This is a genomic window from Streptomyces sp. NPDC085946 (assembly GCF_044540485.1).
GTDB lineage: Bacteria > Actinomycetota > Actinomycetes > Streptomycetales > Streptomycetaceae > Streptomyces.
Window position 1 is genome coordinate 1 of record NZ_JBITSF010000020.1, and the last position, 57173, is coordinate 57173.

A 57173-nucleotide genomic window follows, 5' to 3' on the forward strand; every position below is an offset into this window, starting at 1 on the left:
GAAGTACCAGCTGCGCCCCCGCGACTGGGAGGCCGCCGAACGCGAGGGCCGCACCCTCACCCCGCTGATCACCCGGCTCAACACCGTCCGCCGGGAGAACCCCGCGCTCCAGCAGCTGCGCGACCTCCACTTCCACCACACGGACAAGGAAGCGGTGATCGCGTACTCGAAGCGGAAGGGTTCGAACACGGTTCTGGTGGTCGCGAACCTCGACCCGCACCACACCCAGGAGGCCACGGTCTCGTTGGACATGCCGCAACTCGGCCTGGACTGGCACGAGTCGGTGCCGGTGCGCGACGAGCTCACCGGCGAGACCTATCACTGGGGCAGGGCCAACTATGTGCGCCTCCAACCGGGCCACCGGCCCGCGCATGTCTTCACGGTTCTGCGACCGTCCACCCCGCAGATCGGAGGGTCACCCACAAAATGATCGTCAACGAACCTGTTCCGGACACCTTCGAGGACACTCCAGCCAAGGACCGGGACCCGGAGTGGTTCAAGCGCGCCGTCTTCTACGAGGTCCTCGTCCGCTCCTTCCAGGACAGCAACGGCGACGGCGTCGGCGACCTCAAGGGCCTGACCGCCAAGCTCGACTACCTGCAGTGGCTGGGCGTCGACTGCCTGTGGCTGCCGCCGTTCTTCAAGTCACCGCTGCGGGACGGCGGCTACGACGTCTCCGACTACACGGCGGTGCTGCCCGAGTTCGGCGACCTCGCCGACTTCGTGGAGTTCGTCGACGCCGCCCACCAGCGCGGCATGCGCGTGATCATCGACTTCGTCATGAACCACACCAGCGACCAGCACCCGTGGTTCCAGGAGTCGCGGAAGGACCCCGACGGACCCTACGGCGACTACTACGTGTGGGCGGACGACGACAAGCAGTACCAGGACGCCCGGATCATCTTCGTCGACACCGAGGTGTCCAACTGGACCTATGACCCGGTCCGCAAGCAGTACTACTGGCACCGCTTCTTCTCGCACCAGCCGGACCTCAACTACGAGAACCCGGCCGTGCAGGAGGAGATGATCTCGGCGCTGAAGTTCTGGCTGGACCTGGGCATCGACGGGTTCCGGCTGGACGCGGTGCCGTACCTGTACCAGGAGGAGGGCACCAACTGCGAAAACCTTCCGGCAACGCACGCCTTCCTCAAGCGGGTCCGCAAGGAGATCGACACCCAGTACCCGGACACCGTGCTGCTGGCGGAGGCCAACCAGTGGCCCGAGGACGTCGTCGACTACTTCGGCGACTACGCCTCCGGCGGCGACGAGTGCCACATGGCGTTCCACTTCCCCGTCATGCCACGCATCTTCATGGCCGTACGGCGGGAATCCCGCTACCCGGTCTCGGAGATCCTGGCCAAGACCCCGGCCATTCCCTCGGGCTGCCAGTGGGGCATCTTCCTGCGCAACCACGACGAGCTGACCCTGGAGATGGTCACCGACGAAGAGCGCGACTACATGTGGGCGGAGTACGCCAAGGACCCCCGCATGCGCGCCAACATCGGCATCCGCAGGCGGCTGGCGCCCCTGCTGGACAACGACCGCAACCAGATCGAGCTGTTCACCGCCCTGCTGCTGTCCCTGCCGGGCTCGCCGATCATCTACTACGGCGACGAGATCGGCATGGGCGACAACATCTGGCTCGGCGACCGGGACGCGGTGCGCACCCCGATGCAGTGGACCCCGGACCGCAACGCCGGTTTCTCGTCGTGCGATCCCGGCCGGCTCTACCTGCCGACCATCATGGATCCGGTCTACGGCTACCAGGTCAGCAACGTCGAGGCCTCCATGGCCTCGCCGTCCAGCCTGCTGCACTGGACCCGCCGCATGATCGAGATCCGCAAGCAGAACCCGGCCTTCGGCCTCGGCTCCTACACCGAACTGCCGTCGTCGAACCCGGCGGTGCTCGCCTTCCTGCGCGAGTACGAGGACGACCTGGTGCTCTGCGTGAACAACTTCTCACGCTTCGCACAGCCCACGGAGCTCGATCTGAGCGCCTTCGAGGGCCGGCACCCGGTCGAGCTGTTCGGCGGGGTGCGCTTCCCCGCCATCGGCGAACTGCCGTACCTGCTGACCCTGGCGGGCCACGGCTTCTACTGGTTCCGGCTCCGCAAGGACGCCGCGTGAGGCCCGACCGGGGCCTGCGGCGCGCCTGATCCGCCGGACAGGCCGCAAACCCCCGCGGCGGGGCGTTTCTCCCGCCCCGCCCGGGGCACGCATCAGTAGCACCCCGCCCACCCCGGGGAAAGGACGCGACGTCATGTCGGAAGCCGTCACCCGCACCGTCACGAGCCCTCCCGGTCTCCTTGCGTCATTGGATCCGCTGTTGCGCGAGTGGCTGCCGCGGCAGCGCTGGTTCGCGGGCAAGGGGCGTCCGGTCACCGGGTTCACCCTGGTAGCGGCCACCGAGCTGCTGCCGGCCACCGCCAAGCTCGGCCTGTACCACCTGCTCGTGCGCGCCCACCAGCCGCTCGTGCCGGGCCACGGTGCCTCCGAGCACCCCGGCGACTGCTACCAGCTCCTGATAGGCGTGCGCGAGGCGCTGCCGCCCCGGCTGGCGCCCGCGCTCATCGGACACGTGGCCGGCGGCCCGCTGGCCGGACGGACGGTGTACGAGGCCCTGCACGACCCCCGGCCGTCCGAACTGCTGCTGGAGGCCCTGCGCACCCGGGCCCGCATCGGCGGGCTGCGCTTCGAGCGGGACCCCCGGCAGGAGATCCGGGCCGCGCTGGTGCCGCGCCTGGTGACCGCCGAGCAGTCCAACTCGTCGGTCATCTATGGAGATACGTTCATCCTGAAGCTGATGCGCCGGGTGGTACCCGGCGTCAACCCCGATCTGGAGCTGCCGCTGGCGCTGGCCCGCGAGGGCTGCCTGCGGGTGCCGCCGCCGACGGCCTGGATGGTGGCGGACGTCGACCGTTCCGCCGCCTCCTCCGGTGCCCTCAGCTCGGCGGACTTCGTCGACGAGCCGTACGTGCTGGGCGTGCTCCAGCCGTTCGTGCAGGGCGCGGCCGACGGCTGGGACCTGGCGCTGCGCGAGCTCGCCAAGGGCGAGGACTTCGCCGCCGAGGCCCGGGCCCTGGGCCGGGCCACCGCCGAGGTGCACACCGCGCTGGCCCGCGCGCTGCCGACGGTCACGCTGGGCCACGTCCAGCTGGCGCAGATCGTCGACGGCATGACCGAGCGGCTGGACGCGGCCGCCCAGGCGGTGCCCGCGCTGCGGCCGTACGCGCCCGGACTGCGCTCGGCGTTCACCGCGCTGGGCGACCTGGCCGCCGAGGGCCGCACCTGGACCGCCCAGCGCATCCACGGCGACCTGCACCTCGGACAGTGCCTGCGCTCCCCCGCCGGGGAGTGGTCGCTGATCGACTTCGAGGGCGAGCCCGCCCGGCCGCTGGCCGAGCGGCGGATGCCGCAGCCGGCGGTGAAGGACGTCGCCGGCATGCTGCGCTCGTTCGACTACGCGGCGCGTTCGGTGGACCCGCGGCAGCCCGACTGGGCCGCCACGTGCCGGGCCGCCTACTGTTCCGGGTACGCGGAGGCCGCCGGTCTCGACCCGCGCACCGACCCGGTCCTGCTGCGCGCGTACGAGACGGACAAGGCGATCTACGAGGTGGTGTACGAGGCCCGCCACCGTCCCGACTGGCTTCCGGTCCCGATGGCCGCCGTGCACCGGCTGGCCTCGGCCGACCCGATCTGACCGACCCGAATCCTCGCCGAGGAGGCTCCGCCCGTGACCCCCCGCCCCGAGTCCAGCGGTCCACGTTCGAAGAAGACGGCCGAGGCCACCGGCGTCGAGCAGCCGACGACCGCCCAGAAGAAGGCCGCAGCGAAGCAGGCGGCCGTGCCGGAACAGCCGGCGGCCCGGAAGACCGCCGCCGCGAAGAAGGCGGCGGCCGAGAAGACGTCGGTGCCGGAACAGGCGACGGCCCGGAAGACCGCGGCGAAGAGGACCGCGGCCCGCAAGACGGCGGTCCCGGAACAGGCGACCGTCAAGAAGGCCCTGGCGAAGAAGGCCGCCGCGGCCGGGGAGACACCGCCGGCCGCCGCGAAGAAGACCACGGCGAAGAAGGCCGCCGCACAGAAGACCGCCGTCGCCAAGACGACCGCCGTCGCCAAGACGACCGCCGCGAAGAAGACTGCCGCGAAGACGACCGCCGCCAGGACCACGGCGAAGAAGACCGCCGCCAAGACGACCGCCGCCAAGACCACGGCCAGGAAGACCGCGGCGAAGAAGACCGCGCCGGCCGCGGCTCCCGCGGAGGCGGTGACGGCGGGGGCGGCGACGCCGGAGGCCGCCGCCGAGCAGGCGGCCGCCGCCAAGGCCACGGCGGTGAAGGGCTCCACGGCCAGGACCACCACCAAGAAGGCGGTGGCCAAGAAGGCAGTGGCCAAGAAGACCGCGACGAAGAAGGCCGCCCCGAAGAAGACGGCGGCCGGGAAGGCGCTGCCCGAGGGACCCGTCCCGGCGGTGCCCGCCGTCGCGGAGCCGGCGGCCGTCGACGCCGCCGACCGGGAGCGGCTGCTGGCCGGCACCCACCACGACCCGCACACCGTGCTCGGCGCCCACCCGGTGCCCGGCGGCGTCGCCTTCCGGGCCTTCCGGCCGTATGCCCTGTCGGTGACCGTGCTGGTCGGGGAGCTGCGGACCGAACTGCACGACGACGGCGAGGGGTTCTTCTCCGGGCTGCTGCCGCTGCCGGAGGTGCCCCCCTACCGGCTGCTCGTCGCGTACGAGGGGACGGTGCAGGAGACCGAGGACGCCTACGGCTTCCTGCCCACGCTCGGCGAGCTCGACCTGCACCTGATCGGCGAGGGCCGCCACGAGGAGCTGTGGAACGCGCTGGGCGCGCACCCGATGACGCACCAGGGCGTGGCCGGCACCCGCTTCGCGGTGTGGGCGCCGAACGCGCGCGGCGTGCGGGTCGCCGGCACCTTCAACTTCTGGGACGGCACCGGCTTCCCCCTGCGCGTGCTGGGCTCGTCGGGCGTCTGGGAGCTGTTCGTGCCGGGCATCGGCGAGGGCGAGCTGTACAAGTTCGAGATCACCCGCCCCGACGGCTCCAAGACGCTGCGCGCCGACCCGATGGCCCGCCGCACCGAGGTGCCGCCCGCGAACTCGTCGGTCATCACCTCCTCGCGGTACGAGTGGGGGGACGAGGAGTGGCTGGCCCAGCGCGCCGGGACCCCGGCGCACCAGGCGCCCTTCTCCGTGTACGAGGTCCACCTGCCGTCCTGGCGCCCGGGTCTGACCTACCGTCAGCTCGCCGAGCAGCTCCCGGCGTACGTCAAGGACATGGGTTTCACCCACGTGGAGCTGATGCCGGTCGCGGAGCACCCCTTCGGCGGGTCCTGGGGCTACCAGGTCACCGGCTTCTACGCGCCCACGGCCCGGCTCGGCACCCCGGACGACTTCCGGTACCTGGTGGACGCGCTGCACCAGGCGGGCATCGGCGTGATCATGGACTGGGTGCCGGCGCACTTCCCGCGCGACGACTGGGCGCTCGCCGAGTTCGACGGCCGCCCGCTGTACGAGCACGAGGACCCGCGGCGCTCCGCGCACCCCGACTGGGGCACCCTGGAGTTCGACTACGGGCGCAACGAGGTGCGCAACTTCCTCGTCGCCAACGCGGTGTACTGGTGCGAGGAGTTCCACATCGACGGGCTGCGCGTCGACGCGGTGGCGTCGATGCTCTACCTCGACTACTCGCGCGAGCCGGGCCAGTGGGTGCCGAACGAGCACGGCGGCCGGGAGAACCTGGACGCGGTGGCCTTCCTCCAGGAGATGAACGCCACGGTGTACCGGCGGGTGCCGGGCGTGGTGACCGTCGCGGAGGAGTCGACCGCCTGGGACGGCGTCACCCGGGCCACCCACCACAAGGGCCCGAGCGGCTTCGGCGGCCTCGGGTTCGGGCTGAAGTGGAACATGGGCTGGATGCACGACTCGCTGGACTACATGTCCCACGAGCCGGTCCACCGGCAGTACCACCACCACGAGATGACCTTCTCGATGGTGTACGCCTACAGCGAGAACTACGTCCTGCCGATCTCGCACGACGAGGTCGTGCACGGCAAGGGATCGCTGGTGTCGAAGATGCCCGGCGACTGGTGGCAGCAGCGCGCCAACCACCGTGCCTACCTGGCCTTCATGTGGGCGCATCCGGGCAAGCAGCTGCTGTTCATGGGGCAGGAGTTCGCGCAGGGCACCGAGTGGTCCGAGGCCCGCGGCCCCGACTGGTGGCTGCTGGACCCGAACTACGGCGCGGAGCCCGACCACCGGGGCGTGCGCGACCTGGTGCGGGACCTCAACACGGTGTACCTGGCGACCCCGGCGCTGTGGCAGCGCGACACGGAGCCGTCCGGCTTCCAGTGGGTGGTCGGGGACGCCGTCGAGGACAACGTCTTCGCGTTCCTGCGCTTCGACGCGGACGGCTCCCCGCTGCTGGCGGTGTCGAACTTCGCGCCGGTGGTCCGCCACGAGTACCGCCTCGGGGTCCCGGAGGAGGTCTCCGCCTGGCAGGAGGTCCTCAACACCGACGCGGGCCGCTACGGCGGCAGCGGCGTCACCAACCCCGCCGTCGTCAAGCCGGAGCCGCAGGGCTGGCACGGCCGCCCGGCGAGCATCCGCCTGACCCTGCCGCCCCTGTCCACGGTGTGGCTGCGGCCGGTGTAGCGCCGGAGCGGAACACGGCGGCGGGTCCCCGGAGGCGCGTTCCGGGGACCCGCCGCCGTGACCGCGCGGGTCACGCCCGCCGTGCCTCCCGCGCGAAGGCGTCGGCCAGCGCCGGCGGCAGCGGGCCGGTGTGCAGGACGCCCAGCCGCTGGGTGGCCCGGGTCAGGGCCACGTACAGGTCGCTGGTGCCGTAGCGGTCGGGTTCGACGACGAGGACCGAGTCGAACTCCAGCCCCTTGGCCTGGCGCGGGTCGAGCAGCACCACGGTCCGGGTGAGGTCCGGCTCGGCGCCCGCCGTGACCCCGTCCAGCCGGGCGGCCAGCTTCCGGTGCAGGTCGCGCGGGGCGATGACCGCGAGACGGCCCTCGGCCGGGGTGAGCTCCTCCACCGCCCGGGCCACGGCGCCCGGCAGGTCGTCGGTGGCGCGCGCCCAGGGCCGCAGGCCCGTCGAGCGCACCGAGCTCGGCGGCTCGAAGCCGGGGTGCTCGGCGCGCACGACGGCCGCCGCCAGCTCCATGATCTCGGCCGGGGTGCGGTAGTTGACGGCGAGGCGGGTGTGCTCCCAGCGGTCCTCGACGTAGGGCTCCAGGATCTTTGCCCACGAGCCGACGCCGGCCGCCTCCGCGGTCTGCGCCGGGTCCCCGACCAGGGTCATCGAACGGGTCGGGCTGCGCCGCATGAGCAGCCGCCAGGCCATCGGCGACAGCTCCTGCGCCTCGTCGACGATGATGTGCCCGAACGCCCAGGTGCGGTCGGCCGCCGCGCGCTCGGCGGCGCTGCGGTGGTCGTCCTCCTCGTGCCGCTCGGCGAACCGCTCGGCGTCGATGATGTCGTGCGCGGACAGCACCTCGGAGGCCTCGGGGTCGCTGTCCTCCTTGTCCTCGAACTCGTACGTCCGGGAGGCGAAGGACACGTCGAGGACGCCCTGCGCGTAGGCGATCTGCGCCTGCCGCTCGCGCTCGGCGCGCTCGCGGGCCGGGCGGTCGTCCTCGCCGAGGAGCTCGGCCGCCTCGTCGAGCAGCGGCACGTCCGCGACCGTCCAGTGCCGGGTCACCGGGCGGCGGATCGCGGCGGCGTCCTCGTCGGGGAGGAAGCCCTCGGGCGCGGCGAGGAAGTCCGCGACGAGCTCCTGCGGGGTGAGCCGCGGCCACAGCCGGTCGATCGCCGACCAGACCTCGGGGTTCTCGGCGAGCTCGTCGCGGATCTGGGTGAGGTCGCTGGCGTCCAGCAGGCTGCTGCCGTCGTACGGGTCGGTGCCGATGCGCTCCGCGTACAGGTCGGTGAGCGTGTTGAGGATGTGGCCCTCGAAGTACTCGCGGGCGGGGTTGTGCGGCAGTTTCGCGGCGCGGGTGCGCTCGCGGGCCACCCGCACCAGGCCGTCGTCGAGCATGAGGATCTCGCGGTCGTGCTCGATGGTGACGACCGGGTCGGGCAGCGCCTGCCGGCTGCGGACCACCTCGGCGAGGACGTCGGCCATCCGGGCGCTGCCCTTCACGGCCGCCGCCTCGGGGGTGTCGGCCGCCGTCGCCTTCACACCGGGGAACAGCTCGCCGACGGTCGCCAGCAGGACGCCGGTCTCGCCGAGCGAGGGCAGCACCTGGCCGATGTAGCCGAGGAAGGCCGGGTTGGGGCCGACGACGAGGACGGCGCGCTTGGCCAGCAGTTCGCGGTGCTCGTAGAGCAGGAAGGCGGCGCGGTGCAGGGCGACGGCCGTCTTGCCGGTGCCCGGGCCGCCCTCCACGACCAGCACGCCGCGGTGCGGTGCCCGGATGATGCGGTCCTGGTCGGCCTGGATGGTGCGGACGATGTCGCCCATGCGGCCGGTGCGCGCGGAGTTCAGCGCGGCGAGCAGCACGGCGTCGCCGGCCGGGTCCTCGTGGCCGGTGCGGGTGGCGTCGCCGAGGTCGAGGATCTCGTCGTGCAGGGCGGTGACGCGGCGGCCGTCGGTGGACAGGTGCCGCCGGCGCCGCAGGCCCATCGGGGTGTGGCCGGTGGCCAGGTAGAACGGGCGGGCGACGTCGGCCCGCCAGTCGATCAGGACCGGGGTGCGTTCGGCGTCGTCGGCGCGCAGCCCGATCCGGCCGATGTGGTGGGTGGCGCCCGAGGTCAGGTCGATGCGGCCGAAGCACAGGGAGCCGTCCACCGCGTTCAGCGCGGCGAGCAGTCCCGAGCGCTCGGCGACCAGGATGTCCCGCTCCAGCCTGGCCTGCATGGGGGTGTCGCCCTGCGCGAGGGCGTCCGTGACGGAGGCCTCGGCGTCGCCGCGCAGGGCGTCCACGCGCGCGTACAGCCGGTCGACGAATTCCTGCTCCTGCCGGAATTCATCGTCCGGAAATTCGGTGTTTGACAATTCCGCTCCCGCCCGGATATACTGTGCTCACTGAACTTCGCCGCGACTTCCGCGAGTTTTGCCGTACTGAAGTCGCGAACCAATGAATATACGCAAAGAAATCCCCCGGGCGCAATTGCCCGGGGGATTTCTTCGTGCCGGACGGCCGTCCGCCCGCCGTGCTCACAGCACGTCGGACAGCTCCTCCAGCAGCCTCCGCTTGGCCCGCGCCCCCACCATGGACTTCACGGGCTCCCCGTCCCGGAACACCAGGAAGGTGGGCATCGACAGCACCTTGTAGGCCTGGGTGACGGCCGGATTGCGGTCCACGTTCAGCTGGACCACCTTCAGCCGGCCGGCCTGCTCGGCGGCGACGGCGCCGAGCACCGGGGCCATCTGCCGGCACGGCGGGCACCAGTCGGCGGTGAATTCCACCAGCACCGGCAGCTCCGCTCCGATCACCTCCGTCCCGAAGTCCGCGTCGGTCACCTCGGCCACACCCGCCGTCCTCGTCACAGCCCCTGCCCTCCCAGTTCGCACACCGGCTCCGGACCACCCGGAACCCGCGCGTCGGCCGCCAGCGCGTCGCGCGCCCGCTCGGCCCTGGCCAGCTGCGCGCCGACCTCCGCCCGCACGGCCCGCAGCTCACCGATCAGCTCGTCCAGCTCCGCCAGCTTGCGCCGGTAGACCGCGAGCGAGGCCGGGCACGAGTCGCCCTCGGGGTGCCCGGCCCGCAGGCACTCCACGAAGGGCCGCGTCTCCTCCAGGTCGAACCCGAAGTCCTGCAGCGTCCGGATCTGCCGCAGCAGCCGCAGGTCGGACTCGTCGTAGGTCCGGTGGCCGTTGCCGGTCCGCCGCGCGGGCAGCAGCCCGCGCGCCTCGTAGTACCGCAGCGTCCGCGTCGTGGTCCCGGCCCGCGCGGCCAGCTCGCCGATTCGCATGCGGACGAACGTACGGCTTGACGCCGACGTCAAGGCAAGGCCCCGGGAACTCGGGGCGTCCGTCGCGGCCCCACCGCCCCGGACGGCGCGGAGCCGAGCGGCCCGGCCCCACGGGGAGGGGCGGGCCGCTCGGCGTTCCCGGGCCGGGCGGCCGGGCGACGGGGCGGGGGGGGACACCCGGCCGCCCGGGACGGGGAACGCGGCGTCCGGCTCCGGTTCAGGCGGGGCCGGGCGCCGCGTCCCGGCGGACCGGGCCGGTCACGGCCGGCCGGTCCGCCGCGGGGGTCAGGCCTTGGCGAGCTCCTTCTCGTCGCCCCGCTCCGGCAGGACGTCGGCGACGGGGCGGGACGGGGCGCCGTGGCCGTCGTCCAGGAGGGTCGTCTCGTCGAAGGGCGCCCGGCCGGCCAGGACCTCGTGGACGCGCTCCTTGTCGATCTCCTTGGTCCAGGTGCCGATCAGGACGGTGGCGACCGCGTTGCCCGCGAAGTTGGTCAGGGCGCGGGCCTCGCTCATGAACCGGTCGATGCCGACGATCAGGCCGATGCCGTCGACCAGGGCCGGCTTGTGCGACTGCAGGCCGCCGGCCAGGGTCGCCAGGCCCGCGCCGGTGACCCCGGCGGCGCCCTTGGAGGCGACCAGCAGGAAGAGCAGCAGCGGGATCTGCTCGCCGACCGACATCGGCGTGCCCATGGCGTCGGCGATGAACAGCGAGGCCATGGTCATGTAGATCATGGTGCCGTCGAGGTTGAAGGAGTAGCCGGTCGGGACGGTGATGCCGACCACCGGCTTGCTGACGCCCAGGTGCTCCATCTTCGCGATGAGCCGCGGCAGCGCGGACTCGGAGGAGGAGGTGGACAGGATCAGCAGGAACTCGCGGCCCAGGTACTTGAAGAGCGTGAGGATGTTCAGGCCGGAGACGACCCGCAGCAGCACGCCGAGCACGAGGAAGACGAACAGCACGCAGGTGACGTAGAAGCCGAGCATCAGCACGGCGAGGCTCTTGAGCGCGTCCACGCCCGCCGAGCCGGTGACGGCCGCGATGGCGCCGAAGGCACCGATCGGCGCGGCCCACATGATCATCGCGAGGATGCGGAAGACGAGCCGCTGGATGTGCTCGACGCCGCGCAGGACCGGCTGTCCGGCCGGGCCCATCGCCTGGAGCGCGAAGCCGGCGAGCAGGGCGATCAGCAGGGTCTGCAGGACCTCGCCCTGGGTGAAGGCGGACACGATCGTGGTCGGGATGATGCCGAGCAGGAACTCGGTGGTGTCCTTGGCCTCGGCCGACACCTGCGCCTGGCCGGTCTCCTTCACCGCCTCGGTGACGGCGAGCCCGGTGCCCGGCTCCAGGACGTTGCCGACGACCAGGCCGATGGCCAGCGCCACCAGCGACATCGCCGTGAAGTAGACCAGGGCGATGCCGCCGACCGCGCCGACCTTGGCGGCCTTGCGCACCGAGCCGATGCCCAGCACGATCGTGCAGAAGATGATCGGCGAGATCATCATCTTGATCAGGTTCACGAACCCGGTGCCGATCGGCTTCAGCCCGACCGCGAAGTCGGGCGCGACCAGCCCCACGGCGATGCCGAGGGCGACCGCGACGATCACCGCGATGTAGAGATAGTGCGTGCGGTCCCGCTTGGCGCGGGGTGCGGCAGGTGCCGTATCGGCTGCGCTGGTCACGGCGGCCCTCCTTGACGACGTCGTCGGCATCACCGGCGTGCGGCTCACGTCCGGGGTGCCGGGAGCGGTGCTCCCGGCCTGCGTTCTCGGGGAATGCCGTGACTATGTCGTGCGCTGTGAGCGTGGTCACCCTTCCGTTCATTTAGTTCACATCCGGCCGAGAGGCAGACTGACGGCATGCGCCTCCCCGTCCCCGGACCCCGCAGCCTGGCGGGCCAGCTCTTCGCCATGCAGGCCGTGCTGCTCGCGGTCGTGGTGGCCGGGTACGCGCTGTTCACCTACCTCAGCGACCGCAGCCAGGCCGAGGAGGCCGCGGGCCGGCAGGCCGTGGCGGTGGCCCGGTCGGTCGCCGACTCGCCGTCCGTCGCGGCGGCCATCCGCACCGCCGACCCGACCGCCGCGCTCCAGCCGTACGCGCTGCGGGTGATGCGGGACACCGACGTCGACTTCGTCACGATCATGGACCCGCGGGGCATCCGCTGGACCCACCCGGACCGCGACCGGATAGGGGAGCGGTTCCGCGGCCACACCGAGCAGGCGCTGCGCGGCCGGACCTTCACCGAGACGTACACCGGCACGCTCGGCCCGTCGGTCCGGGCCGTCACGCCCGTCCGGGACGGCGACCGGATCGTCGGCCTGGTCAGCGCGGGCATCCGGGTCGAGGCGATCACCCGGCGCGTGCAGAGCCAGGTCACCGCGCTGGTCGGGGTCGCGGCCGGGGTCCTCGCCCTCGGCGCGGTCGGCACGTACGTCGTCAACGCCCGGCTGCGCCGCCACACCCACGGCATGAACGCCACCGAGCTCAGCCGCATGCACGACTACCACCAGGCCGCGCTGCACGCCGTGCGCGAGGGGCTGCTGATGCTGGACGGGCAGTACCGGGTGGCGCTGATCAACGACGGGGGCCGGGAGCTGCTGGGGCTGCCCGCCGGGGCGGTCGGCAGCTCCGTCGCCGAGCTCGGGCTGCCGCCGTCCCTCACCGGCGCCCTGCTGGCCTCCGAGCCGCGCGTCGACGAGGTGCACCTGACGGCGGACCGCGTGCTGGTGGTGAACACCTCCCCGGTGTCGGGCGGCGAGCGGCGCGGCACGGTCGTGACCCTGCGCGACGTGACCGAACTCCAGTCCCTGATGGGCGAGCTGGACTCCGAGCGCGGTTTCACGCAGGCGCTGCGCTCCCAGGCCCACGAGGCCGCGAACCGCCTGCACACGGTGGTCTCCCTCATCGAGCTCGGCCGGTCCGAGGAGGCGGTGGAGTTCGCCACCGCCGAACTGGAGCTGGCGCAGGCGCTGACCGACCAGGTGGTGGCGGCGGTCGGCGAGCCGGTGCTGGCCGCGCTGCTGCTCGGCAAGACGGCCCAGGCCAACGAGCGGGGCGTGGAACTGCTGGTGTCGGACGACAGCCGCCTGGACGACGGCCTGCTGCCGCCCTCGCTGCCGGCCCGGGACCTGGTGACGATCCTGGGCAACCTGATCGACAACGCCGTGGACGCGGCGCGGGGCGGGGTGCGGCCCCGGGTGACGGTCACCGCGCTCACCGAGGGCGGCGCGGAGCTGGTCCTGCGGGTCTGCGACACCGGTCCGGGCGTGGACCCCGCCCTGGCCGAGGCGGTCTTCGAGCGGGGCTTCACGACGAAACCGGCCGGGCCGGGCGGCCGCGGGCTGGGCCTGGCCCTCGTCCGCCAGGCGGCCGTGCGGCACGGCGGGTCGCTGACCGTGGCGGAGGCGGACGGCGGCGGGGCGCGGTTCGAGGTGCGGCTGCCGCTGCGGGACACCGGCGCCCGGGGCGCGGCCGCGCCCGGCCACGCGCGCGCGGGAGGTCCCGCATGACGAGCCGGGAGCCCATCCGCGTCCTGGTCGTGGAGGACGACCCGGTCGCCGCCGACGCGCACGTGCTGTACGTCGGCCGGGTCCCGGGCTTCACGGCCGTCGGCAAGGCGCACACCGGCGCGGAGGCGCGGCGGATGCTGGAGCGCACGCCGGTGGACCTGCTGCTGCTGGACCTGCACCTGCCCGACGGGCACGGGCTGCAACTGGCCCGCTCGCTGCGGGCGGCCGGGTACCACGCCGACGTGATAGCGGTGACGTCCGCGCGGGACCTGGCCGTGGTGCGGGAGGGCGTGTCCCTCGGGGTCGTGCAGTACGTGCTGAAGCCGTTCACCTTCGCGACCCTGAGGGACCGGCTGGTGCGGTACGCCGAGTTCCGCGGGGCGGCGGGCGAGGCGAGCGGCCAGGACGAGGTGGACCGGGCCCTGGCGGCGCTGCGCGCACCGGGCCCGGCGGCGCTGCCGAAGGGGCTCAGCGCGCCGACCCTGGAGCGCGTCACGGTCGCGCTGCGCGACAGCGCGCAGGGCCTGACCGCGACCGGGGTCGCCGAGGCGGTGGGCATCTCCCGCATCACGGCCCGCCGTTACCTGGAGCACCTGGTGGACGCGGGCCGCGCGGCCCGGCGCCCGCAGTACGGGACGGTGGGGCGGCCGGAGCTGCAGTACCGGTGGGTGACCGGCCCGTAGGTCCGGCGCGTCCCGCCGGGCGTGCGCACCGCAGACCCGGCGGGCGGAGAACCGAACCCGCCGGTAGCCGTAGGTTCCTACGATGTGTGATCGTATCCGGACCGACCGTAGTCACCGGGGGTGCGCGCCCCTAGGTTGAGGCCCGTGCGCCGACCCACGTCCCGACCGGACCAGCCGACCCCCCTGAACCAGTTCCCGCCGTTCGACGCCCCTGCCGCCCGCCGGCTGCGGATCGCCCTCGGCATGGGGCCCGAGCACGTCGCCCACGGCATGCGCGTCTCCTACGGGCTCCCTCACGTCACCCCGGATCACGTCATCGCCTGGGAACGCGGGATCACCTCGCCGTCCCACGCCGAACTGACCGCGCTGGCCGGTGCGCTGTGGTGCGCGCCCGGCGAACTCCTCGGCAGACCGCGCACGTTGCGCGAGCACCGCGTCTCCCGGGGGCTCGCCCCGGAGGACGTGGCGCGGGCCGTGGGGCACGAGCCCCAGGCGTACCTGCGGATGGAGGAGAGCGACTCCTGGCGCGGCACCGACCGGCAGTCCGCCGCGCTCGCCGAGCTGCTCGGCCTGGAACTGGCCGACTTCGTCACCGTCACCGGGCGGGAGGCGAAACTGGCCGACCTGCTGCGCAGCGCGGTGACCACCCGGTGGCAGGCGTACGTGCGTCCGGTCGCGAAGATCGCGCCGCTGGACCGGCGGCTGCTGGAGACCGCGCTCCAGCAGCTGCACCAGGACTACCAGGGCCGGATGGTCACGACGCTGAGCTGGGGCGGCAACGACTCCAGCGACGCGGGCCGCGGCTTCCTCGACCGGATCGTGGAGCACTTCTGGGCCGCGATCCGGGGCGGGACCCCCGCCTAGGGGCTGTCGTTCGGATCAGGGCGGGGGAAATCGGCTGTAGGTCGTCGGCGCCGCGTCCGCGGCGTGATCCGAACGGCAGCCCCGGGCCGGAGGCGGCCGTTCCCGCGGACCGCGGACGGCCGGCCCGTCCTAGAAGACCGACTCGGCCTCGTCCATGCGGTCCTTGGGCACCGTCTTGAGCTCGGTGACCGCCTCCGCCAGCGGCACCATCACGATGTCGGTGCCGCGCAGCGCGGTCATGTTGCCGAACTCGCCGCGGTGCGCGGCCTCCACCGCGTGCCAGCCGAACCGCGTGGCGAGCACCCGGTCGTACGCGGTCGGGGTGCCGCCGCGCTGCACGTGGCCGAGGATGACCGGCTTGGCCTCCTTGCCCAGGCGCCGCTCCAGCTCGTGCGCGAGGGCGGTGCCGATGCCCTGGAAGCGCTCGTGGCCGTACTGGTCGATGGCGCCCTTGCCGTAGTCCATGGTGCCCTCGGCGGGGTGGGCGCCCTCGGCGACGCAGACGACCGCGAACTTCTTGCCGCGGGCGAAGCGCTCCTCGACCATCTTCACGAGGTCGGCCGGGTCGAAGGGGCGCTCGGGCAGGCAGATGCCGTGCGCGCCGGCGGCCATGCCGGACTCCAGGGCGATCCAGCCGGCGTGGCGGCCCATCACCTCGACGACCATGACCCGCTGGTGGGACTCGGCGGTCGTCTTGAGGCGGTCCATCGCCTCCGTCGCCACCCCCACCGCCGTGTCGAAGCCGAAGGTGCGGTCGGTGGAGGAGATGTCGTTGTCGATCGTCTTCGGCACGCCGACCACGGGCAGGCCTGCGTCGCTGAGCATCCGGGCCGCGGTGAGCGTGCCCTCGCCGCCGATCGGGATCAGCGCGTCGATGCCGAAGTCGCGGATCATGTCGGAGGCGTTGGCGCAGGCCTCGCGCAGCCGGTCGCGCTCCAGGCGGGACGAACCGAGGATGGTGCCGCCGCGGGCGAGGATGCCGCTGACCGCGTTCAGGTCCAGGGGGCGGTAGCGGCCGTCCAGCAGGCCCGCGTAACCGTCCTCGAAGCCGATGACCTCGTCCCCGTAGTTGTCGACCGCTCGGTGCACGACCGACCGGATCACTGCGTTCAGGCCGGGGCAGTCGCCGCCTGCGGTGAGAACTCCGATACGCATCGTGCTGTGTCTCCTGCTCGCTGTGGATACCGGTGAGCCACTGCCGATTGTTTCATGGCCCACAGCCCGGTGCCGCCCCCCACTCTGACGGGCGCCTTATCCAGCCACGGAGGTATTGTCAAGAGGGTTCTGCTCACCTGGGCGGGCCCTTTTTGCGGCCGGCCGCACGACACCGCCCTCTCATCCCGCCCTCACGACGAAACGGAGAGCACGCGTGACCCGCAGCGTGTACGTGACCGGAATCGACCGCGGCGACGGCCGCCAGGTCGTGGAGCTGGGGGTCATGGAACTCCTGACCCGGCAGGTGGACCGGGTGGGGGTGTTCCGGCCGCTCGTCCACGACGGTCCCGACCGCCTCTTCGAGCTGTTGCGGGCCCGCTACCGGCTCTCGCAGGACCCGGCCACCGTCTACGGCATGGACTACCACGAGGCGTCCGCCCTGCAGGCCGAGCGCGGCACGGACGAGCTGGTGGCCACCCTCGTCGAGCGCTTCCACCGGGTCGCCCGCGACTACGACGTCGTCCTCGTGCTCGGCACGGACTACGCCGGCACCCAGCTCCCGGACGAGCTGTCGCTGAACGCCCGGCTGGCCAACGAGTTCGGCGCGTCCGTCATCCCCGTCGTGGGCGGGCGGCGGCAGACCGCCGAGTCGGTGCTCGCCGAGACCCGCAACGCCTACCGCGCCTACGACACCCTGGGCTGCGACGTCCTCGCCATGGTCACCAACCGGGTGGCCCGCGAGGACCGGGACGGGATCGCCGAACAGCTCGCCGGACGGCTCCCGGTGCCCTGCTACGTGCTGCCCGACGAGCCCGCGCTGTCCGCGCCGACCGTCAGCCAGATCGTCCAGGCCCTCGGCGCCAGGGTGGTGCTCGGCGACGACTCCGGGCTGGCCCGCGACGTGCTCGACTTCGTCTTCGGCGGCGCGATGCTGCCGAACTTCCTGAACGCCCTGACCCCGGGCTGCCTGGTCGTCACCCCCGGCGACCGCGCGGACCTGGTGGTCGGCTCGCTCGCCGCGCACAGCGCCGGCACCCCGCCGATAGCCGGCGTGCTGCTCACCCTCGACGAGGTGCCGGGCGACGACGTCCTCACCCTGGCCGCCCGCCTCGCCCCGGGCACCCCGGTCGTCTCGGTGCCCGGCAACAGCTTCCCCACCGCCGAGCACCTGGCCTCCCTGGAGGGCAAGCTCAACGCGGCCACCCCGCGCAAGGCGGAGACCGCGCTCGGCCTCTTCGAGCGGTACGTCGACACCGCCGACCTGAACAAGCGGGTCTCCGCGCCCCGCAGCGGCCGCGTCACGCCGATGATGTTCGAGCACCAGCTGCTGGAGCAGGCCCGCACCGACCTGCGCCGCGTCGTGCTCCCGGAGGGCACGGAGGCGCGCGTGCTGCACGCCGCCGAGGTGCTGCTGCGCCGGGGCGTGTGCGACCTGACCCTGCTCGGCCCGGTCGACCAGATCCGCAAGAAGGCCGCCGACCTCGGCATCGACCTCGGCGGGTGCCACCTCATCGACCCGGCCACCAGCGAGCTGCGCGACGCCTTCGCCGAGAAGTACGCGGCGCTGCGCGCCCACAAGGGCGTCACCGTGGAGCTGGCCTACGACGTGGTCTCCGACGTGAACTACTTCGGCACGCTGATGGTCCAGGAGGGGCTCGCCGACGGCATGGTGTCGGGCTCGGTGCACTCCACGGCCGCGACCATCCGGCCCGCCTTCGAGATCATCAAGACGAACCCGGACGCCTCCATCGTCTCGTCGGTGTTCTTCATGTGCCTGGCCGACAAGGTGCTCGTCTACGGCGACTGCGCGGTCAACCCGGACCCGGACGCCGAGCAGCTCGCCGACATCGCCATCCAGTCGGCGGCGACCGCCGCCCGGTTCGGCGTGGAGCCGCGCATCGCGATGCTGTCGTACTCCACCGGCACCTCCGGCTCCGGCGCCGACGTCGACAAGGTCCGCGCGGCCACCGAGCTGGTGCGCGCCCGCCGGCCCGACCTGCGCATCGAGGGGCCGATCCAGTACGACGCGGCCGTGGAGCCCTCGGTCGCGGCGACCAAGCTGCCGGACTCCGAGGTCGCCGGGCAGGCGACCGTGCTGATCTTCCCCGACCTGAACACCGGCAACAACACCTACAAGGCCGTGCAGCGCTCGGCGGGCGCGATCGCCGTCGGCCCGGTGCTCCAGGGCCTGCGCAAGCCGGTCAACGACCTGTCCCGGGGCGCCCTCGTCCAGGACATCGTCAACACCGTCGCCATCACGGCGATCCAGGCCCAGTCCTCCGACCAGTCCCCGAGCGAGAAGGCAGCCACCCCGTGAGTCCCACCCGCGTCCTCGTCCTCAACTCCGGCTCCTCGTCGGTGAAGTACCAGCTGCTGGACATGCGCGGCAACGGCCGGCTGGCGGCGGGGCTCGTCGAGCGGATCGGCGAGGAGACCTCCCGGCTCAAGCACACCCCGCTGCACACCGGCGGCGGGACCCGGGAGCGCACCGCGCCGATCGCCGACCACGACGCCGCCCTGAAGGCCGTGGCCGAGGAGCTCGCCGCCGACGGGCTCGGCCTGGACTCCCCCGAGCTGGCCGCGATCGGGCACCGGGTGGTGCACGGCGGCAAGCGGTTCACCGAGCCGACCGTGATCGACGACGCCGTGCTCGCCGAGATCGAGCGGCTGATCCCGGTGGCGCCGCTGCACAACCCGGCCAACCTCACCGGCATCCGCACCGCCCGGGCGCTGCGCCCCGACCTGCCGCAGGTCGCCGTCTTCGACACCGCCTTCCACACGACGATGCCGGAGTCGGCCGCCCGGTACGCCATCGACGTCGAGACCGCCGACGCGCACCGCATCCGCCGCTACGGCTTCCACGGCACCTCGCACGCGTACGTCTCCCGGGCGACGGCGCGGCTGCTGGGCAAGGACCCCTCCGAGGTCAACGTGATCGTGCTGCACCTGGGCAACGGGGCGTCCGCCTCGGCCGTGCGGGGCGGGCGGTGCGTGGACACCTCCATGGGGCTGACGCCTTTGGAGGGGCTGGTGATGGGTACGCGTTCCGGAGACATGGACCCGGCCGTCATCTTCCATTTGATGCGTGTCGGCGGAATGTCCACCGACGAGATCGACACTCTTCTCAACAAGAAGAGCGGACTGATCGGTCTGTGCGGTGACAACGACATGCGGGAGATCCGCCGCCGCGTCGACGAGGGCGACGAGCGGGCGAAGCTGGCCTTCGACATCTACATTCACCGGCTGAAGAAGTACATCGGCGCCTATTACGCCGTTCTCGGGCGGGTGGACGCGGTCGCCTTCACCGCCGGGGTCGGCGAGAACGCGGCGCCGGTGCGGGAGGCCGCCGTGGCGGGCCTGGAGGCGCTGGGCCTGGCGGTGGACCCCGAGCGGAACGGGGTACGGGGGGACGGGCCGCGGCTCATCTCGCCCGACGACGCCCGGGTGAAGGTCGCCGTGGTGCCGACGGACGAGGAATTGGAGATCGCGACGCAGACCTACGCGCTGGTAAAGGACTCGGACAATCTCACCTGAGCGGCATCCCGCCCTTTTGTATTTTCCGCCAGACGGAATATTCCGCAGCGAAACAAACCGATAGGATCGCCCCATGCGCCGTTCGAAAATCGTCTGTACTCTCGGCCCCGCGGTCGACTCCCACGAGCAGCTCGTGTCGCTGATCGAAGCCGGCATGAACGTGGCCCGCTTCAACTTCAGCCACGGCACGCACGCCGAGCACCAGGGGCGGTACGACCGCCTCCGTGCCGCCGCCGAGGAGACCGGCCGGGCCATCGGTGTCCTCGCCGACCTGCAGGGCCCGAAGATCCGCCTGGAGACCTTCGCCGAGGGTCCCGTCGAGCTGGTGCGCGGTGACGAGTTCACCATCACCACCGAGGACGTCCCGGGCGACAAGACGATCTGCGGGACGACCTACAAGGGCCTGCCCGGCGACGTGGCCAAGGGCGACCAGGTCCTGATCAACGACGGCAACGTCGAGCTGAAGGTCGTCGAGGTCGAGGGTCCGCGGGTGCGGACGATCGTCATCGAGGGCGGTGTCATCTCCGACCACAAGGGCATCAACCTGCCCGGCGCGGCCGTCAACGTCCCGGCGCTGTCCGAGAAGGACATCGAGGACCTGCGGTTCGCCCTGCGGATGGGCTGCGACCTGGTCGCGCTGTCCTTCGTCCGGGACGCCAAGGACGTCGCCGACGTGCACCGCGTGATGGACGAGGAGGGCCGCCGGGTCCCGGTCATCGCCAAGGTGGAGAAGCCGCAGGCGGTGCAGAACATGGAGGACGTCGTGATGGCGTTCGACGGCGTGATGGTCGCGCGCGGCGACCTCGCCGTCGAGTACCCGCTCGAGAAGGTCCCCATGGTGCAGAAGCGCCTGATCGAGCTGTGCCGGCGCAACGCCAAGCCGGTGATCGTGGCGACCCAGATGATGGAGTCGATGATCACCAACTCCCGTCCGACCCGCGCCGAGGCCTCCGACGTGGCCAACGCGATCCTGGACGGCGCCGACGCGGTGATGCTGTCCGCCGAGTCGAGCGTGGGCGCGTACCCGCTCGAGACCGTGCGGACGATGTCGAAGATCGTCCAGGCGGCCGAGCAGGAGCTGCTGTCCCGGGGCCTGCAGCCGCTGGTGCCGGGCAAGAAGCCCCGCACGCAGGGCGGTTCGGTGGCCCGCGCGGCCTGCGAGATCGCGGACTTCCTCGGCGGCAAGGGCCTGGTGGCCTTCACCCAGTCCGGCGACACCGCCCGCCGCCTGTGCCGCTACCGCGCCGCCCAGCCGATCATCGCGTTCACCACGGACGAGTCCACCCGCAACCAGATGACGCTGAGCTGGGGCGTGGAGCCGCACGTCGTGCCGTTCGTCAACAGCACCGACGAGATGGTCCAGATCGTGGACCAGGAGATCCTCAAGATGGGGACGTTCAGCGAGGGCGACGTCGTGGTGATCACGGCCGGTTCGCCGCCCGGCGTCCCCGGCACCACCAACATGGTCCGCGTCCACCACCTGGGTGCCGCGAACTGACCTTCCCCGGGCCGCCGTCGAGGCGCGCGGCCCCGTACGGCGCTGAGGGCGCCCCCTGGGACAGGGGGCGCCCTCAGGCCGTGCGGCTCCCGGAGTGGCTCTGCGGCGGCCCGGCTGCGGCCCGTCAGCCGGTGGTGTACTGGTGCAGCCCGGGCACGTGCAGGGTCCCGCCGAACTGGCCGGCCTGCGTGACCTTCACGTCGGTGAAGTAGATCAGCGGGATGTTCAGCGGCGGCGGGTTCTCCGGGTCGAAGGTGACCGGTATCAGGCCGAGCAGGTTCCCGGAGATGCTCTCCGTGTACATGATGGTGTCGCCGCCGGTGATCGTGGACGTCGAGCCCTTGGCCGCCTGCACGTGGTAGGTCTTGCCGGACTGCTTGTCGTCGACCAGCTGGTGCAGGTCCCCGATGTCGGTGCCGTCGGATATGACGTACTTCAGCACCTTCTTGACGGTGCCGTTGGCCGTCCTCACCTCGACGATGCCCTGGTAGTCGGCGCCCTTCAGCAGCAGTGAGCTGGCCTGGAGGTACCACGGGTCGTCGGGCAGCGGGACGGTGTTGTCGACACCGCCCTCGGCGTCCGTGGCGACCGGGCAGTCGTCGGGGTCCGTGGTGGAGCTCCCGGACGGGCTCGGGCTCGCGGAGGCGGTGGCCCCGGCCGTCTCCCCGACCGCCTCGCCGGCCTCCTCCGCGGGGTCCCCGGCCGCGCCGGTCGGCGTGCCGGCGGTGTCGCCGGGGGTGTCGCCGGACGGGTCCGCGGTTTCTCCGGGCACGTCCTTCACCGGGTCGGACGGGTCCGCTCCGGCGCTCTCCCCGCTCTCCGGCGTCTCTGGGGAGGGCGAGGCGGAGGCGGACGGCGTGGGGCTCGGGGCCGCCGTGGACGTGCCGCCGCCGTCGAGGATGCCGGTGATGGCGTCGCCGATGCCCTCCAGCAGGTTCCCGCCGTCCTCCGAGGGCGACGGGGACGGCGTGGCCGCCGTGCCGCCGCCGGAGGCCGGCTCGCTCGGCGCGGGCGCGGGGCCGGCCTCGTCGTCGGAACCTGAATCCGACGAAGAGGGCGGACCGGCGGAACCCGCCGAGCCGGTGGACCCGGCCGGACCGGTGGACCCGGCCGCGTCCCCGCCCGGACCGCCCGCGGAGGCCGAGGGGCCCGGCTGCGCGCCGTCCTCGCCGTCCTCGCCGTCCGGGGCGCTCTCGCTCGCGCTCGCCGAGGGCGACGGGGTGGGCGACGCGGAGGCGCCGTCCTTGCCGTCCTCCTCCAGGGCCGCCACGCAGTCCTTGTACTCCTCGGCCGTCAGGCTGTTCGACGACGGCTTCGCGGAGGCGTCGCCGTCGGCGACGGCGAGCGTCGGCGTGAACCCCATCCCCATGAGGACCGCCGTCGGCATCGCCGCCAGGGCTATCGCCTTCCCGGCCGGCATGTGGAACCGGGTGAACAGCGGCTTCTTGGGTGCCGCGTGGCGCGGCCCGGTTCTCGCACGGGACGGTCCCACGTCGGTCCCGCGGGTCACCTCGTCAGCCGGCACTGTGCCTCCCGTTCGCCCCGTTGGCCGGGCTCGTTCCTGACAGATCGTTCGGCCCGCCCGCCCCGTCCCGGGACTTGCTCAGGACCGTGGTGCCGGGGCCCTCCTCCGCGGGCGCGTCCGCTCCCCCGGGAGCGCCGCCGCTCACCGGGACACCGCCCCGGCCCGCGCCGAACTGCCGCGCCGGCTCCGGCGCGGACTCCGCGCCCGGCGCCCAGGACACGGCCATCGCCCCGCCGACCAGCGCGAGGAGGAAGCCGATGAGGAAGCCGCCGAGGTTGGACACGGGGATGGACACCAGCGCCAGCAGGATCGCCGCGACCCCCGCGAAGACGCGGACGTGCTTCTGGAACCACAGGCTGACGCCCAGGACCACGAGCAGCACGCCGATGATCAGGGACCCCGCGCCCGCGGTGGTGGCCATCGCCAGCGTCAGGTGCCCGATCTGGAGGTTCGCGTACGGGAAGTAGGCGATGGGGAGGCCGCCGAGCATGATGAACAGACCGGCCCAGAACGGCCGCTGGCCCCGCCAGACGCGGAACTGCAGCCTCCGGCGGGTGAACTGGCCGGTTGCGGCAGGAGTCTCGGCGCTCATGGAAAACAGCTCCCTGGTACGGCATTGCTGTGGTGGTGATGTGCGCCGCGCGTGGAGGCGCGGCCGGAAGGTGGACGGGCGGGGGCGCCACCGGCTCCCCCGCCCGTCACGGAGTGCTTAGTAGCACTCCTTGACACCCGTCGAGAGCGACATCTTCAGGCCGCTGAGCTTGAAGGTTCCGGCGGTGGTCGCCCACGCCGTCTGCTTCACGTCCTTCAGAACGGCCTTCTCGGCCTGCTGGGCGAACCCGAAGGGGTTGGCCTGCTCCTTGCCGCCCTTCATGCCCGGACCCTTGGTGGCGTCCTTGGCGGCCACACCGATGTCGATGTTCGTGAACGTCGCGTCGGCGCTCAGGTCGGCGACGTCGATGTAGAGGTTCTCGGCCTCCACCGGCGTCGCGCCCTGACCGGCCCGCAGGATGAGGCTGACGTTGCCGAGCACCGGGATGTCGGGCGTCACGACCGACTGGCACAGGGACTTGATCGTCGCCTGCTTGAACGCGGAGACCGCGACGGGGTGAACCGTCTTGTTACCGCTGAGGGTGTACCCCTCGTCAAGGGCGCCGTACTGCGAGAAGCCCGTACCGACGAGCTCATCGGTGGTGACCTTGAACGACTGGCCGGAGACGCTGAACGACGCGGCCAGGGCGCCCTGCGCGAGGGCGACCCCTATCGCGGCCGTCGCGGCGACGCTGGGCACCATGACCACAGCGAACCGCTTCCATCTGGTCCCGCCACGCACCTGGGACTCCATATTTCCTCCTTCTCGGACGTACATCTCCTGACCTGGCTCACCGCGGGAAGCGGCGCAGCCGGCAGGGATGGGAGAAGTGCTACGTCCTCGGGAAGGAGAGCGCCCGCGCTCGGCGGCGCACAACGCGCCCGAATCACCGGCGATCACCCCCGAGCGACAACCACTGGTCGCGCCTGACACGCATCACGCACAACCCTGCTGTGGACAGGCTTCGCCGAGCGGGCGAAGACCCCCCTGTCCGAGGGCCGGCGTCACTGCCGCCGGCCCTGCTCGGTGGGGACCCAGGATTCCCGTGACCCGACCGGCTGTCGGGGAACGGGCGATGGACCGAGCGTCGCCGATCGTGGTGCATTCTCGCCGCCCGCACAAGGGGGTTCGTTACTCGCTAGTAACGGCCGGATAACCGATGGACGACCCGCAGGTCTCGACCGGCGACACTGGGTGGCCTCAGGTGCCGGGACAAAACTATTGATCGTTGGACAGAATCCGACAGACCAACGCCGGTGACTTACTCGAAGTAACAGCGGCCGCGATTGCCAAGATTTGGCAAAGCGCGGCCGCAGTGGCCCTTCACGGACCGTGTTCTCCCTCGCGTCCCACCGGTCCGGCGGAGGGCGGCCGCCCCGGGGAAGGGGGCCGCCGTCCTGCTCAGAACAGGGCGCGTGCCAGCGCCCGGCGCGCCGCGGTCACCCGCGGGTCGTCGGCGCCGACCACCTCGAACAGCTCCAGGAGCCGCACCCGTACGGCGTCCCGGTCGTCACCCGCGGTGCGCCTCACGGTGTCGATGAGCCGCCCGAAGGCGTCCTCGACGTGACCGCCCACCAGGTCCAGGTCGGCGGCGGCGATCTGCGCCTGCGCGTCGCCCGGCTGCTCCGCGGCGGCCTTGCGCACCTGCTGCGGGTCGAGCCCCTGCACCCGCTGGAGCAGTTCGGCCTGCGCGAGGCCCAGCTTGGCCTCCTCGTTGCCGGGGTCCTCGCTCAGCACGTTCTTGTACGCCTGGACGGCACCGCCCAGGTCCCCCGCGTCCAGCGCCCGGACGGCGGCCTCCAGCAGTGCGTCGTACGGCCCCTCCGGCACGCTCTCGGCGGCGGGGCGGGCGCCCGGCTCGGCCTCCGGGTCGACGACGAGGCCGGTCAGGCCGAAGCGCTGCTCGGCGACCGCGACCAGCTGGTCGAGGGTCTCGCGGATCTGCGCCTCCCCCGCGGCGCCCTGGAAGAGCGGCAGGGCCTGGCCGGCCACCACCGCGAAGACGGCCGGGATCCCCTGGACGCCGAACTGCTGCATCAGCATCTGGTTGGCGTCGACATCGATCTTGGCGAGGAGGACGCGCCCGTTGTACTCGACGGTGAGCCGCTCCAGGACGGGGCTCAGCTGCTTGCAGGGCTGGCACCACTCGGCCCAGAAGTCGATGACGACCGGGACCTCGGTGGACCGCTGGAGGACGTCGCGCTCGAAGGTGGCCTCGCTGACGTCGATGACGAGATCGGCCGGGGAGACGCCCCCGGTCCCGCCCTGCCGGGCCGCTTGGGCGCGCGCCTGCTCCGCCTTGGCCTTGGCCTCCTGGGCCGCCTTCACCGCGGCGAGGTCGACGACTCCGCTCATGGACATGTTCCGTGGCTGCATGCGTCTATCCTCCCCCGTCCTGCGCGCGTGTGTGAAAAACGGCGTGAAAGCCGGGCCTGCCGCGTGGTGTTCGGCGCCGGGTCCCCACCCCACGCCGTCTGTGGTCGTCGCTCGGGCACGTCGGTCGCACGTGCTTTCGCTACGGGTCGTAGCGTAATGGCACGGGGGGCCGCCGGGACACCGGTCTCCGGTGATCTCCCTCACGGCCGCGCCCGAACGGCCGGTTCCCGCCGGACGGTGCCCGGATAAGGTCGGGGGATGCACCGCCGCACCCCCGCCGTCCGCGCTGGCCGTCCGCGCAGCGCCGCCGCCGACGCGGCGATCCTGGCCGCGACGCGCGAGGCCCTGGTGGAACTGGGCTGGTCCAAGCTGACGTTGGGCGACGTGGCGGCGCGCGCCGGGGTGGCGAAGACGACCCTCTACCGCCGCTGGGCGGGCAAGAACGAGCTGGTGGTGGACGCGGTCGCGGAACTCTTCGACGAACTGCGCCTGCCCGACCGCGGCAGCCTCGCCGCCGACATCGAGGGCGTGGTCCTGCAGTTCGCGGCGATCCTGGCCCGCCCGGAGGCGAAGAGCGGGCTGATGGCGGTGGTGGCGGAGTCGACCCGGGACGACGCCCTGCGCGAGCGCATCCGCGCCTCGATCGTCGAGCGCCAGAAGCGGCTGGTCCTGGAGGGCCGGGCGCGGGCCCAGCGGCGCGGCGAGCTGCCGCCCGAGGACGACCCCGCGACGGCGGCCCGCACGGCGGACCTCATCTTCGACATGGTGGCGGGCGCGGTGGTGCACCGCACGCTGGTGAGCGCGGAACCGGCGGACGAGGAGTGGGTGCGCGGTTTCGCGCGGGTGCTGCTGCTGGGGCTGGCCGGGGCGAGCGGACCCGCGTAGGGGCGGCGGACGGCCCGGTACGCGTGCGGGGGCGGCGGGCCGGTCGCCCCGCCGCCCCCGGCACACCGCCCCGGCTCCGGGGCGCTAGAAGCCGGCCGGCTCCGTGTACACGCCCCACTCGTCCCGCAGCACCCCGCAGATCTCGCCGAGCGTCGCCTCGGCCCGTACGGCCTCCAGCATGGGCTCGATCATGTTGGCCTCGGACCGGGCCGCCGCCACCATCGCGTCGAGCGCGGCGCGCACCCGGGCCTCGTCCCGGGCGGCCTTCCGCTCGCGCAGCACGCGCACCTGCTCGCGCTCGACCTCGTGGCTGACCCGCAGGATCTCCAGGTCACCGGTGACGGAGCCGGTGTGGCAGTTGACGCCGACGACCTTCTTGTCGCCCTTCTCCAGCGCCTGCTGGTAGTGGAACGCCGACTCGGCGATCTCCCCGGTGAACCAGCCGTCCTCGATGCCGCGCAGGATCCCGGAGGTGACCGGCCCGATCGGGTGCTGTCCGTCGGGGTGCGCCCGCAGCCCCCGCTCCTTGATCCGGTCGAAGATCTTCTCGGCGTCGGCCTCGATCCGGTCCGTCAGCTGCTCGACGTACCACGAACCGCCCAGCGGGTCCGCGACGTTGGCGACCCCGGTCTCCTCCATCAGCACCTGCTGGGTGCGCAGCGCGATCTCGGCGGCCTGCTCGCTCGGCAGCGCCAGGGTCTCGTCGAGGGCGTTGGTGTGCAGCGAGTTGGTGCCGCCCAGCACGGCCGCCAGCGCCTCCACCGCGGTCCGCACCACGTTGTTGTACGGCTGCTGCGCGGTCAGCGAGACGCCGGCCGTCTGCGTGTGGAACCGCAGCCACTGCGCCTTCTCGCTCTTCGCGCCGTACACGTCGCGCATCCAGCGGGCCCAGATGCGGCGCGCGGCACGGAACTTGGCGATCTCCTCGAAGAAGTCCACGTGCGCGTCGAAGAAGAAGGACAGCCCGGGCGCGAAGACGTCCACGTCCAGCCCGCGGCTGAGCCCCAGCTCGACGTAGCCGAACCCGTCGGCCAGCGTGTACGCCAGCTCCTGCGCGGCCGTCGCCCCGGCCTCGCGGATGTGGTAGCCGGAGACGGACAGCGGCTTGTAGGCGGGGATGCCGGCCGCGCAGTACTCCATCAGGTCGCCGATCAGGCGCAGGTGCGGCTCCGGCTGGAAGAGCCACTCCTTCTGGGCGATGTACTCCTTGAAGATGTCGGTCTGCAGCGTGCCGTTGAGCACGGCGTGGTCGACGCCCTGCCGCTCCGCGGCGACCAGGTACATGCAGAACACGGGCACGGCCGGCCCGCTGATCGTCATGGACGTCGTCACGTCGCCGAGCGGGATGTCCCGGAACAGCACCTCCATGTCGGCGGCCGAGTCGATCGCCACCCCGCAGTGCCCGACCTCGCCCAGCGAGCGCGGGTCGTCGGAGTCGCGCCCCATCAGCGTCGGCATGTCGAAGGCGACCGAGAGCCCGCCCCCGCCGTTGCGGAGGATCATCTTGTAGCGCTCGTTGGTCTGCTCGGCGTTCCCGAACCCGGCGAACTGCCGGATGGTCCACGTACGCCCGCGGTAGCCGGTCGGGTACAGCCCGCGGGTGAAGGGGAACTCCCCCGGCCACCCGATCCGCTCGAACCCCTCGTACCGGTCCCCGGGCCGCGGCCCGTACACCGGCTCCACGGGGTCCCCGGAGAGCGTGGTGAAGTCAGCGTCGCGCTTCCGCGCGCCGTCGTACCGGGCCTGCCACCGACGGCGGCCCTCCTCTATGACGTCAGCGTCCATGCCTCCGAATTTACTAGGACGTCCAAGTAAATGCCTAGGGGTACGGGGCCGGACGTGCGCGCGGAGTGCCGGGGCGCACCGGTTACGCTCGACGCCATGAAGAAGAGCGTCCTGACCCGGTACCGGGTGATGGCTTACGTCACCGCCGTCCTGCTGATCCTGCTGACGGTGGGCGTCATCGGAAAGCGCCTGCTGGGCCTGGACGGGTTCGACGGGTTCGTCACGGTGGTCGGCATCGCCCACGGCTGGCTGTACGTGCTGTACCTGATCTTCGCGTTCGACCTCGGCAACAAGGCGAAGATGCCGGTCCCGCGGCTCCTGTGGGTCCTGCTCGCCGGCACCGTCCCGACCGCCGCCTTCTTCGTCGAGCGCCGCGTGACCCGCGAGGTGGAGCCGCTCATCACGGGCGGCACGGCCCCGAAGCCCGCCGCGGCCTGAACACCGCCGCCCACCACGGCGGGCGGCGGCTCACCTGGTGATGTAGTGGCACTGGACGGCGCGGAGCTTGCCGTTGACGTGGAACTTCGCACACGCCTTGCCGTACTTCGGCAGCATCCGCGCCCCGGCCCGCCGCAAGGGGTCGCCCTTGCACTCCGGACGGGTCGCACCACGCGACGTCCGGTACGTCCGGTTGTCGGTGTCCGCGTAGGAGAAGTCGATCCTCCAGTTGCAGAAACTGGAGAACGCCGCGGCGAGACCGGCGCAGTCGACGCCCGCGAGCTGGCTTTCGATGCGCTTGCCCGAACCCTTGATGCTGTGGGTGAAGAAGCAGCCGACGGGCACCTTGACCCCCATGCCGCGGACGTCGTACTCGAACGTCCCGATCGCCGTGCTCCCGGTGGCACTGGCGTGCGCCGGCCCCGCAGCGCCCAGCGTCACCACAGCGGCGAACACGGCGGCGCTCCCGGCCGCCAGTACGGCGCGAGCGCGTTCCCGAACACTTAACACGTGCCTCTCCCTGTGCTCAGCAGATCCGGACGGCGATCGTCCGGATCTTGTCCGGCTGACAGGATGGCAGGCAGAGCACGCGACGCCCCCCGTCTACGCGCGTCACTCCCGGGCACACCACCGGCAAGCGGTAGCCGCCCGCCGGTCATTGACGGGTGGGGTCACTCGTCCGTGAAGTCGCCCGCCGCGATCCGCAGCGGGCGCAGCATCGCGAAGATCTCCGCGCACTCCTCCGCGTCGTAGCAGCCGAGGCCGAAGTCCATCGCCATCAGGTCGCGGGTGGCGGCCTCGACGACCTCGCGGCCCTTGTCGGTGATGGTGGCGAGCGTGCCGCGGCCGTCGTTGGGGTTGGGCCGCTTGGCCACCAGGCCGGACCGCACCAGGCGGTCCACGGTGTTCGTCACGGACGTGGGGTGCACCATGAGCCGCTCACCGATCTTGGACATCGGCAGTTCGCCCGACTTGGAGAAGGTGAGCAGCACCAGCGCCTCGTACCGCGCGAACGTCAGCCCGTACGGCTTGACCACCGCGTCGACCTCCGCGAGCAGGATCTGCTGCGCGCGCATGATCGAGGTGATCGCGGCCATCGACGGGACGTTTCCCCAGCGCTGCTTCCACAGGTCGTCGGCGCGGGTGATGGGGTCGAAGGAGAGACTGAGGGGCTTCGGCACGCACCCGACCTTACCGGCCGGTCATATGCCGGTCAGCCCTGTCTCGCCCTTCGGTCCGGGACGGTTCTCCCGCCGGCGCCCGGCGACGGCCGCCGGCGTCGGGGAGGCGCCGGAGAAGGGGCCGGGCAGGGGGCGGCCCGAGCCGCGCCCCTGCCCGCGCCGGCGGCACTCGCCCCCGGCTACTCGGCGAGATACCGCTCCACGGTCTCCACCTTGGACGTGAGCCCGTCCGTCACCCCGGGGCGGATGTCCGCCTTGAGGACCAGGGACACCCGCGGGGCCCGCGCCTCGACCGCGGCGACGGCACGCCGGACGACGTCCATGACCTCGTCCCACTCGCCCTCGATCGAGGTGAACATCGCGTCGGTGCGGTGGGGCAGCCCCGACGCGCGCACCACGCGGACGGCGTCGGCGACGTACTCCCCCACGTCCTCGCCGACGCCCAGCGGCGTCACGGAGAAGGCGACGATCATGCCTTCACGACCCCTTCCCGGCGGGCGCGCGAGGCGATGACCGCGTCCTCGGTCTCCCGGCGCAGCCGGCGGTCGGCGAAGAAGCCGCCGGCGGGCAGCACGGAGAGGACGAAGTACAGGGCGGCGGTCCCCAGCGGCCACTTGGCGCGGTTCCAGGCGTCCGCCCAGAAGACGACGTACAGGACGAACAGCACGCCGTGGACCATGCCCATCACCGGCACGGCGTTGAAGTCCGTGGTCCGCTTCAGTACCGAGCAGACGAGCAGCAGCAGGAACGAGATCGCCTCGGGGCCCGAGACCAGGCGGAGGCGACGGAGGGCGGTGGCGGTCTTGAGGTCCACGGATCACCTTCGGAGGGAGAGACGGCGGTCGGCTTGTGAACGCGCGCACAAGCGTTCCCCCATTGTGGCAAAGGCGGCCCCCGGGGATGCGCTCAGGGTCCGCTCGGGGTTCCGCTCCACCCGGAGGACCTGTGCGCCGGCCCGCCCGGCGGGCTACCTTCACAGGCGTGGCGATGTTCCGACTTCAGAGCAGCAAGGTGCTCGCCGTCGACATGACCGGGGACGCCGTGAAGGCGAAGAACGGTGCGATGGTGGCGTACGACGGCGAGATGGCCTTCAAGAAGCTCAGCGGCGGCGGCGAGGGCATCCGGGGCATGGTGACCCGGCGGCTGACCGGCGAGCAGATGACCTTGATGGAGGTGAAGGGGCGGGGGACCTGCTGGTTCGCGGACCGGGCCTCCGAGATCAACCTGGTGCGGCTCCAGGGCGACACGCTGTACGTGGAGTCGAGCAACCTGCTCGCCACCGACGGCGGGCTGCGCACCGGCACCAGTTTCACGGGCCTGCGCGGCGCCTCCCAGGGCAACGGGCTGTTCACCACGACCGTGGAGGGCCAGGGGCAGGCGGCGATCGTCTCGGACGGCCCCGCGGTGGTGCTGCGGGTCAGCCCCGCGTACCCGCTGACCGTCGACCCCGGCGCCTACGTGGCGCACCAGGGGAACCTGCGGCAGTCCTTCCAGTCCGGTGTGACGTTCCGCACGTTGCTCGGGGAGGGCGGCGGCGAGGCCTTCCAGATGCGGTTCGAGGGGGACGGGCTGGTGTACGTGCAGCCGAGCGAGCGGAACACGATCGCGGGGGACGTGTGACATGACCTTCCGGGAGATCAACGCGAAGATGGTCGAGGCGACCGTGGCGCCCGGGCAGCGGCTGTTCAGCCAGCGCGGCGCGATGCTCGCCTACCGGGGCGAGGTCGCCTTCACCCCCAACACGGCCGGCGGCCAGGGCGGGGTGATGTCGATGATCGGCCGCCGGGTCGCGGACGAGGACACCCCGCTGATGACCGTCGAGGGCAGCGGCACGGTCCTGTTCGGGCACGGCGGCCACCACGTCCACGTGATCAACCTCGCCGGCGACACCCTGTACGTCGAGGCGGACCGCCTGCTGGCCTTCGAGGGCACGCTCCGGCAGGGCACGATGTTCCTGGGCTCGCAGGGCGGGGTCATGGGCATGGTCCGCGGCCAGGTCACCGGCCAGGGACTGTTCACGACCACGCTGCAGGGCCACGGCGCGGTCGCCGTCATGGCGCACGGCGGCGTCTTCGAGATCCCGATCACCCCGCAGCGCCCGGTGCACGTCGACCCGCAGGCCTACGTCGCCCACCACGGCGACGTCCGCAACAAGCTGTCCACGGCGCTGGGCTGGCGGGACATGGTGGGCCGCGGCTCCGGCGAGGCGTTCCAGCTGGAGCTCAGCGGCAGCGGTGCGGTGTACGTCCAGGCCTCGGAGGAGAAGCTGTGAGCACCTACGGAACGCCGGCCGCCGGCCCGGCGGTCTTCGACCCGGCGACCCTGCCCGCCGACGACAACGTGAACCCGTACGCCTTCTGCGTGGAGCTCAAGGGGAGCCAGTGGTTCCTGCAGAAGGGGAAGATGATCGCCTACTACGGGACGATCGACTTCAACGGCGTCGGACACGGCCGGCTCGACCGGCTCGTGCGCACCTCGTTCCATTCGCCACTGCACGCGAGCGACTGGGTGGTGGCCGAGGGCTCGGGCAAGATGCTCCTCGCCGACCGGGCCTTCGACGTGAACTCGTACGACCTCGAAGACGGCAATCTGACCATTCGCTCGGGCAATCTGCTCGCTTTTCAGCCAAGTCTGTCGCTGAAGCAGTCGATCGTGCCGGGTTTTCTGACGCTGATCGGAACCGGGAAGTTCGTCGCCGCATCTAACGGCCCGGTGGTGTTCATGGAACCCCCGGTCCGGGTGGACCCGCAGGCGCTCGTCGGCTGGGCCGACTGCCCCTCGCCGTGCCATCACTACGACCACGGGTACATGACCGGCGTCATGGGCGGTCTACGTGCGCTGACGGGGCTCGGCGGGGCCTCCGGGGAGGAGCACCAGTTCGAGTTCGTGGGGGCCGGCACGGTGCTGCTGCAGTCGTCCGAGACGCTGATGCCCGAGCAGGCCACGGGTGCGGTTCCGCCGCACGCCGGCGTGCCCGGCGGCGGGGTGCCCGGAGGTCAGGGGCAGCAGCCCGGGGGACCGCGCCTTCCCGGACAGCTGGGAGACCTCCAGCGTCGCTTCGGGCTGTGAGCGGTAGTCTGCGGAGTGTGACATCGAACGCCTGCGCACCACCGCCGCCCCACCGGCGTGCGCCGTCACACCACCCTCATTAGTTCGCCTTTCAACTTCTTAGGTAGACTTCATTCATGGAGACCGAGACGGCCACCCGCTGGCTGACCGATGCGGAGCAGTGCGCCTGGCGCACCCACCTGGAGGTCAACCGGTTGTTGACGTACCAGCTCGAAAAAGACCTGCAGCCGTTCGGCCTGACGATGAACGACTACGAGATCCTGGTGAACCTCTCGGAGTCGGAGGACCTGCGGATGCGGATGAGCGACCTGGCCTCCGCCACTCTGCAGTCCAAGAGCCGCCTCTCGCACCAGATCACGCGCATGGAGAACGCGAACCTGGTCCGGCGGGAGAACTGCGAGTCGGACCGCCGGGGCCTGTACGCGGTCCTCACCGAGCACGGCATGGACACCATGAAGAAGGTCGCGCCCCACCACGTGGCATCGGTGCGCAGGCACTTCATCGACCTGCTGTCCCCCGAGGCGCTCACCGAGCTCGACAAGTCCCTCAAGCCCGTCGCGCAGCACCTGCGCGGCCAGCGCGGCCGCCCGTAGCCCGGCCGCCGCCCAGGGGCTGCCGTTCGGATCAGGTCGCGGGGAATCGGCTGCAGGTCGTCGGCGCCGCGTCCGCGGCGTGACCCGGACGACAGCCCCTAGGCGAGCGGCAGGCGGAGCTCGAACAGGGCGCCGCCCGCCGGCGCGTCCCCGGCGGTGAGCGTGCCCCCGTGCCGTACGGCGACGTCCCGGGCGATGGCGAGCCCCAGTCCGGCGCCGCCGTCGTCCCGGCTGCGGGCCGCGTCCAGCCGGACGAACCGCTCGAAGATCCGCTCCCGGTCGGCCTCCGGGACCCCGTCCCCGTCGTCGGACACCCCGACCACGGCCCAGCCGCGCTCCCGCCGGACGGTCACGGCGGCCGCCGACCGGGCGTGCCGCTGCGCGTTGTCGAGCAGGTTGGCGAGCACCCGCCCGAGCTGCCCCCGCGATCCGGCCACCTCCGCCTCCTCGGCGTCCACGGTCACGCCCGCGCGCCCCGCGGCCTCCTCCCGCGCCAGCGCCGCGAGCTCCACCCGGGCGGCCGGGGCGGGCCGCTCCCCCGCGTCCAGGCGGGCGAGCAGCAGCAGGTCCGCGGCGAGCCGCTGGAGCCGTACGGTGTCCTCGACCGCGCCGTCGAGGTCGAGCAGCTCGGGATGGGCGGCGGCCACCTCCAGCTGGGTGCGCAGCGAGGCGATCGGGCTGCGCAGCTCGTGGGAGGCGTCGGCGACGAAGCGGCGCTGCCGCTCCACGGAGGCCTCCAGGGCGGCCAGCGTCTCGTTGGTGGTGCGGGCCAGCCGGGCGACCTCGTCGTGGGTGTCCGGCTCCGGCACCCGGCGCGCCAGGTCCTCGGAGGCGGTGATCGCGGCCATCTCCCGCCGGATGCCCTCCACCGGGCGCAGCGCGCGGCGCGTCACCAGCCAGGTCACCCCCGCCACCACGCCGAGCAGCAGCGGGAACCCGATGAGCATCACGGTCAGCGCGGTGCGCACGGCGCCGTGCTCGGCGGCCAGCGGGGCGCCCGCGTAGACGGTCAGCAGCCCGCTGTCGTGGGTCTCCACCTCGACGGCGGCGAAGCGGTAGTCCTGCGTCGTGCCGTCGACCGTCGCCGAGCCGTTGGTGAAGGTGGTCTCCTCGCCGATCTCCCCGGGCTCCAGCGCGTCACCGTCGTCGCCGCCGCCGCCCGGTCGCGCCGCCGCCGGCCTGACCGCCCCGGTGGCCGTGCCGCTGATCCGCTCCAGGTCCTCCCCCGCCGCGACCAGCGTGCCGTCCTCGGTGACGACCTGCACCGGCGTGTGGTCGTCGTCCAGCCCGGACAGCTGGTCGTACGGCGTGCGCGCGGCGAGCTCGGCGGCGACGGCCCGCGCGGAGCGCTCGGCCTGGGTCCCGGCCTCGCCGATCAGGTTCGTCCGCAGCGACAGCAGCACGGCCGCCCCGGCCGCGACGAGCGCCACCGCGACCACCAGGGTGGCCCCGAGCGTCGCCCGCGCCCGCACCGACCCGAACAGCCGGCTCACGGCGCCGTCTCCAGCCGGTACCCGGCCCCGCGCACGGTCCGGATGAGCCCCGCCCGCAGCTTCCGCCGCAGAGCGCTGACGTACACCTCGACGATGTTCGGATCGCCCTCGTACGCGAAGTCCCAGACGTGCTCCAGGATCTCCGCCTTGGACACCACCTCGCCGGCCCGCACCACGAGCTGCTCCAGCACGTCGAACTCCTTGGCGGTCAGGCCGACCTCCGCCTCGCCCAGGAAGACCCGCCGGGCCGCGGTGTCCACCTTGAGGTCCCCGTGCACGTGGACCGGCGAGGCCCCGGCGCCCGGCCCGCGGCGCCGCAGCAGCGCCTTGATCCGGGCGACGAGCACGACGTACGAGAACGGCTTGGTCAGGTAGTCGTCCGCGCCCGTGTCGAGCCCCTCGGCCTCGTCGTACTCGCCGTCCTTGGCGGTGAGCATCAGGATCGGCACGTCGTGCCCGGCGGCGCGCAGCGCGGCGCAGACCCGGTAGCCGTTCAGCCCGGGCAGCATGATGTCGAGGACCACCAGGTCGTAGGAATCCTCCGAGGCCCGGTGCAGCCCCTCCCGCCCGTCGTGGACGACGTCCACGGCGAACCCCTCGGCCGTCAGGCCCCGGGCCAGCGACAGGGCCAGCCGTTTCTCGTCCTCGACGATCAGGAGCCGGAAGGGGCGGCGCGAGGCGCCTCCGGCGGGGTGGTGGTGGGTGACGGGTGGGCGCATGGGACCAGGGTCGCAAAGGCAAGCTGAAGATCCCTTCAGGCGGTTTCAGCTTGCCCTCAGCGTCGTTCGGCGAGAGTCGTACCTGTCGAAAAGGAAACGACCCGGGAGGAAACCGCATGAAGCGCAACATCGTGATCGCCGCCGTGACCGCCGCCGCGCTGATCGGAGGCGGTACGGCCACGGCTCTCGCGGTGGCGGACGACGACGGGGACGACACGGCGCGGCAGACGGCGCAGGCCCGGCCGTCGGACGACGACGACGGCGCGGAGGAGGCCGCCGAGCGGCGGGCCCGCGCCGACGTGTCCGTCACGGCGCCCGAGGCCGTCGCCGCCGCCCTGAAGCACGCACCGGGCACGGCGGTCTCCGCCGAGCTGGACGACGAGGACGACGGCGGCGGGGTGAGCTGGCAGGTCGACGTCCTCGGCGGCGGCGACACCTGGCACAGCGTCCGGATCGACCCGGGCACCGGGAAGGTCCTCGGCGCGGAGAAGGAGCGGGAGGACGACACGGCGGAGGTGCGGGCGGCACTGAAGGGGACGTCCGTGACGGCCGCGGAGGCGGCGCGGGCCGCCGCGGGCAAGGGCACGGTGACCTCCGTCGACCTGGAGGAGAGCGGCTCCCCGGCCTGGGAGGTCGAGACGGGTGCCGACCGGGAGTGGCGGGTGGACGCGAGGACGGGCAAGGTCACGGCGGACCGCTCCGACGAGGACTGACCGCCCCGCGACGCCGCCACCGAGGCCGGACGCACACCGCGCCGCGAGGCACCAGCGGGATCGGGCGCGCACCGCGCCGCGGGGTGCCAGCGGGGTCGAGGCGCACACCGCCTCGCGACGCCACGGCCGAGGCCGGGACGCACACCACCCCGCCAGGCACCGGCGGGGGCGGGACGCACACCGCGCCGCGAGGCACCGGCGGGGTCGGGGTGCGCACCGCGCCGCGAGGCACCGGCGGGATCGGGGCACACACCGCCCCGCGACACCGCCACCAAGGCCGGACGCACACCGCGCCGCGAGGCACCGGCGGGATCGGGCGCGCACCGCGCCGCGGGGTGCCAGCGAGGTCGAGGCACACACCGCCCCGCGACACCGCCACCGAGACCGGACGCACACCGCGCCGCGAGGCACCAGCGGGATCGGGCGCGCACCGCGCCGCGAGGCACCAGCGGGATCGGGCACACACCGCCCCGCGACCCCGCAACCGAGGCCGGGACGCACACCACCCCGCCGGGCACCAGCGGGATCGGGGCACACACCGCCTCTCGGGCCACCAGGCCGAGGCCGGGATGCACACCGCCCCGCCAGGCACCAGCCCGAAGGCAAGACACACACCGCCCCGCGGGCTACCGGGCCGAAGGCGGAACGCGGCGCGGCCCGGCGGAGTACCGCCCGCGCCCATCCGCGCCGCCCCGGCGGCACGGGTGGGCGCGGCTCGCGGCCGGCCGGCGTCAGCCGCCCGGTCCGACCGCCGCAGGCGTCCGCCCGACCGCCGCAGGCACCCGTTCAGCCGCCGGAGGACTCCGTGAGGCCCGCCACCAGTTCGTCCGCGGCGCGGTAGGGGTCCAGCCGGCCCGCCACGATCCGCTCGGCCAGCGCGCCCAGGCGCCGGTCGCCGTGCAGGTCGCCGATGCGTTCGCGCAGGGCCGTGACCGCGATGGTCTCCACCTCGCGGGCGGCCCGCGCCCGCCGCCGCTCGGCGAGGACGCCCCGCTCCTCCATCCAGGCCCGGTGCTTCTCCAGCGCCTCGACCACCTCGTCGACGCCCTCGCCGCGCGCGGCGACCGTCTTGACGATCGGGGGACGCCAGTCGCCGGGCCCCCGGGACTCGCCGAGGCCCAGCATGTGGTTCAGCTCCCGGGCGGTCGCGTCGGCGCCGTCCCGGTCCGCCTTGTTGACGACGTACACGTCGCCGATCTCGAGGATGCCCGCCTTGGCCGCCTGGATGCCGTCGCCCATGCCGGGCGCCAGCAGCACCACCGAGGTGTCCGCCTGGGAGGCGATCTCGACCTCCGACTGGCCGACGCCCACCGTCTCGACGAGGACCACGTCGCACCCGGCCGCGTCCAGCACGCGGATCGCCTGCGGGGCGGCCCACGCGAGGCCGCCCAGGTGGCCCCGCGTCGCCATCGAGCGGATGTACACGCCCGGGTCGGAGGCGTGCTCCGACATCCGGACGCGGTCACCGAGCAGGGCGCCCCCGGAGAACGGCGACGACGGGTCCACCGCGAGGACGCCGACCCGCTTGCCCTGCCGGCGGTACGCCGTCACCAGCGCCGAGGTCGAGGTCGACTTGCCGACCCCGGGCGAACCCGTCAGGCCCACCACGTACGCCCCGCCGGTCAGCGGAGCGAGCGCCGCCATGACCTCCCTGAGCTGCGGGGACGCCCCCTCCACCAGGGAGATCAGCCGGGCCACGGCCCGCGGGCGCCCTTCCCTGGCCTGGGCCACCAGCGTGGAGACGTCCTGCATCACAGCTCCGTTCCGAGAGAGTCGGTCGAGTCGAACCGTCAGGCCTTCGGCACCCGCACGATCAGCGCGTCGCCCTGGCCTCCGCCGCCGCACAGCGCGGCCGCGCCGACCCCGCCGCCGCGCCGCTTCAGCTCCAGCGCCAGGTGCAGCACGAGACGGGCGCCGGACATGCCGATCGGGTGCCCCAGGGCGATGGCCCCACCGTTGACGTTCACCTTTTCGGTGGACACGCCGAGGTCCTTCATCGACTGGACGGCGACCGCGGCGAAGGCTTCGTTGATCTCGATGAGGTCCAGGTCCGAGACCTCCAGGCCCTCCTTCTTCAGGGCGTGCAGGATCGCGTTGGACGGCTGTGACTGGAGCGAGTTGTCCGGGCCCGCCACGTTGCCGTGGGCGCCGATCTCGGCGATCCAGTCCAGGCCGAGCTCCTGGGCCTTGGCCTTGCTCATCACCACGACCGCGGCGGCGCCGTCGGAGATCTGCGACGAGGAGCCCGCCGTGATGGTGCCGTCCTTGGAGAACGCCGGGCGCAGCTTGCCCAGCGACTCGGCGGTGGTGTCCCCGCGGATGCCCTCGTCCTTGCTGAAGAGCACCGGGTCGCCCTTGCGCTGCGGGATCTCGACCGGGGTGATCTCGGCGTCGAAGACGCCGTTCTTCTGGGCCGCGGCGGCGCGCTGGTGGGACAGCGCCGCGATCTCGTCCTGCTCGGCCCGCCCGATGCCCAGCCGGGTGTTGTGCTTCTCCGTCGACTCGCCCATGGCGATGTTCTCGAAGGCGTCGGTCAGACCGTCGTACGCCATGGCGTCCAGCATCTGGACGGCGCCGTACTTGAAGCCCTCGCGGGACTTGGGCAGCAGGTGGGGGGCGTTGGTCATCGACTCCTGGCCGCCGGCGACGACGATGTCGAACTCACCCGCGCGGATCAGCTGGTCGGCCAGCGCGATCGCGTCGAGGCCGGACAGGCACACCTTGTTGATGGTGAGCGCCGGGACGTTCATCGGGATGCCCGCCTTGACCGCGGCCTGCCGCGCCGGGATCTGCCCCGCCCCGGCCTGGAGCACCTGGCCCATGATCACGTACTGCACCTGGTCGCCGCCGATCCCCGCACGGTCGAGGGCGGCCTTGATCGCGAAGCCGCCCAGGTCGGCCCCGGAGAAGGACTTCAGCGAGCCGAGCAGCCGTCCCATGGGTGTCCGGGCGCCCGCGACGATCACGGAACTGTTCGTTGCAGATGACATGAGCTGCGATCCCCTTACCGGCTGCACAGCCGAGGAGTGAACGAGGGTTTACCCGAATGTACTGAGCGGTATCCCGCCCGTCATCGGGCTGTCGGTGTGATCGCGCGCACGTTGCGTAACCACCTCCGGAGCGCTGCACTGAGTCCATGCTGACGCGAATCGACCACATCGGAATCGCCTGCCACGACCTCGACGCGACCGTCGAGTTCTACCGTGCCACCTACGGCTTCGAGGTGTTCCACACCGAGGTCAACGAGGAGCAGGGCGTGCGCGAGGCCATGCTCAAGATCAACGATACGTCGGACGGCGGCGCTTCGTACCTCCAGCTGCTCGAACCGACCCGCGAGGACTCCACCGTCGCGAAGTGGCTGGCGAAGAACGGCGAGGGCGTCCACCACATCGCCTTCGGCACGGCGGACGTCGACGGGGACGCGGCCGCCATCAAGGACAAGGGCGTCCGCGTCCTGTACGAAGAGCCCCGGCGCGGCTCCATGGGGTCACGGATCACCTTCCTTCACCCCAAGGACTGCCACGGTGTCCTGACAGAACTGGTCACTTCCGCGCCTGTTGAGTCACCTGAGCACTGACCCCCGTACATAAGGGCCGGTAGGGTTGGGTGCGGTCGCCACCCGATCCGGGGGCGGCCGCATGCCGGGGTCCGGGTTTCGGGGGACGAGCGTCGGGGCAGCAGCCCATGCTCCGCCGTTGATCTGACACCATTCCCCGGGGGCCCCGTTCGGCGGATGGACGGAGCTCGTATGGGCAGACTTGCGACCAGGGGACGGATGGGACCGCGCAGTGCGGGGCTACGAGAGCCAGGAGCGAGAGCCGGCGGCTGACGTCGACCACCTCTCTCGGTTCGAAGCCGAGATGAAGCGGCTGAAGACCGAGCGGGAAAAGGCGATCCAGCACGCCGAGGACCTCGGCTACCAGGTCGAGGTGCTGCGCGCCAAGCTGCACGAGGCGCGGCGCACCATCATGTCCCGGCCCGCCTACGACAGCGCCGACATCGGCTACCAGGCCGAGCAGTTGCTGCGCAACGCGCAGATGCAGGCCGACCAGATCCGGGCCGACGCCGAGCGCGAGCTCAGCCAGGCCCGGGCGCAGACCCAGCGGATCCTGCAGGAGCACGCCGAGCAGGCCGCCCGCCTCCAGGCGGAGCTGCACCAGGAGGCGGTGACCCGCCGCCAGCAGCTCGACCAGGAGCTCGCCGAGCGCCGGCAGACCGTCGAGTCGCACGTCAACGAGAACGTGGCGTGGGCGGAGCAGCTGCGCGCCCGCACCGAGCAGCAGGCCCGCCGGCTGCTGGAGGAGTCCCGCGCCGAGGCCGAGCAGGCCATGGCCGCCGCGCGCGCCGAGGCCGAGCGGCTGACCGCCGAGGCCCGCCAGCGCCTGCAGAGCGAGGCCGAGGCGGCCCGCGCGGAGGCCGAGCAGCTGCTGCGCCGCGCCCGCGCGGACGCCGAGCGGCTGCTGAACGCCGCCTCCACCCAGGCCCAGGAGGCCACCGACCACGCCGAGCAGCTGCGCACCTCCACGGCGAGCGAGTCGGAGGCCGCGCGCCGCCAGGCCCAGGAGCTGAGCCGGGCCGCCGAGCAGCGCATCGCGGAGGCCGACACGGCGCTGCGCGAGGCGCGCACCGAGGCCGAGAAGCTGGTCGCGGAGGCCAAGGAGGCCGCGGCCAAGGCCCTGGCGAGCGCCGAGGCCGCCAACGAGACCCGTACGCGCACGGCCAAGGAGCAGGTCGCCCGGCTGGTCGAGGAGGCCACCAAGGAGGCCGAGTCCACCAAGGCGGAGGCCGAGCAGCTCGTCGCCGACGCCCGCGCCGAGGCCGAGAAGCTGCTCGCCGAGGCCGTGGAGAAGGCCCGCAGCGTCACCGCCGAGGAGGCCGCGACCCAGCTGTCCAAGGCGGCCCGGACCGCCGAGGACGTGCTCAACAAGGCGTCCGAGGACGCCAAACGGACCACGCGGGCCGCGGCCGAGGAGGCCGAGCGGATCCGCAAGGAGGCCGAGGCCGAGGCGGACCGGCTGCGCGCCGAGGCGCACGACATCGCCGAGCAGCTCAAGGGCGCGGCGAAGGACGACACCAAGGAGTACCGCGCCAAGACCGTCGAGCTGCAGGAGGAGGCCCGCCGGCTGCGCGGCGAGGCCGAGCAGCTGCGCGCCGACGCGGTCGACGAGGGCGAGAAGATCCGCGCCGGGGCCCGCAAGGAGGCCGTGGCGCAGATCGAGGAGGCCGCCCGGACCGCCGAGGAGCTGCTCGCGAAGGCCAAGGCCGACGCGGACGAGCTGCGGCAGACCGCCCAGACCGACAGCGAGAAGGTCCGCACCGAGGCCATCGAGCGCGCCACGACGCTGCGCCGGCAGGCCGAGGAGACCCTCCAGCGCACCCGCCAGGAGGCCGAGCGGCACCGCGAGGAGGCCGCCGAGGAGGCCGAGGCCCTCAAGGCGGACGCCGAACGGGCCGCGCGCGAGCTGCGCGAGGAGGCCGAGCGGGCCGTCGCGGCCCGGCGGGCCGAGGCCGCCGAGGAGCTGTCGCGGCTCCAGAAGGAGGCCGAGGAGCGGCTGTCCGCCGCCGAGCAGGCGCTGGGCGAGGCCCGCGAGGAGGCCGAGCGGATCCGCCGCGAGGCCGCCGAGGAGACCGAGCGGCTGCGCGCCGAGGGCGCCGAGCGGATCCGTACCCTTCGGCAGCAGGCCGAGGAGGAGGCCGACCGGCTGCGCACCGAGGCCGCGGCCGACGCGTCCGCCTCGCGCGCCGAGGGCGAGGCCGTCGCCGTGCGGCTGCGGTCGGAGGCCGCGGCGGAGGCCGAGCGGCTGCGCACCGAGGCGCAGGAGACCGCCGACCGGGTGCGGGCGGAGGCACAGGCCGCCGCCGAGCGGCTGGCCGCCGAGGCGTCCGAGACGCTGGCCGCCGCCCAGGAGGAGGCCGCCCGGCGCCGCCGCGAGTCCGAGGAACTGCTCGGCGCGGCCCGCCAGGAGGCCGACCAGGAGCGCGAGCGGGCCCGCGAGCAGAGCGAGGAGCTGCTGGCCTCCGCGCGCAAGCGCGTGGAGGAGGCGCAGGCCGAGGCGCTGCGCCTGGTGGAGGAGGCCGACCGGCGCGCCGGCGAGATGGTGTCCGCGGCCGAGCAGCACGCCCAGCAGGTCCGCGACTCCGTCGCCGGACTGCAGGAGCAGGCTCAGGAGGAGATCGCCGGGCTGCGCAGCGCCGCCGAGCACGCGGCGGACCGCACCCGCCGGGAGGCCGAGGAGGAGGCGGACCGGGTCCGTTCCGACGCCTACGCCGAGCGCGAGCGGGCCACGGAGGACGCCAACCGGGTGCGCCGGGAGGCCCGGGAGGAGTCCGAGGCCGCCAAGGCGCTCGCCGAGCGCACGGTGTCCGAGGCGATCGCCGAGGCCGAGCGGATCCGCACCGACGTCGCCGAGCACGCCCAGCGGGTGCGCACCGAGGCGTCGGACACCATCGCGGAGGCCGAGCAGAGCGCGGCGCGCACCCGGGCCGACGCCCGCGAGGACGCCAACCGCATCCGCTCGGACGCGGCCACGCAGGCCGACACCCTCATCACCGAGGCGCGCGCCGAGGCGGAGCGGCTCACCACGGAGACGGTCGCGGACACCGACCGGCTGCGCATGGAGACGGTCGCCGAGGCCGAACGCGTCCGCACCGAGGCCCTCGCGGAGTCCGAGCGGGTGCGCACCGAGGCCCGCACCGAGGCCGACCGCGTCCTCGGCGAGGCGGCCGCCGAGGCCGAGCGGGTGCGGTCCGAGTCCGTCGCCCGGGCCGAGCAGCTGGTCGGCGACGCCACGACGGACGCCGAGCGGCTGCGGGCCGAGGCGGCCGAGACGGTCGGCTCCGCGCAGGCGCACGCCGAGCGGATCCGCACCGAGGCCGAACGCGTCAAGGCGGACGCCGAGGCGGAGGCGGAGCGGCTGGTGTCCACCGCGCGCGAGGAGGCCGAGCGCACCCTCGACGAGGCACGCAAGGAGGCCAACAAGCGGCGCTCCGAGGCGGCCGAGCAGGTCGACAAGCTCATCACGGAGACCACGGCCGAGGCGGACAAGCTGCTCACCGAGGCGCAGCAGCAGGCGCTGAAGACCACCGCGGACGCCGAGTCGCAGGCCGACACGATGGTCGGCGCGGCCCGCACGGAGGCCGAGCGGATCGTCGCCGAGTCCACCGTCGAGGGCAACTCGCTGGTGGAGAAGGCCCGTACGGACGCGGACGAGCTGCTGGTCGGCGCGCGCCGGGACGCCACGCAGATCCGGGAGCGCGCCGAGGAGCTGCGCGACCGCATCACCTCGGAGATCGAGGAGCTGCACGAGCGGGCCCGCCGTGAGGCCGCCGAGACGATGAAGTCGACCGGCGACCGCTGCGACGCGCTCATCAAGGCCGCCGAGGAGCAGCTCGCCAAGGCCGAGGCGAAGGCCAAGGAGCTCGTCTCCGAGGCCAACTCCGAGGCGGGCAAGGTGCGGATCGCCGCGGTGAAGAAGGCCGAGGGCCTACTGAAGGAGGCCGAGCAGAAGAAGGCCACCCTCATCAAGGAGGCCGAGGAGCTCAAGGCCGAGGCGATCCGCGAGGCGCGGCGCACGGTCGAGGAGGGCAAGCGCGAGCTAGAGATCCTGGTGCGGCGCCGCGAGGACATCAACGCCGAGATCTCCCGTGTGCAGGACGTCCTGGAGGCGCTGGAGTCCTTCGAGGCGCCGCCCGCGGGCAAGGACAACGGGGTCAAGGCCGGCGCGGCGGCCGGCGCAACCCGATCGGGTGGCAAGTCGCAGGAAAGCTAGCACCGGCCCCGTACGACGGGCCAGACTGGCACCGCGGCGCCGTGGAGGGGACGGCCGGGCGGGGCCGCCCGCTCCGGCGACGCCGGCGGGGTGGGCCCCGGCACGGACCTCCGGAGGAGGTTCCGGGCGGAAGGGACGAATCCGGTGGCTGCCGGGACCCTTGACCAAGTCTTTGGCAAGCGGTCTCGCGGTCAGCCACCCAAAAGGGGTCTCATTCTCCGTATCAAACGCGCATCCGCTCGATGACACACCGTTCCGGGCCCTAGGATTCCCTCTATCACCTCACCGGTCTCATTCGACAGGAACCCCATGAGCGACACTTCCCCCTACGGCTTCGAGCTTGTGCGGCGTGGGTACGACCGCGCTCAGGTGGACGAACGTATCTCCAAGCTCGTCTCCGACCGTGACAGTGCTCTCGCCCGCATCACCGCTCTGGAGAAGCGCATCGAGGAGCTCCACCTCGAGACGCAGAACGCCCAGGCCCAGGTCACCGACGCCGAGCCGTCGTACGCGGGTCTCGGCGCGCGCGTGGAGAAGATCCTCCGTCTCGCCGAGGAGGAGGCGAAGGACCTGCGCGAGGAGGCCCGGCGCGCGGCGGAGCAGCACCGCGAGCTCGCCGAGTCCGCCGCCCAGCAGGTGCGCAACGACGCCGAGTCGTACGCCTCCGAGCGCAAGGCGAAGGCCGAGGACGAGGGCCTGCGGATCGTCGAGAAGGCCAAGAGTGACGCGGCTCAGCTGCGGTCCGAGGCGCAGAAGGACGCGCAGTCCAAGCGCGAGGAGGCGGACGCCCTCTTCGAGGAGACCCGCGCCAAGGCCGCGCAGGCCGCCGCCGACTTCGAGACGAATCTCGCCAAGCGCCGCGAGCAGTCCGAGCGCGACCTGGCCTCCCGTCAGGCCAAGGCCGAGAAGCGTCTGGCCGAGATCGAGCACCGCGCCGAGCAGCTGCGCCTGGAGGCCGAGAAGCTGCGCACCGACGCCGAGCGCCGCGCCCGCCAGACGGTGGAGACCGCCCAGCGCCAGGCCGAGGACATCGTGGCCGACGCCAACGCCAAGGCCGACCGGATCCGTTCGGAATCCGAGCGCGAGCTCGCGGCCCTCACCAACCGCCGCGACTCCATCAACGCCCAGCTGACGAACGTCCGCGAGATGCTCGCCACGCTGACCGGCGCCGCGGTGGCCGCGGCCGGCACGCCGTCCACGGACGACGAGCCGATCTCCCGCGGGGTCCCGGCCCAGCAGTCCCGGTAACGCCCCGGCGTACGGCGGCTGAAAACCTGCGGAGCCCCCTGTCACTGCGGTGGCAGGGGGCTCCGTCCCGTTCTAGCGTGGGCGGCATGATCGAGCTCGAGGGGCTGACCAAGCGGTACGGCGAGAAGGTGGCGGTGAACAACCTGTCCTTCACCGTCAGACCGGGTATCGTCACGGGCTTCCTCGGTCCCAACGGCGCGGGCAAGTCGACGACGATGCGGATGATCCTCGGTCTGGACCGGCCCACCGCCGGCGACGTCCGCATCGACGGCAAGCACTACCACCAGCTCAAGGACCCGCTGACGTACATCGGCGCCCTGCTGGAGGCCCGCGGCGTGCACCCGGGCCGCAGCGCCCACAACCACCTGCTCTGCCTGGCCCAGAGCAACGGCATCTCGAAGCGGCGGGTGCACGAGGTGCTGGACACCGTCGGACTGACGGCCGTCGCGAAGAAGAAGGCCAAGGGGTTCTCGCTCGGCATGGGGCAGCGGCTCGGCATCGCCGCCGCGCTGCTGGGCGACCCGCGCATCCTGATGTTCGACGAGCCGGTCAACGGGCTCGACCCGGAGGGCATCCACTGGATCCGCACCCTGATGAAGTCCCTCGCGTCGCAGGGGCGGACGGTGTTCGTCTCCAGCCACCTGATGAGCGAGATGGCGCTGACCGCCGATCACCTGGTCGTCATCGGGCAGGGGCGGCTGCTCGCCGACACCTCGATGGCCGACTTCATCGCGCAGAACTCCCGGTCCTACGTCCGGATCCGCACCCCGCAGCGGGAGCGGCTGCTGGACGTGCTGCAAGGAGCGGGCATCACGGCCGTGGAGACCGGCGGCGGGGTGCTGGAGGTGGACGGCGGCAAGGCGGAGCACATCGGCGAGCTGGCCGCCCGGCACCGGATCACGCTGCACGAGCTCAGTCCGCAACAGGCCTCGCTGGAGGAGGCGTTCATGCGGCTGACCGCCGAGTCGGTGGAGTACCACGCGCACACCGGGACGCCGCCCGCCGGGCAGGCGCCGGCGCAGGCGCAAGCGCCGTGGGGCGAGGGCTGGAGGAAGGGCTGAGATGGCGGCGACCCAGGTCATCCGATCGGAGTGGACCAAGATCCGGTCGGTGGCGTCCACCGTCTGGACGCTCTCCCTCGCGGTGGTGGTCACCATCGCCCTCGGCATGCTCATCTCCGCGCTGTCGAAGAGCGAGTTCGACCGCATGGACGCGCGCGCCCGGCTCGACTTCGACCCGACGTTCATCAGCTTCGCCGGGATGAGCCTCGGTCAGCTCGCGATGATCGTGTTCGGGGTGCTCGTCGTGTCGAACGAGTACAGCACCGGCATGATCCGCACCTCGCTGGCCGCCGTCCCGAAGCGGGGCACCTTCCTCTTCAGCAAGATCGCGGTCGCCACCGGACTCGCCCTCGTGGTCGGCCTGGCCACCAGCTTCGCCACCTTCTTCCTCGGCCAGGCGATGCTCGGCGAGCACCGGGCGGCCCTCGGCGACACCGGCGTGCTGCGGGCGGTCATCGGCGGCGGGCTGTACATGACCCTCATCGCGATGTTCTCCATGGGCGTCGCCGCGATGCTGCGCTCCCCGATGCTGTCGCTGGGCATCCTCATGCCGTTCTTCTTCCTGATCTCGAACATCCTGGGCAACGTCGACGCGACGAAGAAGGTGGGGCGGTTCCTGCCCGACCAGGCCGGCAGCCGCATCATGCAGGTGGTGACGCCCGTCGACGACGACGTGCCGTACGGGCCGTGGGGCGGACTCGGGATCATGGCGCTGTGGGTGCTCGCCGCGCTCGCCGGCGGCTACCTGCTGCTGAAGAAGCGGGACGCGTAGGGCGGATCCGGGGGTGGTCCTTTACCCGCTCTTGAGCGGAACCGTCAGCGCCTGGATATCCTCCTAACCCTTATGGGGGGCGTGTGCCCCGCTGTCCTGAACCTTTCGATGGGTGCGGAGCATGATCGAGGCAGTCGGCCTGACCAAGCGCTACGGCGACAAGACCGCTGTGTACAACCTTTCCTTCCAGGTGCGGCCCGGCGCCGTCACCGGCTTCCTCGGGCCCAACGGCTCGGGCAAGTCGACGACGATGCGGATGATCCTGGGCCTGGACAATCCCACCGCGGGTCATGTGACGATCGGCGGCTTCCCGTACCGCAAGCTGCCCAACGCCCCCCGCCAGGTCGGCGCCCTGCTCGACGCCAAGGCCGTGCACGGCGGCCGGACCGCCCGCAGCCACCTGCTGAGCCTGGCCCAGCTGTCGGGCATCCCGGCCCGGCGGGTGGACGAGGTGCTCGGCGTGGTCGGTCTCCAGGACGTGGCCCGCAGGCGCTCCAAGGGGTTCTCCCTCGGCATGGGCCAGCGGCTCGGCATCGCCGCCGCGCTGCTCGGCGACCCGCAGGTGCTGCTGTTCGACGAGCCGGTCAACGGCCTCGACCCCGAGGGCATCCTCTGGGTGCGCAACCTGATGAAGTCCCTCGCCGCGGAGGGGCGGACCGTGTTCGTCTCCAGCCACCTCATGAGCGAGATGGCGCTGACCGCCGACCACCTCATCGTCATCGGGCGCGGCCAGCTGCTCGCCGACATGAGCGTGAAGGACTTCATCTCGGCCAATTCCGCCGACTTCGCGCGCGTGCGGACGCCGGACACCGAGCCGCAGCAGCGGGAGAAGCTGTCGGCCGCGCTGACCGAGGCCGGCGGGCACGTGCTGCCCGAGCAGGACGGGGCGCTGCGCGTCACGGGCCTGCCGCTGCCGCGCATCAGCGACATCGCGCACGGCCACGACGTACGGCTGTGGGAGCTGTCCCCGCACCAGGCCTCGCTGGAGGAGGCGTACATGCGGATGACGCAGAGCGCCGTCGACTACCGCTCGACGATCGACCAGAAGGAAGGGCTCCAGCAGCCGCCGGCGCCCGGCGCGCAGCCGCCGGTGCCGGTGCCCGGCCAGGGCCAGCCCGGCTGGTACGCCCCGCCGCCGCCCCAGCAGGGCGGCCAGCCGTTCGCGCACCACGCGCCGCAGGGCGTGCCGGGCCAGGCGCCGGGCGGGCCGTACGGCGCTCCGGCCGTGCCGGGGGGCGCGCAGGGCGCTCCGGGCGCGGGTGCGCCCAACCCGTACGCCCAGCCCGCACCCGCCGCGCCCGCCGCCTCCGCCGTGCCCCAGGCACCGGCCCAGCAGCCCGCGCGGCCCGCCGCCGCCCCGGCCGCCCCGCAGCAGGCGCCCGCCGCGCAGCCCGCCGCTCCGACCGACCTGACCAAGCCCGAGGACGCCCGATGAGCACGCCCCAGCCCCCGATGCCGCAGGCCGCGCCGCACTGGCAGGCGGCGCCCGGTCCGTCGTACGCCACCTACACCTCGCCGATCCCGGTGGTGCGCACGCATCTCGGGCACGCGATCGCCTCCGAGTGGACGAAGATCAGGTCGGTGCGCTCCACGATGTGGACGCTCGGCGTCTTCGTCCTGCTGGTGGTCGGCATCGGCCTGCTGACCGCCGTGCTGGTCGCCGCCAACTCCCCGGAGGACAGCCTGAGCGGGGAGAACCCGCTGTCGTTCGGTGTGTTCGGGCTGCTCCTCGGCAGCATCTGCGTCATCACGCTCGGCGTGCTGACCACGGCCTCCGAGTACAGCACCGGCATGATCCGGACCACGATGACCGCGTGCCCGACGCGGGGGCGGGTCCTCGCGGCCAAGGCGATCGTCTTCTTCGCGGTCGCCTTCGGGGTGACGCTCGCCTCCACCCTGGTCGTGGCCCTGGCGGACGTGGCCCTGCTGAGCGGGGCCGCGGAGCCGTCCGGCGAGGAGTGGCTGAAGGGCACGGTCGGCGTCTCGGCCTACATCGCGCTGCTCGGACTGCTCTCGCTGGTCGTCGGCTCGGTCGTCCGGCACTCGGCGGGCGCCATCACCCTGATGATCGGCGTCCTGCTGGCGCCCCTGGTCATCGCGCTGTTCATGTTCTCGCAGTCGCTGGAGGGCCTGCGCGAGGCGCTGTTCGAGTACTCCATCCCGAACCAGCTCGGCGTCTTCTACACCAACTCCCTCACCGACTCCGGCCCGTCCGGCTGGGACCCGCTGTGGATCATGCTCGGCGTGACGGCCGCCGCGTTCGCCAGCGCGCTCGCGCTGCTGCAGAGGCGGGACGTGTAAGGCCCCTAGAACCGCGGCGCGTTACGGGACCGCTGCACCCGCGTGGTGCGGCGGTCCTTCGCGTTCCAGCACGCCTTGTGCCAGTGCCGGCGCTCGTCGACGCCCGAGTGCTCGGGCCAGGCCACCACGTGCGGCACCCCGTCGGGGATCAGCTGGTCGCAGCCGGGGCAGCGGTACGCCTTGCCCTGCGCGCTGGCGCCCGCCACGTGCCGGACGTTCCACTCCTCGCCCTGCCACGTCTCCGAGGACTGCCAGCCGCCGTACCGGCCGGAGCGGTCGTCCTCGGCGCTCAGGCCGGACGAACCGGTTCCCTTGGGTCGGTTGCGACGCGGGGACACGGGACACCTCACGGGGCTATACAGGGAGCACGGGCCTTGTCCAGCCTACGCGGCGCCGACGGGGGCAGGCGTACACCGTCCACCGCTCCGGTGCCTCCCCGGGGCGGCCGGTGCTCCCGCCCGGCGGCCCATTCTGCAGACAATCCGCAAAATCATCCGCCCGGCCGTGTCCTCGGCACGTGTCAGACGGTTATGCCCCGCGGGGGAGCTCCCGTGTCGGAGCCAAGGAAGCAGGAAGCAATGCGCGTTGGAAGTTTCGTGTTGGGCGCCCGGTTCCCCGGTCAGGGCGAGGGGGAGGCGCTGCACCGCGCGGTCCGCTCGGCCGAGGTGGCCGAGGAGGCGGGGCTCGACACGGTCTGGCTGGCCGAGCACCACTTCGTGCCGTACGGCACCTGCCCGTCGGCCGTCACCCTGGCCGCCCTCCTGCTGGGCCGCACCCGCCGCGTCCGGGTCGGCACGGCGGTGAGCGTGCTGCCCACCACCCACCCCGTGACCCTCGGCGAACAGGCCGCGCTGCTGCACCTCACGAGCAACGGGCGTTTCACGCTGGGCGTCGGCCGCGGCGGTCCGTGGGTCGACCTGGAGGTGTTCGGCACGGGTCTCGCGGCGTACGAGACGGGGTTCCCGGAAGCGCTCGACCTGCTGCTGCGCTGGTTGCGCGAACCGTCGGTCGCCGCCGACGGCGAGCGCTACCGGTTCCGCGAAGTGCCCGTCGTGCCACGGCCGTCGGAGGCCCTGACGGAGGCCGAGGGACCGGAGGTCGTCGTCGCCTGCACCTCTCCGGCGAGCGTGCGGCTGGCCGCCGAGCGCGGGCTGCCGATGCTGCTCGGGATGCACATCGGGGACGAGGAGAAGGCCGAGATGATCGCCCTGTGGCGGCAGCACGCCCGCGCGGCCGGCCGGCCGGCCGAGGAGGTGCACGGCGCGGCCCATGTGTCCGCCGGCGTCTGCCAGATCGCCGACCGGCGCACGGACGCGGCGGAGACGCTGCTGAAGGCGATGCCGGGCTGGCTGCGGCAGGGGCTCCAGGCCCACGTCACGGTGGACGGCCGGGTGCGCCGGATGCGCGACCCGCTCGCCTACACCGAGCTGCTCTGCGGACTGCACCCGGTGGGCACCCCGCGGCTGTGCGCCGACCGGCTGGCGGCGACCAGCGAGCGGACCGGCATCTCCCGCTTCGCGCTGCTCGTCGAGGGCTCCGGCGACCTGGCGGCGACCGAGGAGAACGTACGGCGGCTCGGGGCCGAGGTGCTCCCCCAACTCGGCTGAGCCGGTGGGCCGCCGGCCGGGCGGCCGTGCCCCCCGGGGGACTCCCGTCCCCCGGGGAACGTCACGGACGGCGTGCCGCTCCGTACCCACGCGCCTCAGGCACGCGGAGCGGCGGGCGGGCGACGGCCCGCGTCAGCAGTCGCGCAGCTCCGGCGACTGGTTCAGCAGCTGACTGCGGACCGAGGTGAAACGTGCCAGCGTCTCGTCGACCGAGGAGTCAAGCGGGAACACCGCCACCCGGTGGCAGTTCTGGAAGGCCAGCCGCACACCGAAGTGCCGTTGCAGCGCGCCGCGTATCGCGTCACTCGCGAGCGCACGCAGCAGCTGACCGCGTGCCTGCTCGTCCGGCGGGGGCGTCTGGTTGTCGGCGAACTGGCCGCCGTCCACCTTCAGCTGAGCCACCAGGGAGCTGACCATCTCCCACGCGTAGGGCAGGGAGGTCCGGACGCAGTCGACGAAGGCAGCTTCGTCGACCTCGCCTCGCTCGGCCTGTTCGAGTAGGGCCGGTGAGACGTCGAGCGACATGGGTTCTCCTCTCGCACCCCCAACCAGCAGGGGTTGCCTGACAGATGAGGGAGCCCGCGATGCCGACACGCTGTGTACACGCCTCGCGACCTCCCGTTCACTACGGTAAGCAACGGACGGTGACGGCACCAGGAAAATCCCCGGATGGGGAACATCCTGTGGGCCGGTAATCGGCCACCGCGCAACAGGCGTGTACCCGAACAAGTGGGGCGGCCGGCGGCCCCTCGCGCCCCGGGCGCGCCGGGACGCAGACGGGCGAATCGCGCGCACCCGGGCCCGTCGAGTAGCGTTGCGGACCATGCGTCTCGTCATTGCCCGCTGCTCCGTGGACTACGCCGGGCGGCTCACCGCCCACCTCCCCTCGGCCCCCCGCCTGATCCTGGTCAAGGCGGACGGCAGCGTCTCCATTCACGCTGATGACCGGGCCTACAAGCCCCTGAACTGGATGTCGCCGCCCTGCACGCTGAAGGAGGGCACCGGCGAGGAGGAGGGCGTCTGGACCGTCGTCAACAAGGCGGGCGAGAAGCTCATCATCACGATGGAGGAGATCCTGCACGACTCCTCGCACGAACTGGGCGTGGACCCCGGCCTGATCAAGGACGGCGTGGAAGCGCACCTGCAGGAGCTGCTCGCCGACCGCATCGACGTGCTCGGCGAGGGCTACACCCTCATCCGCCGCGAGTACCCGACGGCCATCGGGCCCGTCGACATCCTGTGCCGGGACGCCGCGGGGCAGACCGTCGCGGTCGAGATCAAGCGGCGCGGCGAGATCGACGGCGTGGAGCAACTCACCCGCTACCTGGAGCTGTTGAACCGCGACCCCCATCTGGCGCCGGTGCGCGGCATCTTCGCCGCCCAGGAGATCAAGCCGCAGGCCCGCGTCCTGGCGACCGACCGGGGCATCGGCTGCCAGGTGCTCGACTACGACGCGCTGCGCGGCATCGAGGACGACAAGCTGCGGCTGTTCTGAGGACGACGGGCCGCGGCCGTGCCGCGCGGCCGTACGAAGCCCACAGGGCCGGGTCCGTGCGGACCCGGCCCTGCGGCGTGTGCGGCACCTCTCAGATCATCTGGGCCGAGCCACTGCTCGGGGAGTCCGTGCCGCTGCTCTCCGACGCGCTCTCCGACGCGCCGGCGGGCGCGCTGGAGACCGGGGCGCTGGACGCCGGGCCGCTCGCCGAGTCGGACGTCGACGGGGTCGACGGCGGCGGCTCGGAGGTGGGCGGCTCCGAGGTCGGCGGTTCGGAGGTGGGCGGCTCGGAGGTCGGCGGCTTCGACGTGGGCGGCTTGCTGGTCGGCGGCTCGGCGGTGGGCGACGACGGCTTCGGGGACGTCGGCGGCTTCGACGTCGGGGTCTTCGTCGGGTCGTCCGGGTCCGGGCTCCCGCTCGGGTCGTCCGACGGCTTCGCCGAGGCCGTGCCCGTCGGCGTCGGGTCGTCGGACGTGCCCGGCGTGCCGTCCGGGCCCGGGTCGGTGGGACGGCTCGTCGCCGAGCCGGTGTCCCCGCCGTCCCGCGCGGTCGGGTCGGCGCCGAGGCTGCCGCCGTCCACGCCCTGGCTGGCGGACGGGTTGACGCCGACCTGGTCGGACGGGGTGCCCGCGTCGTTGTCGGAGGTGGCGCCCAGGGTGACGACCGTGCCGAGCACGGCGACGAGCAGGGCGCCCGCGCCGGCCGCGACGAGGTTCCGCTTGGCCAGGCCCTTCAGGCCGCCCCCCGCGTTGCGCGACGGCACGGTCCGCGACGGCCCCGGCACCGCGCGGTGCGCGACCACGGCCACGTCGGCCGGGGGCTGGAGGGCGGGGAACGCCACCGGGACCCCGCGGGGCGGCGACGCCGACTCCTCGGACCGGGCGTCGGGCACCTCCTCCCCCGCCGTCGGCCCGAGCCCCGCCGTACCGAGGGCCAGCGGTGTGCCGGAGCGGTCGGCGACCAGGGCGAGGGCGCGGCGGCCGGCGACGGTGCCGCGCTTGTCGGCGAGCGCGCCGCGCAGGCCGATGGCGGCCTCCAGTTCGGCGCGGGCCCGGTCGAGCTGCCCGCCGCACAGGGCGAGGATGCCGAGCTCGTGGTGGAAGTAGGCCTGTTCGGCGACGTCCCCGGCGAGCCGGGCCGACTCGGCGCCGGCGCGCAGCGCCCGTTCCCAGGCGCTCCAGTGCAGGCCGGCGGCGAAGGCGGGCGCCGCCGTGCGGGCCAGCTGCACGGCGGGGCTCCCCTCGTCCTCGTCGGCCGGCGCGTCCGCCCCGGGCTCCGGTGCGGACGTGCGCCGGGGCGAGGTGGCCGGGGCCAGCACGGCGAGGGCGGCCAGCAGCGCGTCCGCCTCGGCGCACACGCGTTCCGGGGTGACCGAGGGGTGCCCGGCCCACCAGGCGTAGTGCCGGGCGGCGGCCAGGGCCCGGTCGTGGACGTCCTCGGCGTACCCGGCGGCCTCCAGCTGGGTGAGCACCCCGGCGGCGAGCCGGTAGCGTGAACCCACCGGGGAGACCAGGCCGCAGGCGGCCAGCTCGCCGAGCGCGGCGTCCGCGTGGGTGTCGCCGACCAGGGCGGGCAGGTGCGCCTGGTGCGGCACCTCGCCGCCGAGGGCGACGGCGAAGCGCAGGGTGGCCCGCGCGGAGGAGCTCAGCCGGGCGGCGAGCAGCGGCGCGGGGGCGGCGGCCTCGCCGAGCGAGGGCAGGGCCGTCCCTTCGGCGTCGGTGTCGGCGTCGTCGAGCGGCAGGTCGTCGGGCCGGGCGTCCTCGAACACGCCGAACTCGTCGACGGCGCGGCTCCCGGCCCGCAGCCGGTCGCGCTGCCGCAGCAGGGCGCCCGCCTGGACGAACCGCAGCGGCAGTCCCTCGGACTCGAACCACAGGTCGCCCGCCCAGTTCGCCTCGTCCTCGGTGAGGCGGCGGCCGACGGCGTGCTCCAGCAGGTCCAGGCCGGCCGCGCGGTCGAGACCGCTGAGGGAGACCTCCTCGACGGCCGCGTCGGCGGACGGGGCGGGCACGTCCGGGGTGGCGGCGAACAGGAAGGCGCACTCGGGGGTGGCGGCCAGCAGGTCGTCGAGGGCGGCGCCGCCGAACTCGACGTCGTCGAGGACGACGACCGCGCCGATCTGCCGGACGGACTCCAGCAGTTCGTCCTGATCCGGCCGGTGCAGGGGGGCGTCGTGCACGGCGTAGAACAGGTCGTGGAGCAGCTCGTCGGCCGTGCGGCGGTAGCCGCTGAGGCGGACCACCCCGTCGGGGGCGAGGTCCGCGCAGTCGTCGGCGACGAGGTCGAGGAGCCGGGTGCGCCCGGAGCCGCCGGGGCCGGTGAGCCGGACGGAGCGGCCGCGGGCGAGGAGCCGCACCAGCCGTTCGCGCTCCTCCTGGCGGGCCAGCAGCGGCAGCGCGGGCAGCGCCGGGCCGGGCGGCACGGGCGGCTTGGCCGCGCGGTCCGCCTCGGCGCGCTCGGCCGCGGTGCGCCGGGCGGGCGCGCCGGGCCGCTCGGCGGGCGGGCACGCCTCGATCTCGCTGCCGTCGACGGGGTTGACGGTCAGCAGGAAGTCGCCGGCGACGAGCTGCACCGTGCGGGCGAGCGCCGGCGCGTGCTGGCCGAAGTCGGAGGTGAGGGATTCCCGGGGCGGGCGCTGGCGCGGCGCCTGGCCTCCCCCGGTCTCGAATCCTTCCCCGCTCCCGGCTTCGCCCGGGCGGGGGGACCCCCATGACCGGGAGGTGCCTTCACCGCCCCGGCCGTACTCCTCGGGTCCCCGGTTGTTCGGGTCCATAGGTCCAAGCCCCCCAAAAGCGTCGTGTGCCTTCAAGCCCCTCCCGGCCTTGCTGCACACCGCGCTGTCGCTTCTGGTCCGGTCCCGCTCGAGGGTTGCAGGGCAGCGGGCAGCCGAACCCTAAACCTTCGCTCAGTATCTACGACAGTCCGGGGTACCGCGCCGTCCGAGACGTCACAGTCTCGTGAGGATTGTGCGCGTCGTACGAGGTGCCGACGCCGGCCCGGGTCTCCCCGGTCGCGCGGTTCACACCCGTACGGGACGTCACACGCGGGGCAGGCTCTCCACCCCGATGCCCCCTTCGATCGCCAGGATCCGGTGCAGCCGGGTGGCCACCAGCAGGCGCTGCATCTGCGGCGGTACGTCCCGCAGCACCAGCCGCCGGCCGCAGCGGCCGGCCCGCCGGTGGGCACCCATGATCACGCCGAGTCCGGTGGCGTCCCAGGAGTCCAGTTCGGACAGGTCGAGCACGAGGTCGCCGACTCCGCCGTCGACGGCCGAGTGCAGGGCCGTACGGGCGTCCGCCGCGCTGCGGACGTCGAGGCGGCCCCCGACGACCAGCTCGGCGTGGTCGCCCCTGATGTGCATATGCGCTCCCCGTGCGTGCGTCTCGTGCTCCGCGTGGTCCGATTCCGTTCCGATACCGGTGATGCAACCTCTGACTGCGTTCCGGGGCCGGAGGTTGCCGTCCGTTGGAGAACCGATACCGAATTCACCCCGAGGTGTGATGCGCCAGGGGGCGTGTGCGGTTTCAGTGCTTGTAGAAGCCCTGCCCGCTCTTGCGTCCGATGTCACCGGCGTCAACCATCCGGCGCATCAGCTCGGGCGCCGCGAACTTCTCGTCCTGGGACTCGGTGTAGATGTTGCCGGTGGCGTGCAGCAGGATGTCGACGCCGGTGAGGTCGGCGGTGGCCAGCGGGCCCATGGCGTGCCCGAAGCCCAGCTTGCACGCGAGGTCGATGTCCTCGGCGCTGGCCACGCCCGACTCGTACAGCTTGGCGGCCTCGACGACGAGGGCGCAGATGAGCCGGGTGGTGACGAAGCCGGCGACGTCCCGGTTGACGACGATGCAGGTCTTGCCGACCGACTCGGCGAACTCCCGGGCCCGGGCGAGGGTTTCGTCGCTGGTCTTGTAGCCCCGGACGAGCTCGCACAGCTGCATCATCGGCACCGGCGAGAAGAAGTGCGTGCCGACGACCCGCTCCGGGCGCTCCGTCACGGCCGCGATCTTGGTGATCGGGATGGCGGAGGTGTTGGAGGCGAGCACCGCGTCCTCGCGCACGATCTTGTCGAGGGCGCGGAAGATCTCGTGCTTGACCTCGAGCTTCTCGAAGACGGCCTCGACGACGACGTCCGCGTCAGCCGCGGCGTCCAGGTCGGTGGTGGCGGTGATGCGGGCGAGGGCGGCGTCGGCGTCGTGCGCCTCCATCTTCCCCTTGCTCACGAACTTGTCGTACGAGGCCTTGATGCCGTCGGTGCCGCGCGTCAGCGCCTCGTCGGTGACGTCGCGCAGGACGACCTCCCAGCCCGCCTGCGCCGAGACCTGGGCGATGCCGGACCCCATCAGGCCGGCTCCGATGACGGCGAGCTTCCG

49 protein-coding genes (1 of these 49 running past the window's edge) are annotated in these 57173 nt (G+C 72.9%); 26 read left to right on the plus strand and 23 right to left on the minus strand.

Annotation, left to right across the window (positions count from 1 at the left end):
- The 4 genes from ACIF8T_RS30695 to glgB all read left to right on the plus strand — a co-directional run.
- Positions 1–430: DUF3459 domain-containing protein (locus ACIF8T_RS30695; RefSeq protein ID WP_400039453.1), on the plus strand; the 430-nt coding region annotated here is incomplete at its 5' end.
- Positions 427–2127: a maltose alpha-D-glucosyltransferase gene (gene treS, locus ACIF8T_RS30700; RefSeq protein WP_400039454.1), complete on the plus strand. Its 1701-nt coding sequence runs from the start codon at positions 427–429 to the stop codon at positions 2125–2127. The genes ACIF8T_RS30695 and treS, both read left to right, overlap by 4 nt.
- Positions 2128–2260: 133 nt before the next feature.
- Positions 2261–3700 (plus strand): maltokinase, encoded by a 1440-nt coding sequence (locus tag ACIF8T_RS30705; RefSeq protein ID WP_400039455.1) that lies wholly within the window; start codon positions 2261–2263, stop codon positions 3698–3700.
- Positions 3701–3733: 33 nt separating this feature from the next.
- Entirely contained in the window at positions 3734–6673 is a 2940-nt protein-coding gene (gene glgB, locus ACIF8T_RS30710) for a 1,4-alpha-glucan branching enzyme (protein ID WP_400039456.1), read from the plus strand.
- A gap of 70 nt (positions 6674–6743) precedes the next feature.
- On the opposite strand, the gene ACIF8T_RS30715 is transcribed toward glgB, so the two are convergent.
- From ACIF8T_RS30715 to ACIF8T_RS30730, 4 genes are all read right to left on the minus strand, one after another.
- The gene (locus ACIF8T_RS30715; protein WP_400039660.1) at positions 6744–9041 is read right to left on the minus strand and encodes a HelD family protein; all 2298 of its coding nucleotides are present in this window, start codon (positions 9039–9041) and stop codon (positions 6744–6746) included.
- A gap of 144 nt (positions 9042–9185) precedes the next feature.
- Positions 9186–9500, minus strand: a complete 315-nt coding sequence (locus ACIF8T_RS30720) for a thioredoxin family protein (RefSeq protein ID WP_400039458.1) — start codon at positions 9498–9500, stop codon at positions 9186–9188.
- Positions 9501–9514: 14 nt separating this feature from the next.
- Positions 9515–9943 (minus strand): MerR family transcriptional regulator, encoded by a 429-nt coding sequence (locus ACIF8T_RS30725; protein WP_400039460.1) that lies wholly within the window; start codon positions 9941–9943, stop codon positions 9515–9517.
- Positions 9944–10228: 285 nt separating this feature from the next.
- On the minus strand, positions 10229–11623 hold the full coding sequence (locus ACIF8T_RS30730) for a cation:dicarboxylate symporter family transporter (RefSeq protein ID WP_400039461.1): 1395 nt from the start codon (positions 11621–11623) through the stop codon (positions 10229–10231).
- A 177-nt stretch (positions 11624–11800) separates the two neighbouring features.
- Between ACIF8T_RS30730 and ACIF8T_RS30735 the strand changes: the two genes are divergently transcribed.
- The 3 genes from ACIF8T_RS30735 to ACIF8T_RS30745 all read left to right on the plus strand — a co-directional run bounded on the left by ACIF8T_RS30735 (position 11801) and on the right by ACIF8T_RS30745 (position 14997).
- Positions 11801–13450, plus strand: a complete 1650-nt coding sequence (locus tag ACIF8T_RS30735; RefSeq protein WP_400039463.1) for an ATP-binding protein — start codon at positions 11801–11803, stop codon at positions 13448–13450.
- Complete coding sequence (locus tag ACIF8T_RS30740; RefSeq protein ID WP_400039464.1) at positions 13447–14133, plus strand: response regulator; 687 nt, start codon at positions 13447–13449, stop codon at positions 14131–14133. Before ACIF8T_RS30735 ends, ACIF8T_RS30740 begins: the two co-directional genes overlap by 4 nt.
- Before the next feature lie 144 nt (positions 14134–14277).
- Complete coding sequence (locus ACIF8T_RS30745; RefSeq protein ID WP_400039466.1) at positions 14278–14997, plus strand: helix-turn-helix domain-containing protein; 720 nt, start codon at positions 14278–14280, stop codon at positions 14995–14997.
- A 129-nt stretch (positions 14998–15126) separates the two neighbouring features.
- Here the strand turns inward: ACIF8T_RS30745 and ACIF8T_RS30750 are convergent, their stop codons facing one another.
- Entirely contained in the window at positions 15127–16152 is a 1026-nt protein-coding gene (locus ACIF8T_RS30750; protein ID WP_400039468.1) for an ATP-dependent 6-phosphofructokinase, read from the minus strand.
- A 214-nt stretch (positions 16153–16366) separates the two neighbouring features.
- Between ACIF8T_RS30750 and pta the strand changes: the two genes are divergently transcribed.
- From pta to pyk, 3 genes are all read left to right on the plus strand, one after another.
- Positions 16367–18469, plus strand: a complete 2103-nt coding sequence (pta, locus tag ACIF8T_RS30755) for a phosphate acetyltransferase (RefSeq protein ID WP_400039470.1) — start codon at positions 16367–16369, stop codon at positions 18467–18469.
- Positions 18466–19686, plus strand: a complete 1221-nt coding sequence (locus ACIF8T_RS30760; protein ID WP_400039472.1) for an acetate kinase — start codon at positions 18466–18468, stop codon at positions 19684–19686. The genes pta and ACIF8T_RS30760 overlap by 4 nt, the downstream gene beginning before the upstream one ends.
- Before the next feature lie 73 nt (positions 19687–19759).
- Positions 19760–21184 (plus strand): pyruvate kinase, encoded by a 1425-nt coding sequence (gene pyk / locus ACIF8T_RS30765; RefSeq protein WP_400039474.1) that lies wholly within the window; start codon positions 19760–19762, stop codon positions 21182–21184.
- Between the two features lie 124 nt (positions 21185–21308).
- Here the strand turns inward: pyk and ACIF8T_RS30770 are convergent, their stop codons facing one another.
- The 4 genes from ACIF8T_RS30770 to ACIF8T_RS30785 form a co-directional block, all read right to left on the minus strand.
- Positions 21309–22709, minus strand: a complete 1401-nt coding sequence (locus ACIF8T_RS30770) for a hypothetical protein (protein WP_400039475.1) — start codon at positions 22707–22709, stop codon at positions 21309–21311.
- A complete protein-coding gene (locus tag ACIF8T_RS30775; protein WP_400039477.1) occupies positions 22699–23301 on the minus strand; it encodes a DUF6114 domain-containing protein in 603 nt (200 codons plus the stop codon). The genes ACIF8T_RS30770 and ACIF8T_RS30775 overlap by 11 nt, the downstream gene beginning before the upstream one ends.
- A gap of 117 nt (positions 23302–23418) precedes the next feature.
- Positions 23419–24054 (minus strand): DUF6230 family protein, encoded by a 636-nt coding sequence (locus ACIF8T_RS30780; RefSeq protein ID WP_400039478.1) that lies wholly within the window; start codon positions 24052–24054, stop codon positions 23419–23421.
- 648 nt (positions 24055–24702) lie between these two features.
- Positions 24703–25677 carry a tetratricopeptide repeat protein gene (locus ACIF8T_RS30785; RefSeq protein WP_400039480.1) on the minus strand — a complete coding sequence of 325 codons (975 nt, stop codon included), beginning with the start codon at positions 25675–25677 and terminating at the stop codon, positions 24703–24705.
- Positions 25678–25935: 258 nt separating this feature from the next.
- Here ACIF8T_RS30785 and ACIF8T_RS30790 point away from each other — a divergent pair, with 258 nt between their 5' ends.
- Positions 25936–26562: a TetR/AcrR family transcriptional regulator gene (locus tag ACIF8T_RS30790; RefSeq protein WP_400039482.1), complete on the plus strand. Its 627-nt coding sequence runs from the start codon at positions 25936–25938 to the stop codon at positions 26560–26562.
- 84 nt (positions 26563–26646) lie between these two features.
- Here ACIF8T_RS30790 and ACIF8T_RS30795 read toward each other — a convergent pair whose 3' ends face one another.
- Complete coding sequence (locus tag ACIF8T_RS30795) at positions 26647–28347, minus strand: methylmalonyl-CoA mutase (RefSeq protein ID WP_400039483.1); 1701 nt, start codon at positions 28345–28347, stop codon at positions 26647–26649.
- Positions 28348–28443: 96 nt separating this feature from the next.
- Between ACIF8T_RS30795 and ACIF8T_RS30800 the strand changes: the two genes are divergently transcribed.
- The gene (locus tag ACIF8T_RS30800) at positions 28444–28785 is read left to right on the plus strand and encodes a DUF3817 domain-containing protein (RefSeq protein ID WP_400039485.1); all 342 of its coding nucleotides are present in this window, start codon (positions 28444–28446) and stop codon (positions 28783–28785) included.
- 30 nt (positions 28786–28815) lie between these two features.
- On the opposite strand, the gene ACIF8T_RS30805 is transcribed toward ACIF8T_RS30800, so the two are convergent.
- The 4 genes from ACIF8T_RS30805 to ACIF8T_RS30820 all read right to left on the minus strand — a co-directional run bounded on the left by ACIF8T_RS30805 (position 28816) and on the right by ACIF8T_RS30820 (position 30780).
- Entirely contained in the window at positions 28816–29295 is a 480-nt protein-coding gene (locus ACIF8T_RS30805; protein WP_400039486.1) for a hypothetical protein, read from the minus strand.
- Between the two features lie 161 nt (positions 29296–29456).
- A complete protein-coding gene (locus ACIF8T_RS30810; RefSeq protein ID WP_400039487.1) occupies positions 29457–29966 on the minus strand; it encodes a MarR family winged helix-turn-helix transcriptional regulator in 510 nt (169 codons plus the stop codon).
- A 179-nt stretch (positions 29967–30145) separates the two neighbouring features.
- Entirely contained in the window at positions 30146–30439 is a 294-nt protein-coding gene (locus ACIF8T_RS30815) for an MTH1187 family thiamine-binding protein (RefSeq protein ID WP_175523195.1), read from the minus strand.
- A complete protein-coding gene (locus tag ACIF8T_RS30820) occupies positions 30436–30780 on the minus strand; it encodes a DUF3817 domain-containing protein (protein WP_400039488.1) in 345 nt (114 codons plus the stop codon). The genes ACIF8T_RS30815 and ACIF8T_RS30820 overlap by 4 nt, the downstream gene beginning before the upstream one ends.
- A gap of 173 nt (positions 30781–30953) precedes the next feature.
- On the opposite strand from ACIF8T_RS30820, the gene ACIF8T_RS30825 reads away from it, so the two are divergent.
- The 4 genes from ACIF8T_RS30825 to ACIF8T_RS30840 all read left to right on the plus strand — a co-directional run bounded on the left by ACIF8T_RS30825 (position 30954) and on the right by ACIF8T_RS30840 (position 33628).
- A complete protein-coding gene (locus ACIF8T_RS30825; protein ID WP_400039661.1) occupies positions 30954–31586 on the plus strand; it encodes an AIM24 family protein in 633 nt (210 codons plus the stop codon).
- Position 31587: 1 nt separating this feature from the next.
- Positions 31588–32238, plus strand: a complete 651-nt coding sequence (locus ACIF8T_RS30830; RefSeq protein ID WP_400039489.1) for an AIM24 family protein — start codon at positions 31588–31590, stop codon at positions 32236–32238.
- Complete coding sequence (locus ACIF8T_RS30835; protein WP_400039491.1) at positions 32235–33035, plus strand: AIM24 family protein; 801 nt, start codon at positions 32235–32237, stop codon at positions 33033–33035. The genes ACIF8T_RS30830 and ACIF8T_RS30835 overlap by 4 nt, the downstream gene beginning before the upstream one ends.
- 116 nt (positions 33036–33151) lie before the next feature.
- Positions 33152–33628 carry a MarR family winged helix-turn-helix transcriptional regulator gene (locus tag ACIF8T_RS30840; protein ID WP_400039492.1) on the plus strand — a complete coding sequence of 159 codons (477 nt, stop codon included), beginning with the start codon at positions 33152–33154 and terminating at the stop codon, positions 33626–33628.
- 98 nt (positions 33629–33726) lie between these two features.
- Here the strand turns inward: ACIF8T_RS30840 and ACIF8T_RS30845 are convergent, their stop codons facing one another.
- Both ACIF8T_RS30845 and ACIF8T_RS30850 read right to left on the minus strand, forming a co-directional pair.
- On the minus strand, positions 33727–35121 hold the full coding sequence (locus ACIF8T_RS30845; protein ID WP_400039494.1) for a sensor histidine kinase: 1395 nt from the start codon (positions 35119–35121) through the stop codon (positions 33727–33729).
- Positions 35118–35840, minus strand: a complete 723-nt coding sequence (locus ACIF8T_RS30850; protein WP_400039496.1) for a response regulator transcription factor — start codon at positions 35838–35840, stop codon at positions 35118–35120. The genes ACIF8T_RS30845 and ACIF8T_RS30850 overlap by 4 nt, the downstream gene beginning before the upstream one ends.
- 116 nt (positions 35841–35956) lie before the next feature.
- Here ACIF8T_RS30850 and ACIF8T_RS30855 point away from each other — a divergent pair, with 116 nt between their 5' ends.
- Positions 35957–36553, plus strand: a complete 597-nt coding sequence (locus ACIF8T_RS30855; RefSeq protein WP_400039498.1) for a PepSY domain-containing protein — start codon at positions 35957–35959, stop codon at positions 36551–36553.
- Between the two features lie 786 nt (positions 36554–37339).
- Here ACIF8T_RS30855 and meaB read toward each other — a convergent pair.
- On the minus strand, positions 37340–38305 hold the full coding sequence (gene meaB / locus ACIF8T_RS30860; protein WP_400039500.1) for a methylmalonyl Co-A mutase-associated GTPase MeaB: 966 nt from the start codon (positions 38303–38305) through the stop codon (positions 37340–37342).
- Positions 38306–38343: 38 nt separating this feature from the next.
- A complete protein-coding gene (locus tag ACIF8T_RS30865) occupies positions 38344–39543 on the minus strand; it encodes an acetyl-CoA C-acetyltransferase (RefSeq protein WP_400039501.1) in 1200 nt (399 codons plus the stop codon).
- Between the two features lie 146 nt (positions 39544–39689).
- Between ACIF8T_RS30865 and mce the strand changes: the two genes are divergently transcribed.
- From mce to ACIF8T_RS30900, 7 genes are all read left to right on the plus strand, one after another.
- Positions 39690–40130 (plus strand): methylmalonyl-CoA epimerase, encoded by a 441-nt coding sequence (gene mce, locus ACIF8T_RS30870; RefSeq protein WP_400039502.1) that lies wholly within the window; start codon positions 39690–39692, stop codon positions 40128–40130.
- A gap of 211 nt (positions 40131–40341) precedes the next feature.
- The gene (gene scy / locus ACIF8T_RS30875) at positions 40342–44322 is read left to right on the plus strand and encodes a polarized growth protein Scy (RefSeq protein WP_400039504.1); all 3981 of its coding nucleotides are present in this window, start codon (positions 40342–40344) and stop codon (positions 44320–44322) included.
- A gap of 309 nt (positions 44323–44631) precedes the next feature.
- Positions 44632–45570 (plus strand): cellulose-binding protein, encoded by a 939-nt coding sequence (locus ACIF8T_RS30880; protein ID WP_400039505.1) that lies wholly within the window; start codon positions 44632–44634, stop codon positions 45568–45570.
- Between the two features lie 86 nt (positions 45571–45656).
- Complete coding sequence (locus ACIF8T_RS30885; RefSeq protein ID WP_400039507.1) at positions 45657–46631, plus strand: ABC transporter ATP-binding protein; 975 nt, start codon at positions 45657–45659, stop codon at positions 46629–46631.
- Position 46632: 1 nt separating this feature from the next.
- Complete coding sequence (locus tag ACIF8T_RS30890; RefSeq protein ID WP_400039509.1) at positions 46633–47403, plus strand: ABC transporter permease; 771 nt, start codon at positions 46633–46635, stop codon at positions 47401–47403.
- Positions 47404–47524: 121 nt separating this feature from the next.
- Positions 47525–48838 carry an ABC transporter ATP-binding protein gene (locus tag ACIF8T_RS30895; RefSeq protein WP_400039510.1) on the plus strand — a complete coding sequence of 438 codons (1314 nt, stop codon included), beginning with the start codon at positions 47525–47527 and terminating at the stop codon, positions 48836–48838.
- Positions 48835–49704 (plus strand): ABC transporter permease, encoded by an 870-nt coding sequence (locus ACIF8T_RS30900; protein WP_400039512.1) that lies wholly within the window; start codon positions 48835–48837, stop codon positions 49702–49704. Before ACIF8T_RS30895 ends, ACIF8T_RS30900 begins: the two co-directional genes overlap by 4 nt.
- Positions 49705–49709: 5 nt before the next feature.
- Here the strand turns inward: ACIF8T_RS30900 and ACIF8T_RS30905 are convergent, their stop codons facing one another.
- Complete coding sequence (locus ACIF8T_RS30905) at positions 49710–50042, minus strand: ATP/GTP-binding protein (protein WP_400039514.1); 333 nt, start codon at positions 50040–50042, stop codon at positions 49710–49712.
- Between the two features lie 240 nt (positions 50043–50282).
- Between ACIF8T_RS30905 and ACIF8T_RS30910 the strand changes: the two genes are divergently transcribed.
- A complete protein-coding gene (locus tag ACIF8T_RS30910) occupies positions 50283–51311 on the plus strand; it encodes an LLM class flavin-dependent oxidoreductase (protein ID WP_400039515.1) in 1029 nt (342 codons plus the stop codon).
- A gap of 132 nt (positions 51312–51443) precedes the next feature.
- Here ACIF8T_RS30910 and ACIF8T_RS30915 read toward each other — a convergent pair whose 3' ends face one another.
- On the minus strand, positions 51444–51836 hold the full coding sequence (locus ACIF8T_RS30915; RefSeq protein WP_381021397.1) for an SCO5389 family protein: 393 nt from the start codon (positions 51834–51836) through the stop codon (positions 51444–51446).
- Between the two features lie 298 nt (positions 51837–52134).
- On the opposite strand from ACIF8T_RS30915, the gene nucS reads away from it, so the two are divergent.
- Positions 52135–52806, plus strand: coding sequence for an endonuclease NucS (gene nucS / locus ACIF8T_RS30920; RefSeq protein WP_400039517.1), 672 nt, complete (start codon positions 52135–52137; stop codon positions 52804–52806).
- Positions 52807–52897: 91 nt separating this feature from the next.
- On the opposite strand, the gene ACIF8T_RS30925 is transcribed toward nucS, so the two are convergent.
- The 3 genes from ACIF8T_RS30925 to ACIF8T_RS30935 form a co-directional block, all read right to left on the minus strand.
- Positions 52898–55579 (minus strand): ATP-binding protein, encoded by a 2682-nt coding sequence (locus ACIF8T_RS30925; protein ID WP_400039518.1) that lies wholly within the window; start codon positions 55577–55579, stop codon positions 52898–52900.
- Between the two features lie 264 nt (positions 55580–55843).
- On the minus strand, positions 55844–56167 hold the full coding sequence (locus ACIF8T_RS30930; protein ID WP_400039519.1) for an STAS domain-containing protein: 324 nt from the start codon (positions 56165–56167) through the stop codon (positions 55844–55846).
- A 163-nt stretch (positions 56168–56330) separates the two neighbouring features.
- A protein-coding gene (locus ACIF8T_RS30935; protein WP_400039521.1) for a 3-hydroxyacyl-CoA dehydrogenase family protein crosses the window boundary here: on the minus strand, positions 56331–57173 show its 3' portion. It continues 6 nt past the right edge of the window; the window shows 843 of its 849 coding nt (coding positions 7–849); its start codon lies beyond the right edge, outside the window; its stop codon occupies positions 56331–56333.

Excerpts from the sequence above, each read along its gene's own strand:
- treS (WP_400039454.1), top strand. The coding sequence starts at position 427 with ATGATCGTCAACGAACCTGTTCCGGACACCTTCGAGGACACTCCAGCC.
- ACIF8T_RS30705 (WP_400039455.1), top strand. The coding sequence starts at position 2,261 with ATGTCGGAAGCCGTCACCCGCACCGTCACGAGCCCTCCCGGTCTCCTT.
- ACIF8T_RS30725 (WP_400039460.1), bottom strand. The coding sequence starts at position 9,943 with ATGCGAATCGGCGAGCTGGCCGCGCGGGCCGGGACCACGACGCGGACG.
- ACIF8T_RS30735 (WP_400039463.1), top strand. The coding sequence starts at position 11,801 with ATGCGCCTCCCCGTCCCCGGACCCCGCAGCCTGGCGGGCCAGCTCTTC.
- ACIF8T_RS30740 (WP_400039464.1), top strand. The coding sequence starts at position 13,447 with ATGACGAGCCGGGAGCCCATCCGCGTCCTGGTCGTGGAGGACGACCCG.
- ACIF8T_RS30750 (WP_400039468.1), bottom strand. The coding sequence starts at position 16,152 with ATGCGTATCGGAGTTCTCACCGCAGGCGGCGACTGCCCCGGCCTGAAC.
- pyk (WP_400039474.1), top strand. The coding sequence starts at position 19,760 with ATGCGCCGTTCGAAAATCGTCTGTACTCTCGGCCCCGCGGTCGACTCC.
- ACIF8T_RS30775 (WP_400039477.1), bottom strand. The coding sequence starts at position 23,301 with ATGAGCGCCGAGACTCCTGCCGCAACCGGCCAGTTCACCCGCCGGAGG.
- ACIF8T_RS30780 (WP_400039478.1), bottom strand. The coding sequence starts at position 24,054 with ATGGAGTCCCAGGTGCGTGGCGGGACCAGATGGAAGCGGTTCGCTGTG.
- ACIF8T_RS30785 (WP_400039480.1), bottom strand. The coding sequence starts at position 25,677 with ATGCAGCCACGGAACATGTCCATGAGCGGAGTCGTCGACCTCGCCGCG.
- ACIF8T_RS30790 (WP_400039482.1), top strand. The coding sequence starts at position 25,936 with ATGCACCGCCGCACCCCCGCCGTCCGCGCTGGCCGTCCGCGCAGCGCC.
- ACIF8T_RS30795 (WP_400039483.1), bottom strand. The coding sequence starts at position 28,347 with ATGGACGCTGACGTCATAGAGGAGGGCCGCCGTCGGTGGCAGGCCCGG.
- ACIF8T_RS30800 (WP_400039485.1), top strand. The coding sequence starts at position 28,444 with ATGAAGAAGAGCGTCCTGACCCGGTACCGGGTGATGGCTTACGTCACC.
- ACIF8T_RS30815 (WP_175523195.1), bottom strand. The coding sequence starts at position 30,439 with ATGATCGTCGCCTTCTCCGTGACGCCGCTGGGCGTCGGCGAGGACGTG.
- ACIF8T_RS30825 (WP_400039661.1), top strand. The coding sequence starts at position 30,954 with ATGTTCCGACTTCAGAGCAGCAAGGTGCTCGCCGTCGACATGACCGGG.
- ACIF8T_RS30830 (WP_400039489.1), top strand. The coding sequence starts at position 31,588 with ATGACCTTCCGGGAGATCAACGCGAAGATGGTCGAGGCGACCGTGGCG.
- ACIF8T_RS30840 (WP_400039492.1), top strand. The coding sequence starts at position 33,152 with ATGGAGACCGAGACGGCCACCCGCTGGCTGACCGATGCGGAGCAGTGC.
- ACIF8T_RS30850 (WP_400039496.1), bottom strand. The coding sequence starts at position 35,840 with ATGCGCCCACCCGTCACCCACCACCACCCCGCCGGAGGCGCCTCGCGC.
- ACIF8T_RS30855 (WP_400039498.1), top strand. The coding sequence starts at position 35,957 with ATGAAGCGCAACATCGTGATCGCCGCCGTGACCGCCGCCGCGCTGATC.
- meaB (WP_400039500.1), bottom strand. The coding sequence starts at position 38,305 with ATGCAGGACGTCTCCACGCTGGTGGCCCAGGCCAGGGAAGGGCGCCCG.
- ACIF8T_RS30865 (WP_400039501.1), bottom strand. The coding sequence starts at position 39,543 with ATGTCATCTGCAACGAACAGTTCCGTGATCGTCGCGGGCGCCCGGACA.
- mce (WP_400039502.1), top strand. The coding sequence starts at position 39,690 with ATGCTGACGCGAATCGACCACATCGGAATCGCCTGCCACGACCTCGAC.
- ACIF8T_RS30880 (WP_400039505.1), top strand. The coding sequence starts at position 44,632 with ATGAGCGACACTTCCCCCTACGGCTTCGAGCTTGTGCGGCGTGGGTAC.
- ACIF8T_RS30885 (WP_400039507.1), top strand. The coding sequence starts at position 45,657 with ATGATCGAGCTCGAGGGGCTGACCAAGCGGTACGGCGAGAAGGTGGCG.
- ACIF8T_RS30890 (WP_400039509.1), top strand. The coding sequence starts at position 46,633 with ATGGCGGCGACCCAGGTCATCCGATCGGAGTGGACCAAGATCCGGTCG.
- ACIF8T_RS30895 (WP_400039510.1), top strand. The coding sequence starts at position 47,525 with ATGATCGAGGCAGTCGGCCTGACCAAGCGCTACGGCGACAAGACCGCT.
- ACIF8T_RS30900 (WP_400039512.1), top strand. The coding sequence starts at position 48,835 with ATGAGCACGCCCCAGCCCCCGATGCCGCAGGCCGCGCCGCACTGGCAG.
- ACIF8T_RS30910 (WP_400039515.1), top strand. The coding sequence starts at position 50,283 with ATGCGCGTTGGAAGTTTCGTGTTGGGCGCCCGGTTCCCCGGTCAGGGC.
- ACIF8T_RS30915 (WP_381021397.1), bottom strand. The coding sequence starts at position 51,836 with ATGTCGCTCGACGTCTCACCGGCCCTACTCGAACAGGCCGAGCGAGGC.
- nucS (WP_400039517.1), top strand. The coding sequence starts at position 52,135 with ATGCGTCTCGTCATTGCCCGCTGCTCCGTGGACTACGCCGGGCGGCTC.
- ACIF8T_RS30925 (WP_400039518.1), bottom strand. The coding sequence starts at position 55,579 with ATGGACCCGAACAACCGGGGACCCGAGGAGTACGGCCGGGGCGGTGAA.
- ACIF8T_RS30930 (WP_400039519.1), bottom strand. The coding sequence starts at position 56,167 with ATGCACATCAGGGGCGACCACGCCGAGCTGGTCGTCGGGGGCCGCCTC.